Annotated in this window: 46 protein-coding genes, 1 pseudogene and 1 other annotated feature; of the genes and pseudogenes, 2 read left to right on the forward strand and 45 right to left on the reverse strand. The window is 32.5% G+C overall.

Translation table 11 applies throughout. The features are described 5' to 3' along the window. From B2W91_RS17215 to B2W91_RS17270, 12 genes are all read right to left on the reverse strand, one after another. Window positions 1-1,174 (reverse strand): class I tRNA ligase family protein (locus B2W91_RS17215; RefSeq protein WP_291583170.1); only part of this gene is annotated, 1,174 nt, incomplete at its 3' end. A 44-nt stretch (window positions 1,175-1,218) separates the two neighbouring features. After that, window positions 1,219-1,439: a binding site (T-box leader), on the reverse strand. An 84-nt stretch (window positions 1,440-1,523) separates the two neighbouring features. Continuing rightward, window positions 1,524-1,673 carry a hypothetical protein gene (locus B2W91_RS17220; protein ID WP_291583172.1) on the reverse strand — a complete coding sequence of 50 codons (150 nt, stop codon included), beginning with the start codon at window positions 1,671-1,673 and terminating at the stop codon, window positions 1,524-1,526. A gap of 153 nt (window positions 1,674-1,826) precedes the next feature. Further along, on the reverse strand, window positions 1,827-2,606 hold the full coding sequence (locus tag B2W91_RS17225; RefSeq protein ID WP_291583174.1) for a DUF169 domain-containing protein: 780 nt from the start codon (window positions 2,604-2,606) through the stop codon (window positions 1,827-1,829). 125 nt (window positions 2,607-2,731) lie between these two features. After that, window positions 2,732-3,544, reverse strand: coding sequence for a MetQ/NlpA family ABC transporter substrate-binding protein (locus B2W91_RS17230; protein WP_291583176.1), 813 nt, complete (start codon window positions 3,542-3,544; stop codon window positions 2,732-2,734). A gap of 14 nt (window positions 3,545-3,558) precedes the next feature. After that, window positions 3,559-4,227, reverse strand: a complete 669-nt coding sequence (locus B2W91_RS17235; RefSeq protein ID WP_291583178.1) for a methionine ABC transporter permease — start codon at window positions 4,225-4,227, stop codon at window positions 3,559-3,561. Next, window positions 4,214-5,200 (reverse strand): methionine ABC transporter ATP-binding protein, encoded by a 987-nt coding sequence (locus B2W91_RS17240; RefSeq protein ID WP_291583180.1) that lies wholly within the window; start codon window positions 5,198-5,200, stop codon window positions 4,214-4,216. Before B2W91_RS17240 ends, B2W91_RS17235 begins: the two co-directional genes overlap by 14 nt. A gap of 922 nt (window positions 5,201-6,122) precedes the next feature. Then, complete coding sequence (locus B2W91_RS17245) at window positions 6,123-7,460, reverse strand: SLC13 family permease (RefSeq protein ID WP_291583181.1); 1,338 nt, start codon at window positions 7,458-7,460, stop codon at window positions 6,123-6,125. Window positions 7,461-7,615: 155 nt separating this feature from the next. Beyond that, on the reverse strand, window positions 7,616-8,605 hold the full coding sequence (locus tag B2W91_RS17250) for a hydroxyacid dehydrogenase (RefSeq protein ID WP_291583182.1): 990 nt from the start codon (window positions 8,603-8,605) through the stop codon (window positions 7,616-7,618). Window positions 8,606-8,667: 62 nt separating this feature from the next. Further along, window positions 8,668-9,576 (reverse strand): 4-hydroxy-tetrahydrodipicolinate synthase, encoded by a 909-nt coding sequence (gene dapA / locus B2W91_RS17255; RefSeq protein ID WP_291583183.1) that lies wholly within the window; start codon window positions 9,574-9,576, stop codon window positions 8,668-8,670. 31 nt (window positions 9,577-9,607) lie between these two features. Beyond that, window positions 9,608-10,879: a four-carbon acid sugar kinase family protein gene (locus tag B2W91_RS17260; RefSeq protein ID WP_291583185.1), complete on the reverse strand. Its 1,272-nt coding sequence runs from the start codon at window positions 10,877-10,879 to the stop codon at window positions 9,608-9,610. A 9-nt stretch (window positions 10,880-10,888) separates the two neighbouring features. Next, a complete protein-coding gene (gene pdxA, locus B2W91_RS17265) occupies window positions 10,889-11,929 on the reverse strand; it encodes a 4-hydroxythreonine-4-phosphate dehydrogenase PdxA (protein WP_291583187.1) in 1,041 nt (346 codons plus the stop codon). A gap of 11 nt (window positions 11,930-11,940) precedes the next feature. Continuing rightward, window positions 11,941-13,095 carry an iron-containing alcohol dehydrogenase gene (locus B2W91_RS17270; RefSeq protein ID WP_291583189.1) on the reverse strand — a complete coding sequence of 385 codons (1,155 nt, stop codon included), beginning with the start codon at window positions 13,093-13,095 and terminating at the stop codon, window positions 11,941-11,943. A gap of 197 nt (window positions 13,096-13,292) precedes the next feature. Between B2W91_RS17270 and B2W91_RS17275 the strand changes: the two genes are divergently transcribed. Beyond that, window positions 13,293-15,083 (forward strand): sigma-54-dependent Fis family transcriptional regulator, encoded by a 1,791-nt coding sequence (locus B2W91_RS17275; RefSeq protein WP_291583191.1) that lies wholly within the window; start codon window positions 13,293-13,295, stop codon window positions 15,081-15,083. Window positions 15,084-15,159: 76 nt separating this feature from the next. Here B2W91_RS17275 and B2W91_RS17280 read toward each other — a convergent pair whose 3' ends face one another. The 9 genes from B2W91_RS17280 to B2W91_RS17320 form a co-directional block, all read right to left on the reverse strand. Further along, window positions 15,160-15,666, reverse strand: a complete 507-nt coding sequence (locus B2W91_RS17280; protein WP_291583193.1) for a hypothetical protein — start codon at window positions 15,664-15,666, stop codon at window positions 15,160-15,162. 121 nt (window positions 15,667-15,787) lie between these two features. After that, the gene (locus tag B2W91_RS17285; protein WP_291583194.1) at window positions 15,788-16,573 is read right to left on the reverse strand and encodes a pseudouridine synthase; all 786 of its coding nucleotides are present in this window, start codon (window positions 16,571-16,573) and stop codon (window positions 15,788-15,790) included. Between the two features lie 172 nt (window positions 16,574-16,745). Continuing rightward, on the reverse strand, window positions 16,746-18,674 hold the full coding sequence (abc-f, locus tag B2W91_RS17290; protein ID WP_291583196.1) for a ribosomal protection-like ABC-F family protein: 1,929 nt from the start codon (window positions 18,672-18,674) through the stop codon (window positions 16,746-16,748). Window positions 18,675-19,282: 608 nt separating this feature from the next. Then, window positions 19,283-20,032: an aminoglycoside phosphotransferase family protein gene (locus B2W91_RS17295; protein WP_291583198.1), complete on the reverse strand. Its 750-nt coding sequence runs from the start codon at window positions 20,030-20,032 to the stop codon at window positions 19,283-19,285. Between the two features lie 752 nt (window positions 20,033-20,784). Beyond that, window positions 20,785-21,354 (reverse strand): bifunctional transcriptional activator/DNA repair enzyme AdaA, encoded by a 570-nt coding sequence (locus B2W91_RS17300; protein WP_291583200.1) that lies wholly within the window; start codon window positions 21,352-21,354, stop codon window positions 20,785-20,787. 17 nt (window positions 21,355-21,371) lie between these two features. Continuing rightward, window positions 21,372-22,052, reverse strand: coding sequence for a DNA alkylation repair protein (locus tag B2W91_RS17305; protein WP_291583202.1), 681 nt, complete (start codon window positions 22,050-22,052; stop codon window positions 21,372-21,374). A gap of 7 nt (window positions 22,053-22,059) precedes the next feature. Further along, window positions 22,060-22,707, reverse strand: a complete 648-nt coding sequence (locus B2W91_RS17310; protein ID WP_291583204.1) for a DNA-3-methyladenine glycosylase family protein — start codon at window positions 22,705-22,707, stop codon at window positions 22,060-22,062. Beyond that, entirely contained in the window at window positions 22,694-23,167 is a 474-nt protein-coding gene (locus B2W91_RS17315) for a methylated-DNA--[protein]-cysteine S-methyltransferase (RefSeq protein WP_291583206.1), read from the reverse strand. The genes B2W91_RS17310 and B2W91_RS17315 overlap by 14 nt, the downstream gene beginning before the upstream one ends. Before the next feature lie 84 nt (window positions 23,168-23,251). Continuing rightward, complete coding sequence (locus B2W91_RS17320) at window positions 23,252-24,673, reverse strand: PLP-dependent aminotransferase family protein (RefSeq protein WP_291583207.1); 1,422 nt, start codon at window positions 24,671-24,673, stop codon at window positions 23,252-23,254. 492 nt (window positions 24,674-25,165) lie between these two features. Between B2W91_RS17320 and B2W91_RS17325 the strand changes: the two genes are divergently transcribed. Further along, window positions 25,166-25,639 (forward strand): pyridoxamine 5'-phosphate oxidase family protein, encoded by a 474-nt coding sequence (locus B2W91_RS17325; protein ID WP_291583208.1) that lies wholly within the window; start codon window positions 25,166-25,168, stop codon window positions 25,637-25,639. A gap of 478 nt (window positions 25,640-26,117) precedes the next feature. Here B2W91_RS17325 and B2W91_RS17330 read toward each other — a convergent pair whose 3' ends face one another. From B2W91_RS17330 to B2W91_RS17445, 24 genes and pseudogenes are all read right to left on the reverse strand, one after another. After that, window positions 26,118-27,146: a sensor histidine kinase gene (locus tag B2W91_RS17330; protein ID WP_291583210.1), complete on the reverse strand. Its 1,029-nt coding sequence runs from the start codon at window positions 27,144-27,146 to the stop codon at window positions 26,118-26,120. Continuing rightward, entirely contained in the window at window positions 27,143-27,820 is a 678-nt protein-coding gene (locus B2W91_RS17335; protein WP_291583212.1) for a response regulator transcription factor, read from the reverse strand. The genes B2W91_RS17330 and B2W91_RS17335 overlap by 4 nt, the downstream gene beginning before the upstream one ends. A 14-nt stretch (window positions 27,821-27,834) precedes the next feature. Further along, window positions 27,835-29,730: an FtsX-like permease family protein gene (locus B2W91_RS17340; RefSeq protein WP_291583214.1), complete on the reverse strand. Its 1,896-nt coding sequence runs from the start codon at window positions 29,728-29,730 to the stop codon at window positions 27,835-27,837. A gap of 115 nt (window positions 29,731-29,845) precedes the next feature. Continuing rightward, the gene (locus B2W91_RS17345; protein ID WP_291583216.1) at window positions 29,846-30,628 is read right to left on the reverse strand and encodes an ABC transporter ATP-binding protein; all 783 of its coding nucleotides are present in this window, start codon (window positions 30,626-30,628) and stop codon (window positions 29,846-29,848) included. Window positions 30,629-31,051: 423 nt separating this feature from the next. Continuing rightward, the gene (hisIE, locus tag B2W91_RS17350; protein WP_349680818.1) at window positions 31,052-31,669 is read right to left on the reverse strand and encodes a bifunctional phosphoribosyl-AMP cyclohydrolase/phosphoribosyl-ATP diphosphatase HisIE; all 618 of its coding nucleotides are present in this window, start codon (window positions 31,667-31,669) and stop codon (window positions 31,052-31,054) included. Window positions 31,670-31,687: 18 nt separating this feature from the next. After that, entirely contained in the window at window positions 31,688-32,446 is a 759-nt protein-coding gene (gene hisF, locus B2W91_RS17355) for an imidazole glycerol phosphate synthase subunit HisF (protein WP_291583220.1), read from the reverse strand. After that, complete coding sequence (gene hisA, locus B2W91_RS17360) at window positions 32,428-33,147, reverse strand: 1-(5-phosphoribosyl)-5-[(5-phosphoribosylamino)methylideneamino]imidazole-4-carboxamide isomerase (protein WP_291583223.1); 720 nt, start codon at window positions 33,145-33,147, stop codon at window positions 32,428-32,430. The genes hisF and hisA overlap by 19 nt, the downstream gene beginning before the upstream one ends. Beyond that, entirely contained in the window at window positions 33,144-33,746 is a 603-nt protein-coding gene (gene hisH, locus B2W91_RS17365; protein ID WP_291583225.1) for an imidazole glycerol phosphate synthase subunit HisH, read from the reverse strand. Before hisH ends, hisA begins: the two co-directional genes overlap by 4 nt. Then, window positions 33,747-34,325 carry an imidazoleglycerol-phosphate dehydratase HisB gene (gene hisB / locus B2W91_RS17370; RefSeq protein WP_291583226.1) on the reverse strand — a complete coding sequence of 193 codons (579 nt, stop codon included), beginning with the start codon at window positions 34,323-34,325 and terminating at the stop codon, window positions 33,747-33,749. After that, window positions 34,312-35,364 carry a histidinol-phosphate transaminase gene (gene hisC / locus B2W91_RS17375; RefSeq protein WP_291583227.1) on the reverse strand — a complete coding sequence of 351 codons (1,053 nt, stop codon included), beginning with the start codon at window positions 35,362-35,364 and terminating at the stop codon, window positions 34,312-34,314. Before hisC ends, hisB begins: the two co-directional genes overlap by 14 nt. Window positions 35,365-35,367: 3 nt before the next feature. After that, window positions 35,368-36,654, reverse strand: a complete 1,287-nt coding sequence (gene hisD, locus B2W91_RS17380) for a histidinol dehydrogenase (protein ID WP_291583229.1) — start codon at window positions 36,652-36,654, stop codon at window positions 35,368-35,370. A gap of 14 nt (window positions 36,655-36,668) precedes the next feature. Continuing rightward, window positions 36,669-37,283: an ATP phosphoribosyltransferase gene (gene hisG, locus B2W91_RS17385; protein ID WP_291583230.1), complete on the reverse strand. Its 615-nt coding sequence runs from the start codon at window positions 37,281-37,283 to the stop codon at window positions 36,669-36,671. Beyond that, a pseudogene (locus B2W91_RS17390) lies at window positions 37,280-38,245 on the reverse strand (ATP phosphoribosyltransferase regulatory subunit). Before B2W91_RS17390 ends, hisG begins: the two are co-directional and overlap by 4 nt. Window positions 38,246-39,122: 877 nt before the next feature. Continuing rightward, window positions 39,123-39,644, reverse strand: a complete 522-nt coding sequence (locus tag B2W91_RS17395) for a hypothetical protein (RefSeq protein ID WP_291583232.1) — start codon at window positions 39,642-39,644, stop codon at window positions 39,123-39,125. 114 nt (window positions 39,645-39,758) lie between these two features. Beyond that, entirely contained in the window at window positions 39,759-40,922 is a 1,164-nt protein-coding gene (locus B2W91_RS17400; RefSeq protein WP_291583234.1) for a M20 metallopeptidase family protein, read from the reverse strand. Window positions 40,923-41,061: 139 nt separating this feature from the next. Then, a complete protein-coding gene (locus B2W91_RS17405; RefSeq protein WP_291583235.1) occupies window positions 41,062-42,150 on the reverse strand; it encodes a sulfate/molybdate ABC transporter ATP-binding protein in 1,089 nt (362 codons plus the stop codon). A gap of 106 nt (window positions 42,151-42,256) precedes the next feature. Further along, complete coding sequence (gene modB, locus B2W91_RS17410; protein WP_291583237.1) at window positions 42,257-42,931, reverse strand: molybdate ABC transporter permease subunit; 675 nt, start codon at window positions 42,929-42,931, stop codon at window positions 42,257-42,259. 302 nt (window positions 42,932-43,233) lie between these two features. After that, a complete protein-coding gene (gene modA / locus B2W91_RS17415) occupies window positions 43,234-44,052 on the reverse strand; it encodes a molybdate ABC transporter substrate-binding protein (protein WP_291583239.1) in 819 nt (272 codons plus the stop codon). Window positions 44,053-44,073: 21 nt separating this feature from the next. After that, complete coding sequence (locus B2W91_RS17420; protein WP_291583241.1) at window positions 44,074-45,009, reverse strand: MOSC domain-containing protein; 936 nt, start codon at window positions 45,007-45,009, stop codon at window positions 44,074-44,076. Between the two features lie 48 nt (window positions 45,010-45,057). Further along, window positions 45,058-46,053: a GTP 3',8-cyclase MoaA gene (moaA, locus tag B2W91_RS17425; protein WP_349680817.1), complete on the reverse strand. Its 996-nt coding sequence runs from the start codon at window positions 46,051-46,053 to the stop codon at window positions 45,058-45,060. Further along, window positions 46,050-46,532, reverse strand: coding sequence for a cyclic pyranopterin monophosphate synthase MoaC (gene moaC / locus B2W91_RS17430; protein WP_291583243.1), 483 nt, complete (start codon window positions 46,530-46,532; stop codon window positions 46,050-46,052). Before moaC ends, moaA begins: the two co-directional genes overlap by 4 nt. 2 nt (window positions 46,533-46,534) lie before the next feature. Beyond that, entirely contained in the window at window positions 46,535-47,560 is a 1,026-nt protein-coding gene (locus B2W91_RS17435) for a molybdopterin-binding protein (RefSeq protein WP_291583244.1), read from the reverse strand. 15 nt (window positions 47,561-47,575) lie between these two features. Then, window positions 47,576-48,610, reverse strand: coding sequence for an XdhC family protein (locus tag B2W91_RS17440; protein ID WP_291583245.1), 1,035 nt, complete (start codon window positions 48,608-48,610; stop codon window positions 47,576-47,578). 112 nt (window positions 48,611-48,722) lie between these two features. Continuing rightward, entirely contained in the window at window positions 48,723-49,655 is a 933-nt protein-coding gene (locus B2W91_RS17445; RefSeq protein ID WP_291583247.1) for an NTP transferase domain-containing protein, read from the reverse strand. Between the last annotated feature and the right edge of the window lie 451 nt (window positions 49,656-50,106).

Below are 50,106 nucleotides of genomic sequence, written 5' to 3' on the forward strand. Positions count from 1 at the left end.
TTTCAAATCTTTCTGGAACAAATTTAATCTGTTTTTCTCTAACAACTGCTAAAGCTGTTTTTGCTAAAGATTCCATTTTAACAAACCACTGTTTAGACATCATAGGTTCAACTACAGTTCCACATCTATCATGGCAGCCTACATTATGAATATGCTCTTTTATACTAACAAGTAAGCCTAGCTCTTCTAAATCCTTAACCACAGCTTTTCTTGCTTCATACCTATCCATGCCAGCATATTTGCCAGCAAGCTCATTCATAGTGCCATCTTCATTCATAACAGTTATTTCTTCAAGATCGTGTCTCTTTCCTACCTCATAGTCGTTAGGATCATGAGCTGGAGTTATTTTAACCGCCCCCGTTCCAAATTCTAAATCCACATAGTTATCTGCAATAATGGGAATCTCCCTATTTGCAAGTGGTAAGATAAGTTTCTTACCAACTAAATGAGTATATCTTTCATCCTTTGGATTAACGGCTACTGCTGTATCTCCAATTATAGTTTCTGGTCTTGTAGTAGCTATTTCTAAAAATTCATCACTGCCTGCTAATGGATATTTTATACTCCAAAAATAGCCTGTATACTCTTCAAAATCTATTTCTGCATCCGATAATGCAGTTCTACACTGTGGGCACCAATTTATAAGCCTATTTCCTTTATATATTAATCCTTCATCATATAATTTAACAAAAACGATTCTAACTGCCCTGTTTAAATTTTCATCCATAGTAAAGCTTTCTCTTGTAAAGTCACAGGAACATCCCATTTTCTTAAGCTGTTTCCTTATTTTTTCTCTATATTCATCTGTCCATTCCCATACCTTATCTAGAAATGCTTCTCTCCCCATTTCCTTCTTGTTAATTCCCTGCTTTATAAGCTCCTGCTCCACCTTAACTTCTGTTGCAATACTTGCATGATCTTCACCAGGAAGCCATAATGTGCTATAACCCTGCATTCTTTTAAATCTTATTAAAACATCTTGCAAAGTGTTATTAAGCGCATGCCCCATATGAAGTTTTCCTGTAATATTTGGAGGTGGCATCACTATGCTATAAGGTTTCTTAGCTTTATCTACAACAGGTGTAAAATATCCACTTTCCTCCCAATTTTTATAAATTCTTTCTTCAAATTCTTTTGGTTCATAAGTTTTCCCAATATTTTTTGCATCTCTCATAAATAAATTCCTCCCTTTTTTGCAATAAAAAAAGAGTCCCATCCATAAAGGACGAAGACCCGCGTTACCACCTTTTTTCCTACGGACATAATAGTCGATAGGCTCTCAATAAATTAACGGTTTAGAAAACCGTCTTTACCTACTATTTTCGGCAAAGAAGCTCCAAAGCTACCTTCAAGGTAATTCCTATAGAAAGTCTTACAGCCGCCGAACTTTCCTCTCTTAATATTCCTTAACCTTTACTCCTCTTTATCAAAGCTTTTACATATTACTACTTATTATTACTATCATACGCTAACTTATATTTTTGTCAATAGAAATTTTCGCATATGTTGAAATGTTAATAATATTATCTATATTTTTTTAATGCCATTCTAATAACTCCTGCTAATGTTGCTGAATTTAAATACGGATGTCCGTAATGAAATGTGATTTTCTTAATTTCTTCTTCAAATATTTCTTTAAATTTATCCATATGATTTATATTTCTTGCTTCCAATTTCTCTTCTAATGATTTATGATATATAAACTCATATTCTTTTGCACCTTGTATTCCCCAAAACGTATCATAAAATGGTGTTCCATATGCATGAATCCACTCCTACATATTCTCTGAATCTGTAACATTTAGTATTTACTAAATTACTTTCAACTAAACATTTTTATAATAATTGCTATTATATTCTATATTTAGTTCAGTGATGCCTGACTTCAATAATTTCTCTTCGATTACACGTTTTTTTTCATTGCTTTCCATGATGTTGATGGTATTGAATACTCCATCTGCAATTGAGTCAAATTGATCCATTGGTATACCTACTGCTAATTCATGATCTTTCCATCCAGATCTGTGCCTAGTTCCAATACATAATAAGGATACTTGCATATCTTGTGTCACATAGGGTTTAGCACTACATTCATAGCATATAGCTTGATTGCCCAAGAACCCAAGATCCTTTCTTGCTCCATAGTGATATGAATATCCTTGTACTATTCTCATTAAGTTATAAGGGTTAGTTACTATTAGTGCAATGCCAGGAGAGTCCTCGAACATACTTAAAGGCTGAACTAAAACACCATATGGTTCCTCTTTAGAATATGAAAGGCTATCCCTAACTTCTTTTGCAACTTCAGCATCTTTATACAGTCCTAGTCGCACCCAATTTTGACCTTTTTCATTTACAGTATCTTCTTGAAATCCCAAAGTTCGAGCAGCACTAGTACAAGCTAACATATCTCCAGTTGCTTTCAATGAGTGTCCACATGCAGCACTTTTAACCATTCCACAGTAGTTTATTTTTTTTATGGGACATTGACCATTCAGTAGCTCATATTCTTTTTTAGAAAAAGCAAACTTAATTCCAACTACTTGTCTTTCTAAATCTAAAGCACAGTTGAGTTTCAATAAAGATTGTTTCCAACTTAGTTCCATATCATTTCTCCTATCCGTATATATATTTAATATTATATAAAACAGCACTGCCATTATAAAAATTGCTGTGCTGTTTTAGTAAATTGCATTAATTAAATTTTTGCTATAACTATTTAGTTTCCATTTTATTTATAATGAGTATATACCCCTGGGAACTTAGCGTCTATTTCATCTTTTACTGATTGTATTTTTAGGCATTTTGCATAGTCAATAGCCCATTGCTTGTCTTTATTTTCTTCTTTAACTACAGGTCCAATTGGGTAGTCTACAGATTGTTTATCACGAACTAAATATGTAGAAGGATCTTTTCCTGAATTGAACATATGAGTGAAGAATACTAGTGATCCATCCATATCTTCTAAACTTCTTACAGTTTGAGCTTGTTCCATATCAATGATTTTGATATTTTTAGGGTTTTTAGCTACATCAGCTACAGTATATGGACCTTGGTGATCTTTAGATAATTCAATTAATCCTGCGTCTTCAAGTACATGCATACCTATATCCATGTTCATTGCATCATTCATAATTGCTATTTTAGCACCTTCAGGAAACTCAGATACAGATTTATATTTTTCTGAATATAGACCTATTCCTGTATAATAACCATATGGTTCTAACATATGTAAGTCTCCTTTTTGACCTTGATTAAATGTTTCAATAAATTTCTTATGTTGACCTATAGAAATATCTACTTCTCCATCATTAGCAGCAGTTACCACTAAAACATTTGAATCAAATAGAACAAATTCTGTCTTATATCCTAATTTAGCATATTCTTTTTCTATAGCATCATAGGTTACTTTAGAGATTTCAGTACCTCCTACTCTAATTACATTCTTTTCATCTTCTTTTTTATTGCCACAGCCTACCAACAATGATGACATCATTATTGCCAAGGCAATAAACTTTAATAATTTACTTGCTTTAAATTTCATTTTTTTCTTCCTTTCTACTTTAAAATTTTATAAATAAATCTACCTAATCCTTGAATTAGAAGAACCATAATAAGTAAAATAGCCACAATGAAATACATGATTAAATCATCAAACCTTTGATATCCATATGTAAGAGCTACAGCGCCTAATCCACCAGCTCCTACTGCACCAGCAATAGTTGTAGTATTTAGCATATTTATAATCATCATAGTAAGATTAGATACTAAGTTTGGCAATGCAACCACATACATAACTTTAAATACAATTTGTAACGTTGAAGCTCCCACAGATTTCGCAGCCTCTATCAATTGTTTATCTACTGTTCTCAACGAATTTTCAACTATTCTAATTGCGTAGGGTACACCTGCTATGGAAATTGAAAAAATTGCTGAATTTGCTCCAACAGTAGTTCCTATAATCAATCTTGTCAAAGGCATCAATGCCACTATAAGAATTAAAGTTGGGAATGACCTTAATATGTCGGCACATTTATCAATTATGATAAATACAAATTTATTTGGTATTAATCCATCTTCGTCAACAAGTACTAATATAGTACCTAAAACAAGTCCTATAATAATAGAAAACAGAGAAGAAAAAAACAATATTTTCACTGTGACCCATATAGCAGGAATAATCACAGTGGGTAAGTACTCAAATAAGCGGGTATTACTTGCATCCATCAATAACACCACCTTTACTTACTATCCTAAATTCAATACTCTTCTTCTGTAAAAACTCTATTGTTTTATCGAAATCATTTTCATCAATATTTATAAGTAGATTGTTGTATCGAATGGAATCATTATTATAAAAATCACTATCTAATAAATTAAAATCTCCTGAGATATATTTAGCTAGTTGAGAAACTACACCATAATCTCTATTTAAATTAACATTCAGTCGAATATTAACACCACTTTGAGGTAAAATAATCTCATTTTCTCCTAACAAGTTTAAAAGAGACTTAGGTTTATCCGAAAATAAATCAATAACATTTCCTGATTCCGTTATTTTACCTTGTTCTAAAATAGATAGTTCATCACAAATACCTTGTACAACATCCATTTCATGTGTTACAACCAAAACAGTTATATTCATATCCCTACTAATTTGTTTTCTGAGACTAGGAATAGATTTTGTAGTATTAGGATCTAAAGCTGATGTAGATTCATCAGATAATATGTATTTAGGTTTTAAAGCCAAGGCTCTAGCAATTGCAACTCTTTGTTTTTGCCCCCCGCTTAATTCAGTTGGGTAAGCATATATTTTATCTTCTAAACCTACCATTTCAACTAACTCTTTTACACGGTTATGTATATCATCTTTTTTATATCCCCAACATTCTAAAGGAAATGCAATATTTTTATATACAGTCTTCCTATCTATCAATGAAAACTGCTGGAAAATCATCCCCATATCTTTTCTGAAATTGCGCATTTCATATCTATTTAACTCTTCTACTTTTATACCGTCCACAACAATTGATCCTTTATTATACTTCTCCAAACCATTGATACACCGTAGTAGAGTGGACTTCCCAGCACCACTTTGCCCCACAAGTCCATATATCATTCCAGTATCTATTTTCAAATTGACATTGTCTAGTACTTTACGAGTATGAAATGATTTTTCTAAATTGACAATTTCTATCATATTTCCTCCTTTACACGCATAAATATAAATAAAAATTAACTTAAAGTAAAATTATTACTTCTTATTTTTTAAAATTTCTTATTGTATACTAATTATTTGAGAAATTATAATAATCATTAATAAAGTATACAACTTTGTATAACATTTTAAAAATTTAAAAATCCAATAGATACATAACTATCTATTGGATTTAACTATGTTAAAAATATACTTTTACAATATAACAAGCTCTTATAATATTCACATGAATTATAAATTCATTTAAATTCTTGGATTGCTTTATTTTCATTTATATATAATAAATGAAAATAAAAACCTTTACTTGTAGTAGCTTATAATATGATACTCCTCTCTTAGTATAGAAAAAACATATATGAACTATTTTCTCCTATTTGACTTTTTGCCATTATAAACACTTCCTTCTCTTTTCTTTATTTTAAAGTGTTCGTCTTTTTGTTTCTACAATATTATACTAACACCAAATGCAAATATGAACGGAGTATCAGATGAAGATATAGCAGTATATATATGCCCTACATGGGTGGCTTTTCTACAAGAACATTCCTCTCAAACAAAGTCAATCAGTGTGTGGGAGATTTTAGATGAAGATAATGATTTCCCATGGGCTGATTACCATGGAGAAGTGATTACTGTACAGGATTGTTGGAGAGCCTATAAGTATTATTGTTCCTCCCTTACACATAATTTTCATAAAAAGATGTTGAAATTTCAAATAATTATGAAAAATCAACATCCTTTACATCTTAGTATACACTATTTATGATTATTTAATTTCCTTATTGTTTCTAAAAAAGATTTTAAAGATTATTTACAAAGTTTCATGAACATTAATCGATTATATAACTTATTTTATAACTCCATAAAAACTTTAAAATAAAATATTGAAACAGCTTCAATATTATTAAAAAAGAAACAATGAACTAGTAACAGTTACTGTAATTATCATTAAAATAAGTAATGGACCACCAATTTTCACGAAATCCATAAATTTATATCCAGCTGGAAGTATCTGCATATTTACAGCAGTACCATATGATGTTGCAATTGCCAGATTAGAACAAGCAGCAACAAGGATAACCCAAGGGAGTGGACTAATGTCTAGCGACATTGCAATAGAGATAGTAATAGGTGCAATCATTGCGGCTGTAGCATTATTTTGCATAAAATTAGTTAAGACACTAGTCAATACAGCAATTATTACAGTTAATACAGGAATAGTAGCATTCGCTCCGCCAAAGAAAGTTAAAACAGCATTAGCAATAAGTTCGCCACCACCTGAAGCATCTAAACCTGTTCCAAGTCCGGAAATGGCGCCTATAGTTATTAATACATCCCAAGGTAATCTAGAAAAAGTATCTTTAACCGGCACGGTTCCAGTACCAAGTATAATTGTTGCACCAAGCATTCCGATAATTCCGATATTTAGGTACTTATTAAAAGGTGCAAAACCGCTTAATATAAAGAGTACAATACTTAAAATCATTGTAAAAAGAGCTACATTACCTTTCCATTTAGGAACATCACTAAATCTATCTTCCGACAAATCTTCTGAAGTAGCAGCAGTAGTAGCATAGACATTATTCTTATCAAAATCAGGACTTTCTGGTTTTAAAGCCCACTTAAGGATTGAATAACCAATAGTTGCCCAATAAATAACTTGAATAATCGCAGCGGGAATCATAATTCTACTCATATCAAATATACCCATTCCCGCTTCAAAACCTTCGTATCCTTGGAGAATACCGTTTGCAGCAAGTTGAGATGTAGAGCCAATCAAAGTACTTCCTCCACCTATAACAGCCGCAGTTCCTGCTACAAAAATCACCATTTTCGAACGAATACGACCATTAGAACCAGCAGCAACAGCAGCAATAATTGGCATCCATATGGCAACAGTTCCGTTATTACTCATGAATGCGGACATAATAGTTACAATAATGGCGACAGTTATAATGAATCGCCTTTCATTTTTTGCTAAAAAACTATTTCCAATTTTTATTCCAATTCTTTCTGCAATACCTGTTTCGAACAGTGCATCACTCACAACAAGCATTCCTACCACCATTGGCCAGCCAGGTGAACTAAAGCCTGAATACACAGCAGATAATTGCATTTCAGGAATTAAAATACCCATTGCCAAAGAACCAAACATTGCAACAACACTCATAGGTAACTTATTAGAGATGAATAACACAATCGTAATCATTGATATGATTAATGCAATAATACTTGAATCCATTTTTCTCCTCCATTTCACAGTTATGCCTAACGACACGTAATATAGTCTAATAAAAGTTCTTTTTAACCATATATTTTAATCAGTATACAGGATCTTAGCAAATACAGATAAGTAGATATCTAGTTCACCTACCTATATTTACTAACCTTATTTATCTATATCTCTGCCCAATCAGTTCCTTCCCATTTAGGGTGATCATAAACTGTTTGATCCGCAACAAATGGCCATTTTTTGCCATTTACTATTGCTAAACATCCTTCGATACACATTTTAGCCATTTTAATAACAGCTTCACGTGTCTGAGCTGCAGAGTGTGGGCTAATCACTAAATTCGGGCAATTTAAAAGAGGGTCATTAGGTTCAGGTGGCTCATTACAGAATACATCCAATGCTGCTCCAGCAATAGTACCTTTTTTAAGAGCTTCCACCAAATCAGCTTCGTTGACTATGCCTCCCCTACTACAATTGATAATTATAGCGCTTTTTTTCATCATTAATAATTGCTTACTGGAAATCATATTCTCGGTAGAATCAGTAAGAGGAACGTGAATTGAAACCACATCGCTTACCTTAAGCAAATCCTCATAATTTTCAAAAAATTCTACTCCCATAGCTTCAATATCTTTCTGTGATAAAAATGGATCATAACCAGCAACTTTCATCCCGCATCCTTTACAAATCTTAACAGTTTCTTTTCCAATAGCTCCTAAGCCTAAGATGCCTACTGTTTTATTTTCCAATTCAAAAGCTTTTTTCGCACCACGAATTTCCCAGTTTCCAGTAATCATTTCATTTTGTGCTTCAATTAGATTCTTGGACAAGGCAAACATCATAGCAACTGTATGCTCGGCTACACTACGATTATTCGCTCCAGGTGTTATTACGACGGGAATACCATGTTTAGTAGCGGTTTTTACATCTACAGTGTCATAACCGACACCTGTGCGTCCGATTACTTTTAAGTTTGGAATATTCTCAATAACGTTACCATCACATTTAGCAATACGCACAATTAATGCATCTGCATCCTGCATCTCTTCTAGATAATTATTAGGATCTTGATTATTTGCAACATAAATATCAGATACTCCGTCAAGCATTTTCAAGCCTTCAGAAGTAACGGCTTGTGTCATAACAAATTTCATATTGTACCTCCTCTTCTCTGGAAATTAGATGTTATTTTTTTCTGACTTTTTTATGTATCCCTTTACTTCATTCCTAGTTCAGAATTTTCTTTTAATACTTTCTCCAAAGCTTTTATACCTTCATCACTCAAGTAATTAAATGGCCTACGACAATCTCCAACCGGATACCCCAAGGTAGATACAGCCTTTTTCACCACTGTATTTGGATTTCCATACTTAAATACTTCACGGAAACTAGCAATTGAATCTTGAGCAACTTGTGCCTCATCCAACTTACCTTCTTTGAACAGATCATAGATTGACGCTAGAACATGAGGATAAACATTTGAGCAACCAGCAATAGCACCCGAACCACCTGCTTTTAAGCAAGGTAGGATAAGCGAATCATTACCTGATAGAACATAGAACTCTTTATCTAGCCCATTAGTATAACTAATATAAGCTTGAAGATTGTCCCAATTTCCACTAGAATCCTTTACTCCAACAATTACATCCACATCCTTAGCCAATTTAGCTACCGTCTCTGGTAATAGTTTATTTCCAGTACGAGCCGGTATATTATAGAGTACAATAGGAATTTCTACATGTTTCGCTACCTCAACATAGTGATCATAGAGTTCCTTCTGAGAAGCTAGGGCAAAGCTTGGTGTAATAATAGACAGAACATCTGCACCTAACTCCTGTGCCTTCACACTCATACGAACAGTGTCAGCAGTAGAGATACAACCTGAACCAGCATAAACAGGCAAACGCCCATTGGCTTTATCTATAGTAGCCTCTAGCACTTCAATTTTTTCATTTTCACTAAGAATATATCCTTCACCATTTGTTCCAAAAGGAAATAATCCATGGACACCACCATCAATCAATCGTTCGATTTGGTTGCCCAATTCATCTAGGTTGATACTCTCATCTGAATTCATAGGTGTTAAAATTGGAGTTATAATTCCCTCAAGTTTTACTTTTTTCATATTGCTATTCTCCTTTTAATTAAATTTTTCTTTATGTTACTTCTCTTCCCTTAATATTTAATATTTTTTCAGCTATTCTACAAAAAACATCCTCTGTACCAAATCCTCCCGACTTGGAAATAACTTGTTGTTTATTTCCATTACCTTCTATTTCCGATACAACGACACCTTTCTCGATTTCACATATTGGCTTGATTTGAGTACAACCTATTGATTTCATATATCCCATTAAAGTATCTCCGCCTGTCATCAAAATAGTGAAATCAACTCCACTGCTCATTATTTCTTCTGCAATACGTCCGTGAGCCTTTGGAATAACAAATCTAACTTCATCTGGAGATACATTATATGTCTCTAAATAGTCATTAGTATTTTCATTAACATTAAAAGTATCAACTATTATTTTTTTGTTTTCTTTACAGAGTTCTAGAATTTCGTTTAAAAATTTTTTTCCTTCTAATGTTTCGTAATAATCTGATTGTAATTTTTGCTCAGGAGTTAAGTGCTTACGAATAAATCCGCGTTTTTCTGCATATTCTACTTGTTTTTTCGTTATTTCGTTTAAACTTCCACAAGCTACATATAACCCTTCTGTTTTTTTAAATGATTTAATTCCATTTCGATTAAATGATAGCTTTTTTGCTAATCGGCCAGCTAGTGCTGCACAGCCAGCTATTAGCTTTAATTTATTTTGTTGTATTAATTCATCTAACCGTTTATCAATATCTTCTACGCTCAAGGTATCACATATAACAATCTTAGATTGATTTACTATATGATTATCAATAGATTCTTTATTATTTATACTGACAGCACTAATATCACTTTGTTCTTTTATAATGTCTGGTATATATGATTTTGTTACTGGATTAAAAGGGTCATTTCCAAATACACTATTTTCTAGCAGTTCTCCTGAAACAAAACATACTCCATTCTTTGTTATTCTTTCTATTTCGGGATGTCCCGGCAAAAAGAAAAGTGTTTCAAGAGGATTAGCATCAACAACTGCTTGAAGCTCAATTCCAATATTACCTCGTAGAACTGAGTCTGTTTTTTTAAAGATTATCTCTATACCCTGTTCAATTGCCCAATGGGATATTTTTTTTACTGATTCATATGCTTGTTCCTTTGAAAGAGCCCTCGATTCTGTATTTACTACTAGAACTTCTGTGTTTGATTTTATTTCTTCAATATCTAATTCGCAATTAGTAAAAACCTGTGTAGGAATTCCACATTTTTTAAACTGAATACCTGTATCAAGCGCTCCAGTAAAGTCGTCTGCGATAATTAATAATTTTGCCATTTATTCCTCCTATTTATTGCTTGCGTATTGAATAGCATAATCTATGGCATTCATTAAACTATCTGGTCTTGAGGTGCCTTTTCCAGCTTGATCAAATCCAGTGCCATGATCCACAGATACTCGAATAATTGGAAGACCTAAAGTAATATTCACACCAGAAACAGCATCCCATTTTTGTTCTTCCTTATTGTATACAAATCCTTTTAATTTCAATGGAATATGCCCCTGATCGTGATACATTACTACAACGATGTCATACCAACCACCTTCCATTTTAGAAAAAACTGTATCTGATGGCATTGGCTGTTTATCTGGAATAAATATCCCTTCTTTCAAGGCCTGTTCAATTGCTGGCTGTATTTCTTCAATCTCTTCTCTTCCAAACAATCCATTTTCACCAGCATGAGGATTTAATCCTGCTACGGCGATTCTAGGAGTTTCTATCCCTTGAGCCTTACATGCTTTATTAGCCAAACGTATAACTTCCAGTACTCGTTCTTTTTTTACAGCATCACAAGCCTGTCGAAGTGAAGCATGGGTTGAAACATGTGCTACTCGCAGATTATCATGTGCTAACATCATAGAATAACTTTTCGCATTAGAAAATTCTGCATATATTTCTGTATGACCAGAATAATGATGTCCGGCCAAGTTCATTGCTTCTTTATTTATAGCATTAGTTACTGTAGCATCAATTTCTCCATCAACAGCCAGGGTAATTGCTTTCTTTACATATTGAAATGCTGCCTCCCCGCAGACTGCTTGTACTTTTCCAAATTCTTTTTTATCCATATTAACCAATTTCATATCCAGCACATCTATCACACCAAATTTATATTGTGCATCTTTAATGGCTTTAATAGGATTTACTGTTAATATTTCTTTCAAATTTAATATTTCAACTGCTTCTTCAATGCAAGCTGCATCACCAATAACGAAAGGTCTGCAACGTTCATAAAAATCTAATTTTGACAGAGCTTGTACAGAAAGTTCAGATCCATTTCCTGCAGGGTCTCCCATAGTAATTCCTATAATCGGTTTTTTACTCATATAAGTCACACCTACCTAATAACTTTTAAATATATTTCCTCAATGTCTTTTTTACTTAATTCTTTTCTATTATTATCTAGTAATCTTCTTTGCTCGCTTCCAGCTTTCACTAAGAACTCTAAGTCCTCAATCTGAATTCCAAATTCATTTAAATTTACTGGAATATTTGTCACTTTAACCACATCTACAATCTGGTCAATAACATATTGCGCCTTATCATTCACACTTTTGTTTGAATATTCAGGATGAATAGCATCACATATTTCAGCAAGTTGGTCGGCACAAGCCTCTTTATTAAACTCCATAACCACTGTAAAGAGTATTGCGTTTGAAACACCATGAGAAATATGATACTTACCCCCCAAAGGATAAGATAAGGCATGTACTGCAGTTGTTCCACTTCCTGTAATTGCAACCCCACCATAAAATGCACCTAACATCATTGCCTCTTTTGCTTTCATGTTATCAGGTTCATTATATGCCTCTCTTATGTTCCCAAAAATTAGTTTAGCCGCTTCAAGTGCAAAATTATCCGAAAGTGGTGTTGCTTTATTGGAAGTAAAGCATTCTACTGCATGTGCAAGTGCATCGACACCTGTGGCAGCTATAATTTGTTGTGGTAATTTTCGAATCATTTGAGGATCTAAAATTACATAATCAGGAATCATAACATTGTTTACTATTCCTTTTTTGGTCTGCTCTTCTGGAACAGCTACAATTGCATTGCAAGTGGCTTCTGATCCTGTTCCACATGTTGTTGGTATCATAATGGTCTTAATATTCTTTTTAGCAATACTAGGAGTATCGAGTAAATCTTTCATGTTATAAGAAGCATCAAATAAGACTGAATATACCTTTGCAGTGTCCATAACGCTTCCTCCACCAAAACCAATAATCATATCAGCTTTGTAATCTTGTGCTTCTTGTTGGACTTTTTCAATATCTTTATAACTAGGCTCTGGTTTAATATCATCATATACAAAATATTCTATATCTGTTTCATCTAAAATTTTGTATAGCAAGTCAAGTAGACCAGTTTCTTTTATTCCTTTATCCGTAAAAATAATCACCTTATTTGCCGATTCATCTTTTAGTATATTCTTAAGCTGAGTAATACTCCCTTCTCCGCCGTACAAATTGGCAGGTATTTTCATTTGATAACTCATATTATACCCCTCCCTTTTTATTTCATTTTGAAACAATAATTAATATCTTTTCTTAATTCTAATAATATATATATTATTTTCGAGTTTCAACCTTTCTTTAGTCAAAAAAATGTTCTAATTTGAAACCAATATAATTGGATTTTTCTAAAAAAAGTTATATAATAGTTTTAAATTGAATTTGAAAAGGAGCTTACTAAATGAAAAAAGTTAAATTATTGGCAATCGCCCCTTATGAAGGATTAGCTGAAATCTTACGTAAAATTTCAAAAGATCGTAATGATATTATCCTTTCAGTTGAGACTGGCGATTTAAATACTGGTGTTCAAATTGCAAAAGAACATGCATATGAAAATTATGATGCTATTATCTCACGTGGGGGTACTGCAGACTTACTTCGTTCCACTGTTGAAGTTCCAGTGATTGAAATATCAATATCCGTATATGATGTGTTACGTGCTATCAAAACTGCCGAACTATCTGATGCAAAATTCGCCATAATAGGATTCTCAACCATAACTGATTGTGCAAAAGTGTTATGTGACTTACTTCAATACAAACTAGATATTATAACCTTCAATAGTGAAAGCGATGTTTTTCCTGTTCTTACAAAATTAAAAGACAGTAAATATGATTTAGTATTGTGTGATATGATTGGATCTACTGTAGCTGAGCAATTAGGATTGAATTATATTCTAATTTCCTCCAGTATTGAAAGTGTCAACTCTTCTTTAGATAAAGCTATACAACTTGTTCAATCTATGCACTATGTTCATAAACAAAAGGAAATTTTTCAAAAAATAATAACAAACAGTGAAGATAATCTTATTATTTATGATCCAAATGGTGAGATATGGTTTTCTTATATAGCAGATTCAGATATTCAAGATAATATAATAAATACAGTAAACAATCATCTAGATTCTCTTTTATCTGTTTCCGAACAAATAATTGAAACAATAATAGATAACTACTACGTTCTTACTATAACTAGTACTTTCTGTTTTTACGATGGCGAAAAGTACACTGCAATTAGAATTGCAAAGAAAAAAATTGCACTAATTCAAGATTCAGCCTTCTCCATTTATAATGCTGAATCTAATCACTCAGAAGTATTCAAAACAGATTTTAGTAGTTCTAATTATATTGGTATGGTTCGTAAACAAATCGAAGAATACAGTCGTACACATTATCCTGTATTAATTATTGGCGAAAGTGGAACGGGAAAGGAGAAAGCAGCAACTATAATTTATAAGAATGGACCTTATAGTAAATCGCCTTTATATACAATAAATTGTTCCAATATAAATGCTCATCAGTGGCATTCACTATTATCTCAAGAAAATTCTCCACTATATGACCTTCGAAAAACAATCTTTTTTAAAGATATTACTGCTTTAGATTTATCACAGTTTGATAAACTAATTGATTTTTTTTCTCATTCTAACTTAGCCAAGCGTAATCGATTGATTTTTTCAGTAGTTCTTAATTGCAATTCAGAAAAAGTTGAAATTTTAGATTATTTAAAAAACAAACTATCTTGTCTACAGTTATTCCTACCACCTCTTCGTGAACGAATAACAGAATTACCTAGTATAATTGCTTTATATATAAATAAACTTAATACATCTTTAGGTAAACAAATTATTGGAATGGAACCTAAAGCACTGTCATTGATGAAAAATTTCCCTTGGAAAGACAACCTAAATCAACTTTACCGAATACTAAGTGAATTGGTAATTTTAACGCAAGGTTCATATATCTCTGAAGATCAGGTATTCAATATATTATCACAGGAGCAACTAGATTTTGCCGCCATTTCTGATAAAGGAACTTCTTTTACCCTTAATAAAACATTGGACGAAATTAATTATGATATAATACAAGCAGTTTTAAAGGAAGAAGGACAAAATAAAGAACGAACTGCTAAAAGATTGGGTATTAGTCGTAGTACACTTTGGAGAAAGTTGAGTTCAAATTCTAACAATTAGAATTTTTAATATTTTATCAAAATAAGCTAGATAAAGTTGATATTAGTATAATATTGCAGATACGAAATTCCGAACACTATAAAATACATAAAATTTGCCACCCAGTTGTAAAAGCAGGTGGCAAAATAATATGTTTTTCTATATTAACTCCCTCAATGACAAAGTGTGAGGTATTTTCCTTTTGAAAACTTGGAACAGAAAAACAACTATGTAGTGGCAGTTTGTGCAAGCCACATAGTATAGTTTTTTCTTCTCCATTTTTTGAAACAAAAATTGTAGTATGACCGTCTGTCCCACCCATAATGCCAAAGGATGAGGTAGCAGTAGGGCTGAACTCTTCCTCTGGTATTTCTGTGTATTGGATACTGCTTCCAACCTCTAGAGTATCACCTTGTGGCAAAGCAGGCTCTATTTCATACATCGACTGCATAATGTAAAAACTATGTTTTTCCCCTTCACCAGCTGGAAATTCCACCAATTCTGGACTTTTAAAATATAGTGTATGTGTTATCCCTGTTATAGGATGATTAAAACAGATTTCCTTATGCTTTTCATTTACTGACATTTCAAAATGTATGTCCAAATGAAATTTCTAATCTTTAAAAATCAAAAGACCGTCAATTAAGAAATTAAAAATTCTTAATCAGCGATCAATTTTAATCTTTGTTAAATTAAATGTTTTGTTCCACAAAATACTCTAAAAATTATACTTCTACCAATAACTTTTGAATCTCATCTTCTTCTAACATTCTATACTGGCCTTTTTTAAGTGTTTCATCTAACATTAACTCTCCGATGGAGATCCTCTTTAAATAAACCACATAACAACCTACTGCTTTTAGCATGCGTTTTACCTGATGTTTACGTCCTTCTGAAATTGTGAGATATCCGGATACAACTGGTTGTTCATAGTGATTTGAATCTATGTTGTAGAACTTTCTAATATCTATTTCCTGTTCAAATTCTTTATATGTTCCACATATTACCTCATCTATTTTGGCAGGCTTCGTCAATGCTTCACCTTCTCCTATAGAAATACCTTCTTCTAACTTTTTTATATCCTCTTCACTTAGAGAACCTAATGCAATAAAAAAATATTTCTTTTCAACATGCTTTTCTGGATACATCAATTTATGATTAAAGTCTCCATCATTGGTAAACAGCAATAATCCTTCCGTATCCTTATCCAGCCTTCCAACATGAAATATTCCATTGGTGTTAACTCCCTCAAAAAAATCAAAAACTGTTGCATTTACTGCATCTTTCCTTGCAGTAATACATCCCTCTGGTTTATGAAACATATAATATACTTTTCCTGTATAGGCAACCACATTATCGAGATACTCAATAACATCAGTACTTTCACTAATTTCCATTATAGGTTCTGTTACAATTTGTCCATTGACTTTAACAGCCCCTTCTTTAATATAATTTCGAACATTTTTCCGTGTTCCAACTGCTGATTCTGCTAAAAATTTATCTAATCTCATGTTCCCTCACTTCTAATCATTTGTAAAATAAATTTAACTATATTAATATATAATATTTTTATTTTGGAGTAAAGATTATAACCAAAAAAATTTTAAAAAGGACTAAGTGATTTCTCTCCTAGTCCTTTTTACTTCTTTCATTTTATAATAGTGAATTTCATGAACTCCACTATTAATTCTCAAGACTTAACCACAGTTCCATAGCTATATCCAATTCTTTATTTAATTCCTCTTTCCTACAGTACAACTTATTAAGCTCTTCATAATCTAATAGACTGTTAGACATAGCTAAATCAAGTTCTCTTATTTCATTTTCAAGACTTTCAACTCTTGTTAAAGCCTTAGCCTTTTCTGCTTCCTTCTTTTTACTTTCATCAATATTCTTTGGCTTCTTAATTTTTTCAGCCTTTATCACAGGTTCTTTAGTCGCCATCAAACTCAGCTCATCCTTTATACTTTTATAATAATCATAATTACCAGAATAACTTTTTAGTGCATTATCCTCAACAGCAATAACTCTTTCACCAATTTTATTGATAAAATACCTGTCGTGAGAAATGAAGAATATGGTTCCTTTAAACTCTTCCAAAGCTTCCTCAAAGGTTTCTATTGAATCAATATCAAGATGATTAGTTGGCTCATCTAGTATCAATAGATTTACATCTTCATACAATAGTTTACCTAACTTTAGTCTAATCTTCTCTCCTCCTGACAAATGTTTTACTTTTTTAAATACACTTTTGCCATAAAACATGAACTTCGACAGATATTCCCGTGCTTTTCCTTCCAATATAGAAATATCTTCTCTAAAGCACTCTAGCACAGTGAGGTCTTCATTTTTAAAAGTTATTTTCTGTGGTAAATATGCTGCCATAACATTTGCTCCTAGTTCTACTACTCCATCATCAGGATGTTCTTCACCTAAGAGCAGTTTTAAGAAAGTGGTTTTTCCGCATCCATTGGGACCTATTAATGCAACTCTTTCACCAAAATTAATCAATAAATTTGCATCCTTAAAAATAACCTTATCTTCAAACCTTTTAGAAAGTTCTATGGCTTTGATAGTCTCATTACCTGACCGCTGTGCAGATTTTAAATTTAGTTTCATATTTTGTTTTTCAAAAATTGGTTTTTCTATTTTATCCATTTTATCAAGCTTTATTTGTATACTGGCAGCTCTTCTAAAAAATTTATTATTATCAGCTCTCATAGCCCAATCTCTTAAATCCTTTACGGTCTTCTCCATAGTATTTATCTTCTTTTGCTGTTCTCTAAAATTCTCATATTGAATTCTCATATTTTCTTCTTTCTGATTAGCATAAGAAGAATAATTGCCCTTATAAGCTATAGACTTCATATCCTCTATTTCTACTATTTTTGTTACTACATTATCTAAAAAATATCTATCATGAGATACAATAATTACAATTCCTTTATAAGCTTTAAGATAGCCTTCGAGCCATTCAATGGAATCCATATCCAGATGATTTGTAGGTTCATCCAATAGTAATATATCTGGGTTATCAATCAAAAGCTTCCCAAGTACTACTGTAGTTTTTTCCCCGCCGCTTAATAGGCTGAAATCTTTATTTAAAAAGCTATCATCAAATTTTAGCCCAGTACAAATCTTGCCTAACTTTTCCTCTATATCATATCCTCCCTTAACCTCATATAGTTGAACTAAATCACTATATTGCTTCAACACTTTTTCTAGTTTATCACCTTCTAAAGCTTTCATTTTATCTTCTAATTTATGCATTTCTTTTTCTATGCTGTGAGCTTCCTCAAAAGCTAAATTTAACACATCAATAACTTTCAAATCTTCATGATATTGAGGTATTTGTTCAAGATAAGCTCTAGTGGCTTCTCTAGGAATGGAAATAAATCCTTCATCATATCCAGGGCTTGTAGCACCTGGGTAACCAACGCAATAATTCATTGGTTCTATTCCTGCTATTAATTTAAGAATGGTGCTCTTGCCACTTCCATTTGCACCTACTATGCCAACCCTTTCTCCTGCATAAACTTGAAAAGTTATATCTTCAAGAATAAGGGTAGCATCCATATATTTTTTTATACCATTTAATGATAATTCAAACATAAAAATTCCTTCTTTCATCCATACTTTAAATCAGCATCTTATGGATAGGCAGAAAAAATCTTAACCACTTATACTATTATGAAATTTTCAAAAACTTTAAAATAAAAAGACCATAAGAAGATGGATTCTTCTTACGGCCTAAAATGCTTTGTTATTATAATTTATTTAAACTTAGATATAAACAAAAATTACGGATGTAAATAAAAGCATCCATTATTCCTATATACCTAATTGCAGAATTTCTCAAAAACTCTAGCTTAACATTTCAAAATAACTATTTGAAACACTATATAAATTATAATATTGAATTTCAGTAAAGTAAGTTACCTTCTAAATGCCTTATTCCATAAAGAGCACAACAACAAAACCTAAATATAATTAGGCAAATTTAAAACTCATTATAAAATACATATTAATTTAAAATTAATATTAGCAATTAGCTGGTTTCATAACTTACTTCCCTCCTTCAATCTTTTTTTAATTATATCACCTTTTGTATTTAATGTAAATAAATTATATTAATGCACTTATTTACCTAATTCTCTTGAGTAGTTAATGCATTTAATTCATTGTAACAAAACATATTAATCAAAAATGACACATATCTTTCACTCAACACTATATTGATTAACAATTTCAAGCAGCTGCTTAGCTTTATCATCAGAAACATTTTCAGCAAGCCTTGCACAAGCCAAAATAGGCTCCCATAAAAATATTTGTTCTTTGCTTAAATGACTCTTTCCACAATAAAGACGGAGATATAATTCAGCCAAATCCACAGAAAATTGCAAATATAGAAGATAGGAACGATACACATCAGCGGCTATATTACCGCAGGATGAGTCAACCCAATCAATTATTACAATCTTATCTTTTGTCTTTATAAGATTGAATACATGACAATCACCATGACAAAGGTTATTTCCATAAGAAATTTTATTCATTTTATCTAACAGCCTTTGTTTAGTCATATGACTTGGACCTATAGCAGCATTTATCTTTTCTTTAAGCTTTTCTGACATTGGTTGAAAATTTTCAGCGGTCACTGCATGAACTTTCATTTGTGTTTCAATTGCTAATCCCATATAATATTCTGCTTGTTTCATATCCTTGTAAATTAAACTCCCTAGAGACTCTCCCTCAACATATTCCATAACAATCGCTTGTCTTCCATTAATTAATGTAACATCATATATCTTTGGAACAGACAACCCGCAGTTATATGCATATTCTTGCTTTGCTGCTTCATAATGTGCTTCACCTTCAGCTGCTTCTTTATGAAATAACTTAACTGCCTTATCTTCCCACTGGTATAACTTTGCTGTATTTCCTTCTGCAATTAGTTTATGCAATTCCATATTAAAAACCTCCATAAAATCCCCATTAGTATAAAGTTTTTTAAGTTTAATTTTTATAGTCTACTTTATACTATAACTTTTCTTATAAATGCTATATAATAAAAATTCACCAATTAACACTTACAGTTGTTGTAAGGTTTGTAATGAGAGGAATATCTCCTTGTTATCAATTAAGAGCAATCTATTATATTCTACATTTTCCTTATTCTTGTTGATTATATTTTTGATAATTAATGGTCTAAATAAATTTTGTTGGTATAAAGAATGTCTTTCAGTTTCTATTGAAACTAAAAGACGTTGGTTAACGACATTTGCTTTATTAAAGTTAAACAAAGTTAAGACATTATATAGGTATATTACTCTAAAATTTAATGTATGTCTGAATATGGGTTACAGTTTGATATATTAATTCACAACGCACAATTCACAATGCACAGTTAAGAAAGAAATTATTTTTTTAGAAAAATAATTTCCTAAAACATATTTTTTGACTAGCAATTTTATATTGCTAGTTATGTGGCGAACACTGTTCGCCGCTACAAAATCAATTTTAAATTTCTCAGTGGCAGCTGAGAAATGTCCACAATTGTGAATTGTGCACTGTGAACTGTGAATTTAGTAGTATTAGTGGCAACACCAATAAATGTTAACTGTTTTCAGTGATAAATCAAATTTAGAAGTGGTACATCTATATATATATCTGCTCTCCAAATTTAAGGCCGGAATATCCGTATGACGACTTGCACTAAGAATCATTTCTCATCTTCCTTTCCAGCAAAAAGCTTACTGTACTGTGTAGGCGACATACCTACTAAACGTCGAAAGAAATTATAAAATGTTGAGAGACTGCCAAAGCCACATTGCAAAGCAATGGATAGAATTGTATCCTGTGAGTTCGCCAAAAACTCCTTTGCCTTTTCAATGCGCAGCTTATTAATATATTGCACTGGAGTCATGCCTAACTGATCCTGAAATAACCGGATCATGCTGTTTTTGCTAATACCAAGTCCATCAATTTCCTCTTTAAGCTGTTTGGGATCAGTATAAAATTCATCAATTACCTTTTTAATTCTTTCCACAGTCTCCCTTTTGGGTTCAAATTCCAAAAGATCCGGTCTGCACCGCTTACAAGGGCGAAATCCAGCAGCATGAGCTTGCTCTGCCGTATCAAAAAATACCACATGATCTCTTTTGGGACTTTTTGATTTACAGGAGGGCCGACAGAAAATGCTGGTTGTTTTCACTCCATAAAAAAACTGGCCGTCATAGAATGAATCACACTCAATGGCAGCCTTCCATTTTTCTTCATTGCTGAATAGCATGTATACCACCTTCTTTTTTATTTTCGTTTCATATTACGGATTATCTCTTTAGTTTCCTTATCTATACGGTAGGATTCTGTGATTTTTTGCAATGCTTTATTATATGTGAAATCATCTAATGTATTCTGCTTCAAATAGATCATAGTCTGCTCCGGCAGTTTAATATAACAAATGGAAAGGGCCCAAGCAACAGCCATCTTAACATAATAACCCTCATGCTTGACGGTATCCAATATATCTAACGCACGACTTAAATATTCCTCGTCTATATAATAGGACAGCAACATTACCACAGCAAATCGAATCTCATATTCTTGAGCAGAACGAAAATACATCTGTAAAAAGTCCCAAACACGATCCCGATTTTCCGCTGTAAACTTAAGCCCAGTGCAAAAGCTATCACATACTGACCAGTTGTCAATTTTAGGCACAAAGCTGTTTATATATGAGAGCCGTTCTTCCACTTCACAGGGTGCGTACCCAATTACCATGCCCTGCAACATTATTTCTTCAAAGTAGTCACTCTCTGTAGTGTTCAGGTATCTGCGCCAATCTTCCTTTACAATTTGCTTTGCCAGCTTGCGAAGTTGCGGCAATCGAACACCAAGTACTGTATCGATATTTGGCAAAAGTCTGGAGGAAAACTTTCGGTAATCTTCCTCTGCAAGTCCCATGAGTTGTTCACGAATCATTTCCATAGTTGTATCATCTCCTTTTCTCATTCATCTGATAATCCTTTTCAAAGGAAGTTTTCCACAAATAAATAGAGGCCACCGAACCATATGGCGAATAGCATTTTCGATATTCTTCGAACTGTTGTTTAGTAAGTTCTTGGAGGTCGTACAGCCTCTGCATACCTCGACGTATAGCGAGATCACCCCAGCTAACCACATTAGGACGTTCCATGCAATTTAGAAGAATCATTTCAGCCGTCCAGCGCCCAATACCAGGCAAGGATATTAACCGTTTAATGACCTCATCATCGGACAAAGTATTCAAAGCAGAGAGATCAAATTGCCCTTGTATAATGCCTTTTGTAATATTATGAATACACGTTGCTTTTTTCATTGTCATACCACAGGCTTGAATCTCGTCAGCTGTATAAAGGGATAGATTTTCTGGTGTAATATCGCCAAAGGTATCCTGTATTCTTAACCAAACGGTGCTTGCTGAACGAGCAGATATAAGTTGTCCGATAATAGCATAGACGAGGGCCGGAAAAAGATCTGGAATCACCTGGCGTTCCATCCGTCCAAGATGCCTGATTGTAGCACCAAGAACGGGGTCAACAGATGCAAGGTAATTTAATTCTGTACTGCCATATTCAAAATACTTTGTTTTAACCATTTGCATTGGTCTTTTCCATTTCCAATAGTTTTTCTTTAACCCCAAGTCCCGCTGCGTAGCCGACAAGCTTTCCATCTGCACCAATAACCCGGTGACATGGTGTAATGATTAAAATCGGATTTTTATTATTGGCTGTCCCCACTGCACGGGATGCTTTGGGTCGTCCGATCGTTTCCGCTACCTCCTTGTAGCTACGTGTTTCACCATAGGGTATCTCTCGTAGAGCAACCCACACTTTTTGCTGAAAATCAGTACCTTCTGGGGCAAGAGGTAAGTTAAAGGACTTGAGTTTACCGTCAAGGTACTCTTCTAACTGACGTGCCGCTTCTTTCAGCAATGGAGTTTCCAACTCCGTGCTATCTGTAGGCTGATATTCTTTGCCAAAAAAGAGTTCAGTAATTACACCGCTTTTTTCCACAATGCCAATCAAACCGATGGACGTCGGATAAAATGCAATATTTTTCATATGAATCAACCTCCTTGTCTTATTATATCTTTAGTATACCTTTCTTTTACCTAGTTCTTCTTCCTAAATTTCACCATTCAATTTTCATTTTGATACTGCGCTGAACCATGCAGATTGCAGCAATGCAATACCTTCTCGTATCTGTTGTTCACTCAGTAAGCTATATCCTGCAAATATAATATTTCTTGGACAATCATTCCTGTTATTCCAGAATGGAATCATAGAATATACTTTGACTCCCACTTTTTCTGCCTGCTTAATAAGCCAATCCTGTTCCTCACCATCTGTAAACTCCAAAACGAAATGCAGCCCTGCCCCGCGACCATGTAAAATTACCTTGTCTCCAAACATTTTTGTTGCTTCCTGTACAAATACATCATGACGCCTTTTATATGTGATGCACATTTTTCGAATATGCCGCTCATAATTTCCATCCATCATATATGCGGCTAAAACACGTTGTGTCAGCCATGATACAGGGGAACTATAGGAACGAAACATGTTACAATATGTAGTCAGCAGCTGTACTGGCAGCACCATATAGTTCATCCTCAGAGAAGGAGAAAGAGACTTTGAAAAAGTTCCGATATAGATAGTATGGTCGTTGGTGTCTAAGGAATGGAGCGCTGGCACTGGATTAGCATCATATCTGAGCTCGCTGTCATAATCGTCCTCAATGATATATGCATCATTAGCATTTGCCCAATTAAGTAGCTCCTTGCGCTGAGAAATTGACATCACGGTTCCGTAAGGAAATTGATGTGAAGGTGTTACATAGGCAGCACATACGCCAGAATGGTAAATGGATGAGATGCTAAGCCCCTCTTTACTGGCTGGGATCAAATGTAGATTATAATTATTGTTGATAAATACATCCCTTGCACCATTATAGCCAGGCTCCTCCATAGCAATCCTGTTGTTTTCTTTAGCCAGAAGCTTGCACAAAATATCTAGCGAATGGTGTAACCCACAACCAACGATAATTTGTTCTTCAGAGCAAACCATACCTCTTGATTTATACAGATGTTTTTTGATTTCTTGTCGTAACAGCAAATCACCCTGATTATCTGGATACTGATTAAATACTTCTTTTTCTGATGATAAGAGAATTTGAGAGGTGTATTTTCGCCATAACTTAAAAGGAAATTGCTCATAAGGAAATGCACCATACTGAAAATCATATAGGCTTACAGGTTGTTTCACTTCTATTCTTTCAACAGATGAAGTATTTATATCCTGCGGCACGTAATTCCTATCTGCAAATTCATTTGAAATGTCTAGAACAAAAAACCCTGCCCCATGTCTTGCTTGAATGTATCCCTCAACAGCTAGCTGGGTATAGGCCTGATTAACAGTATTACGTGCAACCCCTAACCTTTGAGCTAGTGTACGAATACCTGGAAGTCGTTCTCTTGGTAAAATATTTCCTTCTTCAATGTCATTTTTGATTTGATGATAGATTTGAAGATATATTGGAACATCTGAATTTCCTTGAATGTAAATCATATAATTATAACCTCCATTATACTCTATAAATAAAATACTCTAAAATTTAATATATATCTAAATATCGGTTAACAATTTAGAATAATGCACAATTCACAGTTCACAATGCACAATTATGGTTGAAATTATTTTTAGACAAAATAATTTCTTTAAATTTGTTTTTGACTAGCAATATAATTGCTAGTAATCATGGCGAACACTGTTCGCCACTCCAAAATCAATTTTAAATTTCTCAGTAATAACTGAGAAATATCCACAATTGTGAATTGTGCATCGTGAATTGTGAATTGAATGAAGTTGATCATTTATTATTTTCAGAGATAGATCAAGCTTAAAAGTGGTACATCTATAAAAGTGTACCATATATTATATCGTATAAGTGTATCTTTTAATAGGTACACTTATACGATATAATATGTTTGATTGTACATCAAGTACATATTTATTCTTGAATAACGATCAAGTTCAAAATACAAGGAGGATAATGAAATTATGCAATATAGAATGAAGAAATTTCAATTAACATCGGAGCAGATTGACGATCTACTTCATCGTGCGGATACTGGACGATTCGCTACTATCAATGAGAATGGCTATCCATATGTGGTTGCTATGCATTTTGTTTACTACAATAATAAAATTTATATGCATGGTCTACCAAAAGGACAAAAAATCGATAATCTAAATCGAAATCCTAAAGCATGTTTTGAGGTTGATGAACTGCTTGGTCTTTTGACTGACAATATAGAAAATGCCTGCGACACTGAGGCAGAGTACAATAGTGTTGTTATTATTGGAAATGCTTCGACGCTTGAAGACTTGGATTATAAACGTGAAGTGCTGAATAAGTTGGTTGAGAAATACACACCACAATTTGCTGGGAGTGATCTTCCTGATAACATGATTAAGGGTACTGCTGTAATTGAGATTGATATTATAGAGTGTACAGGAAAGTATCATAAATAATTTAGAATCCGTAGCTCTCTTGCTAGCTCACAGAATGCATAGGCTATTTTTGCAGCAACATTTTAGCTATAGCTTGAAGTGGCTATTCTTCACATCTTTTTCTTGATATGTTAGTATTATAATCTAAATTACTTAAGATATAATTATGAATCGTCCCCTAAAAATGATAATGCTAGAGAATATTTAACTAAGCGTGGTAAAAAGTTTCCTCAATTTCTTTGTGAGAGTATATTATTGCATTTTAATAAAAAATATAATTTCAGCATGCAAATTTTATTGAAGATGTATAGCATGCTGATTTCTTTATATTGTTGAAGAACGTAGGGTAATAAGTATCATATTACTAATCCTTTAAATAATTAGAGCTTGAAAAAAGACATTCAATTCTTGAACGCCTTTTAATTAAATTGAATAACATTTATCATTATAGACTGTAAACTAATATACCTGTTTTACGTGAGTTTGCATTAGTTTTCCCTCAATGCTCAATTATCGGAAATAACAATTGGATTGCAAAACCCTTTCCATGCTCAGACTCAACTTCAATTTCAATCTGCAAATTATCACATAATTTCTTTACTAGATACAATCCTATTCCACTAGACTTACTTTGATTAGAATTATCTCCTGTAAATCCTTTATCAAAAATAAAAGGGAGATCAGAATTCAATACTCCAATACCATTATCGGAGATTCTAAAATAATATCTATTTTTTACACTGTCAAATCCAGTTTTTATCCATATAAAGCTCTCAATCTTTTCATTAGAGTATTTTATTGCATTAACCAATATTTGTGTAAAAATGAACTGAAGTGTTTTTTTATCTGATAAGATTGGTACATCATCAATCTTAGAAATAACTTGAACTTCTTTCTCATCAAGTAATGCTTGGAGTTCCAACAGTACATCTTCAAAACACATATTTAGCGATACCCTCTCCAAGAGATAGTCAACATGAGCTGACTGTAATCTTGCATAAAATAGTATCTGTTCAACATTATCACTAATATTAATTCTTGCATGCTCAAGTCTTTGATACACTAGCTGCGACATTTCTTCCCTACGATTTTCCAAAATCAATGCTTCTAAAAAAATAGGTCTCTTTATCTCATGAACCCAACTTTCAATAAACTCTTCATAGTCTATGAATTTCAGTTTTGCATCATCTATTTGATCATTTTGTATCCTCAGCTTATTAGCTAGATAGCTCACTTCTTCCTTATGAGATTCACCAATGGATTCTATAAATAAACATTCATGATCCAATGAGGGTTCTTGAAGGAAATCATAGAAGGCTTTGTGTTGTTTTTTCTGTTTTTTGAAAGCAAGTAATATACCAAAAATAATACTAATTGCAGAAAAAATAACCATGACACCAACTAAAAGTCCAAATGTTTCTGGGTATGCTAACCAGGCCATAAAAATGAAAAAAGCATCACTTATACAAAGAAATACTATCCAAGAAGCTGATTCCTTTAAAATATTAGTCCAATCTCTTGGCTTCATTCACAATTACCTCCTTTTAGCTGATAGCCGATTCCTCTAATTGTCTTGATTTTATTAGATAATCCAATTGTTTCAAGTGTCTTACGTAACCTAGTCATATTTACTTGCAATATGTTCTCATCAACATAGTCACTGCTTCCCCATAATAAGCTAAAAAGCTCCTCTTTTTTTACTACCGAAGGAGAGGCTTTCATCAAGGTTTTCATAATAATTCCTTCATTCTCCGATAATGAAATAGAATCTTCGCCAGCATATAATATATTTGTATTCTCATCTAATTGAAAATCACCAGCATCTAACAGAACCCGCATATTCGCATAGAGATGAATCAACTTTTGAATTCTAGCAATTAGACGTTTAGGATGACAGGGCTTTGTTAAGTAATCATCTGCACCTAATTCTAATGCATGCAACTCATCACGAAGTTGATTACGTGAAGTCAGTACCAAAATGGGGCCTATTCCTCTAGCCTTAAGTGCCCGACAAATATCAAATCCAGAAAGCTTGGGTAAATTCAAATCTAATATAATTAGTGAAGGAGATACCAAAATAATATCTTCCAAAGCAGTATCAAAAGAAGAGATACACTCTACAGAGTATCCCTCTTTCTCTAATATATTTTGTAACTCAGCACGTAAAAAAATATCATCCTCAACAATAACTATCTTTTCCAAGCTTCAGCCTCCTATCAAATTTCTTTTAATTTCTTTATCTCTTCATCACTATTTCTCTGAATCATCCATATGTAGCAGAGCTCGAAAATCATAAAGATAATAAGTGCAATTCCTGCTAGCAAAATGATACTGCTGCTGTTTGCTTCTTTTGGAATAACTACATAAGCTTCTATCATTGACCAAATACCAAAAATTGAGCTAATGAGCGCTACAACAATCACCAAACCAAAGTACCACCATATTTGTATTCTAGCTGATGAACACAGAGATTTAACACTTGCCCCTAACATAAATAAGGTAGAATATCTATGTCTTGTGCTTCTTTGCTGCATAAGAAACTTCAATCCTAGCACCGTGTTTGCAACAATAAGGAACATTACACCTAAATAAATTGTGGTATAGCTGCCTGCGATTATATAAAACAACTGTCTTCCCATGCTGGCAAGATAGCTTTCATATTTTAGTCCAGATGTATTAAGTAAATCATCTACTTTATACATAGCTTGCATCAATCCTTTTTCACGAACAAAATCAGGTTCTAGAACCATATTAAAAAATGTTGATTCTTCGAAATTTCCAGTCAGCGCATTGTACATATCATCTGAAACAATCAATGCATAGGAAATAGTGATGGCTCGATCTGCAACAAGATTACTTGTATACAGTGTTGATGTTAATTTATATGGTTTTTCATCTATATAAATTGTTGGATTAGTTTCTAATACTTTATTTAATATACCATGAGAAAATGAAAACTCACCATTAGAATATACTGCAACTTCATTATTTCCTAATACAATAGGAGATTTATTGGTAGATTCAAGTACCTTATTATAACTAGAAACAGCAATTAAATATGGTCTATCTTGATAAGACAAATCCCTTAATAGATATTCTTTTTCCTGTGAATTTTCTTCTTTTGAAACTGCTTCCTCCAATCCTGCCCAAGAAACATTTTCTGTTTCAAAAGTACCAAGTCTCATGGGGTAATAATCCTTTATATATGGTTTCAATTTATCAGATGTCAGTACGGAAACAATTTCTTTTTCTGTACCATTAAAAGTAAAGTCTGCAGTTCTACTTGATGCTCCACCTCGAATTAAAATTGTAGAAATACCAAAAGCAAAACAAACCATGGCAAAAAGAATTAAGAGTGATGATATGGCAAGTGAACTAGATTGATGCAAAACATTCTCTTGAAGTTGTCTTCCTGTAAATGTAAATAGTCCTGTAGATGAACTACTTTTACGTCTTATCCATCGTCCAATGAAACTGCCCAATCCACGAAATAGCATAAAAGTTCCGCTAATGCCAATGAACAATATTAATGCAAAGATCAAAGTCTCAAGAGTACGCAAGTATAAAACTGCAAGTACATAAGCTGCACATAACAAACCTGCTCCAAGTATCAAACTAATCCATCCCCATACAGGAGAAAGAATTTTTTGTGATTTTTCTTTCTGTTCATTGAGCAAATCCACTGGTTCCTTTTTGCTCATTCTAAAGCTAAGAATAAACATAGCCAATAATTGTACCATAATGAAACCAAGTATAGTTAACCCTAAACCTGTCCATGAAATATGAAACTGATGACCGATGATTCCCATCCCAATAAGTCTAGAAGTTGTAAGACTAATTATCTCCGTTAAAAATAAGGAAATTGGAATTCCAATAAGCAAAGCTATTAAACCATTCCACAATGTTTCTCCCATAATCATTGCAAACAATCTGCTGCTTTTCATTCCCATCATCAAATATATTCCAAATTCATGACTGCGACGTTGTAATTGGTACCGATTAGCAAAATAAACTAAGAAAAATACGAAGAATAATGAAAGGATATATAGCATGGAAATCATTAATAAAAGCTTAGCTACTGCATCGCTCTCAATGGTCTTTAGATATATCATAACATCCTGTTCTCCAAGGGAAAGGATGACATAGAAAGCAACAATGGAAATAACCAGTGAGGCAAAATAAACTCCATTTTCTTTTCGGATCCTACTACTATTTCGTTTGATGAAATCAAAGAACATTAGCACTGCCTCCTCCCAACTGTGCCATAACAGTTAAGATACGTTCATAAAAGGAATTTTGGCTTTCCCCAGGCACTTTCCTTCTAAGTTCATGAAAAATAACACCATCTTGGATAAATAAAATTCTTGAACAAAAGCTTGCCGCATTAGCATCATGAGTAACCATTAAAATTGTAGTTTTATCTGTCTGATTTATGTAAGATAGTTTTTCCATCAAAACTTTTGCATTTTTTGTATCTAAGGCACCAGTTGGTTCATCTGCTAATACAATACTCGGATTTGAAATCAATGGTCTTGCTGCTGCAACTCTCTGCTTCTGACCTCCTGACATTTGAGATGGAAATTTATTTAATACATCCTCAATATCAAATTGCTTCGCTAATTTTTTAAGTTGTTCTTCTCCATTTTTGGGATTCTCTCCATGTATGGATAATGGCAAAATAATATTTTCTCTAGCAGTTAAATTATCTAATAACTCAAATTCTTGAAATAAATATCCAATTTTACTTCCTCGATATTCTGCTAGCTGTGATCCTCTAAATGAAGAAATATTCTGTCCCTCCAATAAAACTTGTCCAGATGTTGGCTTAAGCATCGTTGCTATACAATTAAGCAATGTGGTCTTACCTGACCCGCTTGCCCCCATTATTCCAAGAAACTCTCCTGGAAACACATCGAAAGTAATTCCTTTTAATGCACTAGTTTCACTTTGCCCCTTACCATATATTTTATATACTTCTTCAACTTGAAGCAATTTATCTAAAGCTTTCATAATATCTCCTCCCTATAAGGTTAGTGTAAAGTTTAAAATTCTATTCAATCTATTTTTTTAAGTTTGATTTTTATAGACTGCTTTACACCATCATCTTTTCTTACAAATACTATATAATAAAAATTCGCCAATTAATACTTACAGTTGTTGTAAGGTTTGTAATAGGAGGCTGGATATTTCTTAGTTATCACTAAGAAATTTTAAATTGATCCTGTAGCGGCGAACAGTGTTCGCCATAATCACTAAAAATTTTAGAGTAGTTTATCTATATATACACTTCCCATTTCATCTATAAAATTATGCTCACTGGACACATATAAAAAAAGGAGTCCATCAAACTCCTTTTTTAATCTTTCTCCATATTCATCACTTTTCCACTGGTTTTCAACATAGATTACCTACTTTATAAGTTTAATATTATAATTACTTTTTTCTATTTTTCAGCTCGTTTTTTACATCTTTAATAGTAACTTCTTCATTAATCATAAGAACTAAAAGATGATATACTAAGTCACTTATTTCGTAAGTCAACTCATTCTTATCTTTATTTTTAGCTCCTATTATTACTTCACTTGCCTCTTCTCCAACCTTTTTTAATATTTTATCCAGTCCCTTTTCGAATAAATAATTTGTATATGAGTCTTCTTTTGGATTATTTTTTCTATCTTGTATAGTTGAATATAATAGCTGTAACATATCTTCACTTTCATTTTCCTCTTTAATCACCTCATTGAAAAAACATGAATAATTTCCTGTATGGCACGCTACTCCTACCTGCTCCACTAAGATAAGAATTGTATCCTTATCACAATCATAATAAAATCCTTTTATCTTCTGTATATTTCCTGAAGTTTCACCCTTCTTCCATAACTTTTTTCTACTCCTACTATAATAATAGGCTATTCTTTCCTCTAAAGTCTTTTTAATAGACTCTTTATTCATATAAGCAAGCATTAATACTTTATTAGTGTTTACATCCTGTACTATAGCAGGCACCAATCCAATATCATCAAACTTTATTTCTTCTATTATTTTTTCAATTTTCATAGCAAAGCCCCCCTATATTCTCACCTGAATATTTTTATTTTTTAAATACATTTTTAAATCATCAATATTTATTTGTCCAAAATGAAGCACAGAGGCTGCCAAAACTCCATCCACATCTGCGTATTCTATTGCATGATAAAAATCCTCCATTTTTCCTGCGCCACCGGATGCAATCACAGGCACATTTACAGAGCTCGCTATTTTTTTTAAAAGCTCAATATCATAACCATTTTTCATTCCATCTTCATCTATACTATTTACCACTATTTCACCAGCTCCAAGTTCAACCCCTTTTATTGCCCACTTCACCGCATCTAGATCCGTTTTCTCCCTTCCACCTTTTATATAAACACTCCAAGAGCCTTCTTTATTTTTCTTAGCATCTATGGATAATACTATACACTGAGTACCAAATGTTAAAGAAGCCTGCCTTATTAACTCTGGATTCTTTATAGCAGCAGAATTTATAGAAACCTTATCTGCTCCTTTCCTTAAGATATTTGTAATATCCTCAATTGAAGAAATTCCCCCACCTACACAAAATGGTATATTAATATTTGCAGCCACTTTTTCAACAAATTCTAAAGAGGTCTTTCTTTCTTCATTGGAAGCAGTTATGTCATAAAATACAAGTTCATCTGCTCCAACATCACTGTAATACTTACCTAATATTTCTGGACTATCTACATCTACTATATTTTCAAACTTTTGTCCCTTCACCACTCTGCCATTTCTCACATCTAAGCAAGGTATTATTCTTTTTGCAAGCATTTCTCAACCTCCTTATAATCTAATAAATTATCATAAAAAGCCTTTCCTATTATTCCTCCATATATGTTCATTTCCTTAAGCTTTAATATGTCTTCAATTCTTGTTATGCCTCCTGATGCAATAATATTTAACTTAGTTTTTTCTGCTAATATTTTATAAATATCAAAATTAGGTCCTTCTAGCATGCCATCCTTAGAAATATCTGTATAAACTATTGTTTTTACCCCTATGTCTTCAAGCTCTTTGCATAACTCTATAGAAGAAACTTCGCTTATTACTTCCCAGGCCCTTGTTGCTACTTTCCCTTCTTTAGCATCTATAGAAACTACTATTTTTTCATTGTATTTAGAGATTAATTCTTTTAAAAGTTTCTTATTTTCAACAGCTATAGTTCCCACAATTACTCTTTCTACTCCCATAGCTAAAAGACTTTCTACCTTTTCTACATTCCTTATACCCCCTCCTATTTGAATAGGTAGATCTATATTTTTTACTATTTTTTCTATAGATCCTTTGTTAATAAACTCTTCACTTCTAGCTCCATCTAAATCTACTAAATGTAAATATGAAGCCCCTTCCTCTTTCCACTTTAATGCCATTTTAAACGGTTCATCAGAATATACCTTTAATTTATTAAAATCTCCCTGAGAAAGTCTTACACATTTATTATTCTTTATATCAATGGCAGGAAAAATTATCATATTATCATCTCCCTATAAGCTTTTAATATGTTAAGTCCAACTTCAGAACTCTTTTCTGGATGAAATTGTATTCCATAAATATTATTTTTTCTTACAATAGCAGGAACATTAATACCATAATTTGCATAGGCTACTAATTCCTTATCTTTAGATTTTGCATAATAAGAGTGTACAAAATATACATATTCATCTTCATTTATGTATTTTAATATTGGATCATTCTTATGAAATTTTATATTGTTCCAGCCCATGTGGGGAATTTTTAAATCTACATCTATTTTTTCTACAGTCCCCTCTATTAAACCTAATCCTTCATATTCATCATTTTCATAACTTTTATCATAAAGCAGTTGCATACCTAAACATATTCCAATTATAAATTTCCCTTTTTCTGCTTGTTCTTTTATTACTGGTATTAAGTTCATATTTGTTAATGACTCTATGGCATCTCTAAATGCTCCTACTCCTGGCAAAATAATTGAATTACAATTTTTTATTTCATCTATATCCTTTGAAACCTTAGTTTCTATTCCTGCTTTTTTAAAAGCTCTCTTTACAGAGTCTATATTTCCAAGTCCATAATCTATTATTATGTTCAATCATAAAACCCCCTTTGATGATGATACATTGCACGAAATAACCTGTATTGCTTCTTTTAAAGCTCTAGAAAAAGCCTTAAATACACACTCTATTTTATGGTGATCATTTTCACCATATAAAAGATTTATATGGAGAGTTACTCTAGCTTCACTTACAAAAGCTCTAAAAAATTCTTTAAAGTTTTGCGTATCCATACTTCCTAGGTTTTCTCTTTCAAAATTTACATTGAAAACTAAATGTGGACGATTACTTATATCTAAAACTACATGGCATAGAGCTTCATCCATGGGTATATAAACGCTAGAATATCTTTTTATACCTACTTTTTCCCCTAACCACTTATTAAAAGCCTGACCTAATGCTATCCCTATGTCCTCTATAGTGTGGTGATCATCCACATGCAAATCTCCACTACAATTTACTATTAAGTCGAAAGAACCATGAAAAGCCATTAAAGTAAGCATGTGATCCATAAAACCAACCCCGGTATTAATTTCACTCTTACCGCTGCCATCTAAGTTCATTTCTATAGATACATCAGTTTCAAGAGTTTTTCTTTTTACTTTAACTTTTCTCATTTTCCTTTATCTCCTTTAAACATTTAATAAATTCCCTATTTTCATATTTACTTCCAACGGTAACCCTAAAATATCCTTTTAAATCCTCTGAAAAGTCCCTTATGAGTATTCCATGGTTTGCAAGCTTGTACTTTAAATCAGCAATTTCACATTTGAAGAATATAAAATTCCCATAAGATTTGAAAGCCTTAATATCTATTTCTTTTAGCTTACTATATAAAAATTCTCTCTCTTTTTTTACCTTTTCTACATAACTCATAATTTTATCTTTATTTTTAAGAGCCATTACACCTACATATTGAGTAAGGGCATTTAAATTGTATGGAGATCTTACTTTATTTATTATGTTAATTATTTTTTCATTAGATGCCATATATCCAAGTCTTACGCTTGCAAGTCCTAGTGCTTTTGATAAGGTTCTTAAAACTATTAAATTTTTATAGTTTCCTATTTCATTCACCATAGAATCTCCTGCAAATTCTATATAAGCTTCATCTACTACTACTATTGAATCCGTCTTTTCTAATAGCCTTTTTATATGTTCTTCATCTATCAAATATCCTGTTGGATTATTAGGATTGCATAAAATAACAACCTTAGGATTAACTTCCTTAGCCTTGTTTATTAAAAGTTCTATATCCACAGAAAAGTCCTCATTACTTTTAATTCCAATAAATTTAGTTGAATATATTTTGCTAAATATTGAATACATACTAAAAGTAGGAGCAAAACTTAAAATAACCTCATCCTTATCTACAAAAGTTTTTATAATAAGCTCTATCATTTCACTAGAGCCATTACCGGCTATTATGTTTGCTGGATTTATATTTATATATTTGCCTATTTCCTCTCTTAAAAGGATGGCCTCATTATCAGGATAAAAGTTTATATTGAAGTCTCCTTCAAATTTAATTCCTTCTTTGTATATATCTTTAAATAAAATATTTTTACCCTCATTAGCATCTAACTTTATTCTATATTTCAAATTATTAGGAACATACTCTTTTAAATCTCTTATGCTTTCTTTTACCAATTCCATAAATTACTCCTCCTGAAATCTAACTTTTATTGAATTAGCGTGAGCTGTTAGTCCCTCATCTTCTGCAATTCTAATAATTGAATCTTTAGATTTTCTAAGTGCTTCCTTGCTATAATAAACCAAAGAAGTTTTCTTTATAAAATCATCTATTGAAAGAGGTGAAGAAAATCTAGCAGTGGAACTAGTAGGCAAAGTGTGATTTGTTCCTGCAAAATAATCTCCAACTGGTTCTGGTGAATATTCTCCAATAAATATTGCTCCTGCATTTTTTATTCTCCTATATATCTCAAAAGGATTTTTTGTTAGTATTTCTAAGTGTTCAGGTGCTATTTCGTTAGCTATATCTATAGATTCACTTAAACAGTTAGTTATAATAATTGCTCCATAGTTTTCTAAAGATTTTTTTATTATATCTTTCCTTTGAAGATCATTTACCTGTATGTTAAGCTCCATTACCACATTTCTAGCAAGAATGTGTGAGCTTGTAACCAAAATAGGAGCTGCCATTTCATCGTGCTCTGCTTGAGAAATTAAATCTGATGCTACGTATTTTGCATTAGCATACTCATCTCCAATTATTAAAATTTCACTAGGTCCTGCTACCATGTCTATTCCTACATAACCAGAAACCTTTCTTTTTGCCATAGCTACATAAATATTACCAGGCCCCACTATTTTATCTACTTTTGGTATTGTTTCTGTTCCAAATGTTAATGCCCCTATACCTTGCGCTCCTCCAACCTTATATATTTTATCTACCCCAGCTATGTGAGCCGCTACAAGTATGGAATCTTTAATCTTTCCCTGTTCATTTGGCGGGGTTATCATAATAATTTCTTTAACTCCAACTATCTTTGCAGGTACCGCATTCATTAGAACTGTAGATGGATAAGCTGCACTCCCACCAGGAACATATATCCCTACTTTTTCTATAGGATTTACTATTTGTCCTAAAACAATATCTTCTCCTTCATAGAAAGTATAGGAGCTTCTTATTTGCTTATTATGGTATTTTTCTATGTTTAGTTTTGCCTTTATTAAATCTTCCTTTAAATTTTTATCTATGCTATTAAATGCATTATCTATTTCTTCAGATGATACTAAAAAATCTTCTAATAAGATTCCGTCAAATTTCAATGTACATTCTTTTATTGCCTCATCTTTTCTATTTCTAACTTCTGCTAAAATTTCATCAACAGCTTTGTTTACCTCATAAAACTCAAATTGGCTTCTTTCTAAAAGCTTTTTTAAAAATTCTCTATCCTTTTCAAATTCAATTATATTAATCATATTTGCCCCCCATATTATTTAATAATTTTAGTAATGTTTTGTATCCTATCAAATTTAAATCTATAGCTTACTCTATTGCATATAAGTCTCGCACTTATATTAATCATGTCTTCAATTACTTGTAATCCATTAGCCTTTAATGTATTTCCTGTCTCCACTAAGTCCACTATTACATCAGAAAGGCCTACTAAGGGTGCCAGTTCTACAGAACCATTGAGTTTTATTATTTCAATTTTTTGCCCTCTTTCATCAAAGTATTTTTGGGAAACTTTTGGATACTTAGTTCCTACCCTTAATATTTCATCTTTTTTATAAACACTTTCTCCTTTTACGCCTGCTATGGAAAATTTACATTTGCCAAAACCTAAATCCAAAATCTCATATACATCATTATCACTTTCTAAAATCACATCTTTTCCAACCACTCCTAGGTCTGCTACTCCCTTTTCCACATAGGTTAGTACATCTGTAGGCTTAACATATATGAAACTTATTTTATTTTCTTCATCTTTAAAAATAAGTCTTCTTGAATCTATATCTATGCAATTTCCTAATCCCACTTTTTTAAATACTTTACATGCTTCATCTCCAAGTCTCCCCTTTGAAAGAGCTATAGTAATATAATTCATCTTCTATCACCTTCTTTATAATAACTTTTCATTAAACCTTCTAGATCTATGGAAAAACCTATAGCTGAAACTTTTTTACCAAATTCCTCTGTTAAGAAGTCGTATCTTCCTCCACTTATAATTTCTTTATAACAACTTGGATAGTATCATTTAAGAATTAATCCATCATAATAATCCAATTCTGTAACCATAGATAAATCAAAATGTGTATATTTTTCATATCCGTTTTCCTGTATAAAATGGTTTAAATTTATAAGTTCTTCTATAGCATTTTTCATTTCTTCGTTCATGTAAAAATTTTTAATTAGGGATATAATTTCTGTTAAATCACCCTGAAAATCAAATATATTAAATAAGAGTTCCTGCATTTCATTTGATAAATTTAAAGTTTTAATAAAATTAATTAATTCAAACTTATTTTTTCTATAAATTAAGTTCTTTAACTCATTTTGAATATTTTCATTTAAATCCAATTCATTTAAAATTCCATTTACATATTTACTGCTGCCAATGTCTAAAATAAAATTATCATTAAATTCTTTTAAAACATTTAAAGCTAATGCCACTACCTCTATATCTCCTTTAAATGAATCTTCCCCTAAATATTCAATTCCTGTCTGTGCAATTTCTTTAATATTTGTTTCATCTTTATTTCTGTAAATTGTAGAAGTATAAAACAACTTAAGCTTTAAATCCTCTTCCCATCTTGGAATTAAACCTTTAATTATATTTGTAGTTATATCAGGTCTTAATATAAAAACCTCAGAAGTGCTATTTAATACCTTTACTATAGACTCTTTTTTTATTCTTTTATTAATTCCCGTAAGTCTATCCCAGTTTTCAAAAGTAGAGGGCTGAATTTGAATAAATCCTTTTTTCAAAAACATATCTTCTAACATTTTTATCATTTTATATCTTTCAGCGAGATAGTTAATTTCATCTCTAATTTTTAAAAATTCCATTATATTCACCTACTTTTTATATTTTAAAAATAAAAAAAGCCATATAGGTATACCTATATGGCTTCTTAATATATAAAACCATCATAGATACAATCCCTGAAATTAGGCAACTAAATCAAGAATTGCATCTATGAACTGTTATTAGTTCAAGTTACAAACCTTTTTATCTATGATGATGAAATTTAGAATTAACATTTAATTTTACTAATACAATATTGAACATTTTAAATTCTCCTTCCAAAAATAAATAATGTACTCACCTTTCTATGCTTTAACACTTTACTACGATAAAGTATTGAAATATTATGTGTATTATACTACTTTAAAATTACTTTTTCAATAGTTTTTTATTTTTTTGTTTTCCTGCCATCTATGGAAGAAAAGAGATATTCATTTAAACTGACTTATCCAAATCTAAAAATTACTTGATATATTTAACATTCTCCATTGCTAGTTTTTGAATATTCAATCTCTTTAAACTATCTTCATTTATGTACACATCAGTCTGACCTGCGGACACCTAATATCCGTATAAATGGTAATTAAAATTTGCACGAGAAATTATTCTGAAAATAATAAAAAACCATCAATTCTAGTGTAAAATTAATTTGACAAGAAATCTTACTAGAAAAGGTGATTTAATTATGATCAGCGATCAAGAATATATTACTACAGAATTGAAAAAACACTAGAGAAAATAATAATTTTATCATCATCTCGTTTAAGCAATTTAATTGCTATGGTTATAGGAATGTCTTAATCTAATGGTTCTCACTATCAACCCCCTTATCAGACTTTCACCGACAAGTAAGCACCCATGCTGGCCGCACTTAAAAAGACCTCACAAAAATGTGAGCCCTTAATATTATTATTTGTTTTAGCTAAATGAACCTAATAAATACATACCACCAAAAATAAAGACTATAGCTATTATTGCAGTTAATATCAGCTGTCCTACTTTTACCTTCTTAACTTCATTAATATTATCTTCATCTGTATCTAAATCAGCTCGTCCAGATAATACATATTCTGCATATTCAGAATTCTGGCTCATGTACCATTCTTTATTTTCTAAATCTTTCTTTGCCATCTTTTTAGCAAATTTAAAATCATTTTTTACTTTATTTTCAAAATCAGAAAGACTTATTTTTTCAGCTTTCTTTTGTACCAATCCACCTATCACTGCTAAAATTATCCCTATTACTAAAACTACTGGAATAATAACTTTAAGATCTGCTGTGTAAGTTGGATTTGTAGCCGTAAAAATTCCAAATGACAGCATACCAATTGAACATATGCAAATCCAACAAAATGCCTTTAAAACTGCTCCTATCCCACTTAAAATTGTTGCACGTGTACTCCACTCATAAGTTTTATAACGAACATTTACAAAATACATACAATACCTCCTAATAATACAATTACTTATATAATATATAATAACTGTAATAATAAAGCAACTTCTATTATTACACATAAACAATAGGAGTTGCTTAATGCTACTGGATTAGTTCTACTTTTCCTCCTGTGCTGCAATTACACTTTGTGCCAATAATAAAGCTCCATATTTTAGTGCATTATCATCTGTAGCAAAATGTGAATTATGCCAAGGTGCACTTCCCCCTTCTTTTCCTACACCTAGCCAATAGAAAAAAGTTGGAACATATTTGGAATAAACAGCAAAATCCTCTGAACCTAGACAAGGATCAGTGCTAACTACACTTTCCTCTCCCATAGCTCTTTTTGCAGCTTCACATGCAAGGTGATACATCTTTTCCGAATTATGAAGAAGTGGTACATCTCCGTCATAGCTTAGACTTGCTTTGCACCCATAGGAAAGTGCAGTATTTTCTACAATAGCTGCAAGTCTCTCCTTTGCAGTATCTCTTCCCTTATCAGATAAGGCACGAATAGATCCTGTCATAACAATTTCATCTACAATGAGATTCTCCGTCGTACCTCCATGGATAGAGCAAATTGATACTACTACAGCATCTAGTGGATCTACATTACGGCTTACAATAGTTTGAACTGAACTTACAATACTTGCTCCACATACAATTGGATCAGTAGTTAAGTGAGGCATTCCTCCATGACCTCCTAATCCACAAAGAACAATTGTAAAATTATCTTTTGCAGCCATTAAACTTCCTTCTTTTACAGCAACTTTTCCAGTTCCAATCTCAGGACGATTATGAAGCCCAAATATATAGTCTATCTTAACCTTGTCAAATAGGCCATGCTTAATTAGCTCTTCTGCACCTGATGTAGTTTCTTCTGCCGACTGAAAGATAAATACAACATCACCACTTAATTCATCTTTCATATTTGACAAAACTTTGGCAGCACCTAATAGTGCTGTAGTATGAAAATCATGACCACAAGCATGCATTAGTCCTTCTGTTAAAGACTTATATTTTACATCAGCCATCTCATGACATTTAATTGCATCAATGTCTGCCCGCAGTCCAACCACCGGACCTGATTTTCCCGTTTTTAAGATACCTACTACTCCTGTATCCATACCCATATCCTGCAACTCAATTCCCAATGATATGAGTTTTTCTTTTAAGAACTCAGTTGTTTTATATTCCTTCATAGAAATTTCAGGATGCTGATGTAGATATCTCTTAATATCTTTTAATTCATTTTCTTCTGATTCACTTATATGTACCATTATTCCATCCCCCATTGTAATTTTTCACCTTTCCCAAACAATAAAAATACCTGCTTTTTCTCAAAGTCAATTTTCTAGATATGTAATATGCAGGAACATAAAATATATCCTAATCATCATATTTTAAGTTATTTTATTCTTATTCAATTAGTAAAATATCATTCTTATCTATACCAAGATATTGAGGTAAAAATTCAGTATTATTATGTTCACCAATCTTTTTTTCTCTTTTCCAATATATTTTACTTGATTCAAAACTGTGGGATAATTCTCCACTAGAAAAGATAATATTGTATTCAAATGGTGCCTCAATTACATTTAGTAAATTTACTTTTATCATGTTAACGCCTTGTCCATTCTTACTTTCATCTTCTATTATGATAGGATAGAAGTCATGAGCTCTAATTCCAACACCAGACAGATTATTTGGAACTCTTTTGCCTGTTTTTAAAGTAACTCCCCAATCTAATGCCCTCACTTCATATTCTCCTATTTTTGCTGCCTTCGAAAAATTTTTGCATCCTGTTAGTTTTGCAACTTGATGTTTTACAGGATTTTCAAACAATCCTTTTGTTTCCCCCTTAGCTATGATACTTCCGTAATCAATAACCATAAGTTCATTACTTAATTTATATACCTCATCTCTGTCATGGGTTACCATAATTGCAATTCCATCAAAACTTTTTAAAAGTTTTGATAGTTCAATTTGAAGTTCTTCTCTCAAATAAGAATCCATTGCTGAAAATGGCTCATCTAAGAGGATTACTGATGGTTCATATGCTATAATTCTAGCTAATGCTACTCTTTGCTGTTGTCCACCTGATAAATTTATAGGATATCTTTTTTCTAACCCTTCTAGATGAAATTGCCTAATTAATTGATTTATCCTATTATTTTTATTTTCAGCAGATAATTTTGAACTAACAAGACCTACTCCAATATTCTCCCTTACAGTCATATTAGGAAACAAGGCATAATTCTGAAATAAGTAGCCAACTCTTCTCTTCTGCGGACGCAGATTCACTTTTGTCTTTGAATCATAGAGGTAATTTCCATCTAGCATAATTATCCCTTCATCTGGTGTAATAATTCCTGCAATTGATTTTAATGTAACACTTTTACCGCAGCCAGATGCTCCGAGAATTCCAAGACAGCCTGGGGATGCTTCAAACTCTATATCTAACATAAATTCTTTTAGCTTCTTTTTTATCTTTACTTGTAATGACATAACTTCTCCCTCCCCATCAGTTGAAAACAAAATAATTTAATATAAACTCAGTGTGAAAGCATTTCTCTTTCTCACTGAGTTCTCTGATTTTAAATAATGTATTTCACTATTTTCGTCGTTTATTATATTGCTTTACAGCAAAGTAATTCATTAATACTACAATTACAAAAGATATGCCAACAAGAATCCAAATATATTGGTAAGCATTATCCATATTTCCTGCTGCCACATTAGAATACACCGCTAAAGATAAAGTTCTAGTTTTACCTGCAATATTACCCGCAATCATTGCAGTTGCACCAAATTCTCCTAGTCCTCTTGCAAAAGCAAGGATTCCACCAGATACTACACCAGGTAAAGCATTGGGCAATAGCACTTTCCAAAATATCCACCACTCGGATCTCCCAAGTGTTCTTGCTGCATCCATTAAGTTGCCATCTACTTGTTCAAATGCCCCTTTTGCGGAACGGTACATTAGCGGAAAAGAGATAACAGCTGCTGCTATTACAGTTGCCGTCCATGAAAATGCAATCTTTATATCAAAATAATCAATAAATAATTTACCAACTGGTCCATTTACTCCGAAGATAAGAAGCAAAAAGAAACCTGCCACTGTTGGAGGCAACACCATGGGCATAGTCAAGATTCCATCCCATATCATCTTACTTTTTTCATTATTTAATCCAATAACTGCCCTTGCTGCCAATATACCTAAAAAAAATGTGATTATAATTGACACAACAGCGGTTTTTATAGAAATCAAAATTGGTGATATATCCATAGTGCGCTCCTTTTATTTTAATTCACAACTTAATCAATGCACAATGCACAGTTCACAATTAAGGATGAAATTATTTTTAAACAAAATAATTTCTTTAATGTACTTTTTGACTAGCAATGTAATTGCTAATCATTCATGAAAAGTTACTTTGTAACTTCAAAAAAGAATCAATTCTAGATTTCTCAGTTAGCACCTAGAAATATCCGCAATTGTGAATTTAATAATTCTAGTTGCTATAGTATAAAACTCAATTATTTTATATAGTTTTCCTCACTTCATATAAGCTATTTTTACATAGTCTATTATTTATTTGGCGTAAAACCATATTCTTTAAAAATTGTACTTACTTCATCAGAAGTAATGAAATCAACAAAAAGCTGTGCTGCTTCCTTCTTTTTAGAATTTGTTACTACAGCTGCAGGATAGATTACTTTTGTTTTCAAGCTTTCTTCTGGAGCTTCTGCAATAATACTGACTTTATCTGTGCTAATAGCATCAGAGCCATATACAATACCCGCATCTGCACTTTTTTCTGCAACCCAGTTCAAAACTTCAGTTACGTTTGTTCCAAGACTTGCCTTTGCACTTACTTCATCCCAAGTACCTAGATTAGTTAATACCTCTTTTGCATATTGTCCTGCTGGTACACTTTCGGGATCTCCAATTGCAACTATATCTGCATTGGTAATGTCTTTAAAACTTGTTACCTTTGAATCGCCACCTGATGGAACAATTAGTACTACCTTATTCTCTAATACATCTACAATGGTACCCTCATCTACCATCTTTTCATCTTTTAGTGCATTCATCTGTTTTGTAGCAGCAGACATGAATACATCTGCATCCAGTCCTTCTTCAATCTGTTTTTGTAACTTTCCTGAACTATCATAAGTACCTTCTACTTTAACCCATGGATACTTTTCTTGGAATGCTGGAATAATTTTATCCTTATATGCATTCTCCAGACTTGCTGCTGCAGCCAGCATAATAGTTACATCCTCATGAGCCTTTTCTTTTGTTTCATCCTCTGCTGTATTCTTCTTGGCGCTTGAACATCCTGTCATCACGACCATTGCAGCCAACATTGCTGCTATCCCCTTAACTAAACGATTTTTTTTCATTTTTTTACCCCCATCAATATTTTATTTTCTTGCACAGTCTGAACTAGATCCTTTTAAAATCTTAATTCCGTGTTCTAGCTCATCTATGATAAATCCTAGGCTTTCTATTACAGCTTTTTTACTTCCTGGAAGATTTACTATAATTGTTCTATTGCGAATAACAGATGCTCCCCTGCCTAGCATAGCTCTTTTTGTAATCTTCATAGACCCATATCGAATTGCCTCTGCAATGCCCGGAGCATTTCTAGTAGCAACTGCCATAGTTGCCTCTGGCGTGCAATCTCTAATAGAAAATCCTGTTCCTCCTGTAGTCAATATTAAGTTAACTTGTCTTTGATCCGCCAATCGAATTAGATTTTTTTCAATTTGCTTTTGTTCATCTGGAAGAATCATAGTTTCCACAATCTCATAACCTGCTTCTTTTAGCATAGTAACAATTGCAGGACCACTTTCATCTTCCCTCTCTCCCTTAAAGCCCTTATCACTTAATGTAATAACAGCTGCCGTAAGTTTTGCATCTATAGAAGGTAATTCCATGGTCATTTCATCCCCTACTTTTATTTTTCCTCCATGTATTACCTTTGCAAATACACCTTCTCTTGGCATTATACAGTCTCCCATTGTTTTATATATCTGACAATGACTATGACACTCTTTTCCAATTTGAGTCATCTCAAGAACTACTTCTCCACAATGTAATCTAGTACCAACGGGCATGTCTCTAAAATCAAAGCCTTCCACAATAAGATTTTCTCCAAAATCCCCCAAAGAAACATTTGCTCCTTTTTCCCGAAATGCTTCAATTTTATCAAAGGAAAGAAGGCTTACTTGACGATGCCAATTACCGGCATGAGCATCCTGTTCAATCCCCCAGTTTTCTATAAAATTTGCCTCTTCAATCTCTCGTTTTTTAGTACCTCGCTTTTCGCTAATACATATCCCTTTTATTATTCCCATATGATTTATCTAACCTTTCATTCATGAATTTAAGCCCAGCTTCTAATTCTATCCACCGATTTTAACCATAGCCTCTCCCTCTGTAATTTTTTCAAGATGGTCAAAACAATGAGCTTTTGGTTTGCTTTTAATGACTTCTTTCATGGTATCTAATAATTCTATCTGAGTACCATTTCTTAAAACTTCTTTAAGATTAGCTCCGCTCTCATAACATAAACAAGGTTTCATAAAGCCTTTTGCTGTAATCCTAATTCGATTGCATTCTTCACAGAACTTACCATGCATTGCACTAATAAATCCTATGCTGCCTTGAAATCCTGGAATATGATAATAAATAGCAGGACCATTACCATGTTTTTTCATATCTTTTTCTATGCTTGGATACTCTTGTTTTATTCTAAGTAATAATTCTTCATTATTAACTGCTTTAAACTTTCTTCCATAACCTATTGGCATCATCTCAATAAATCTTACATCAACAAACATCTTATTTGAGAATTGAATTAATTCTCTCCATTCACCACTATTTTTTTCTTCCATTAATACACTATTTATCTTAATCGGAATCTTTTTCTCAACTACTTTTTTTATTCCTTCTATAACTTTATCTAAAGCATTTAGTCCTGTTGTTTCATAAAATACATCAGGTTTTAAACTATCTAGACTAACATTAATACCATCAATCCCTGCTGCTATCAAATCTTCAAGATACTCCGGTAGTAAAACTCCATTGGTGGTTATGGTTACTTTCTCTATGCCCGGTGTTTTCTTTATCATACTAATTAACTTTGCGCAATCCTTCCTTACAAGCGGTTCTCCTCCTGTAATCTTTATAGAATGAATGCCAAGAGAAGCTGCACTTTTGCAAATCCTTTCAATCTCTTCAAAAGTTAGTATCTCCTTCATAGAAGTCCACTCAATTCCATTTGGCATACAGTATTTACATCGAAGATTGCACCTATCTGTAATAGAGATTCTCATATAATCAATTATTCTTCCATAAGAGTCAATCATATTAACACTTGCACCTTTCCGCTTCATCATACCCCTTTGGGATTCTGAAATAGCCCGCTTTTTCCTCCAGATTTTTGGCTTAAACGAATATTTCCAATCTCCATGGTTTTATCTACAGCTTTACACATATCATAAATTGTAAGAAGTGCAATAGACACCCCAGTTAGGGCTTCCATTTCTACTCCAGTTTTTCCGTAAGTTCTCCCAATACAACATGCTTCAATTTCGCATCTTTCTTCCACTATCTCAAAATTGATTTCTAATTTTGTTAGATTTAAGATATGGCATAAGGGAATTAATTCAGAAGTTCGTTTTGCCCCCATAATTCCAGCAATTCTAGCCACACTTAATACATCACCTTTTTCTACAGTTCTGTTTACGATTTTCTCAAGGCATTCCTTACTCATATGAATACTTCCCTTAGCAATTGCTTCTCGCAGCGTATCCGGCTTTTCGCCAACATCCACCATTACTGCATTACCACTAGAATCAAAATGTGTAAATTCCATATTTATACCCCTTTTCCAAATCCACAGTTTGGGAATGTACAGGTTGGGCAAGACAAACATAATCCTCCTTGCCCTAATGCTGCAAGTTCCTCTTCTGTAACTTTATCATCTGCCATAATTCTTGGAAGAATTAAATCAAAGATTGTTTTCTTAGAATACATCACACATCCTGGAAGTCCAAGGATTGGTATAGTATTTTTATAATATGCCAATAAGAACATAGCACCAGGCAAAACTGGAGCACCGTAGGATATTATCTTAGCACCAGTATTCTTAATTGCCAAAGGAGTTTTATCATCAGGGTCTACACTCATTCCTCCTGTACAAAGAATAAGATTTGCCCCTTCTTCAATCATACTTAAACAACTCATGGTTATCTTCTCATGGTTATCATCTAAGGTAACATGTTTTATAATCTCTACATCATATTCCGACAACTTTTCCTCTAAAACAGGAGTGAATGTATCTTGTATTCTTCCATAATACACTTCATTGCCAGTGGTGATAATTCCAACCTTTTTATGAGAAAAAGGCAATACATTTAGAATAGGTTCTTCTCCACATCCCCGCTTTGCTTCCTCCATCTTTTCTTTTTCAATTACCAGTGGAATAATTCGAGTGCCGGCTAATTTATCTCCTTTTTTTACTGGAAAATTACCATGTTTTGTAGCAATAATCATCTGTCCTAAGCTATTTATTTGTTTTAATTTTTCACTATCTATTTTAAGAAGTCCGTCACAGGAAGAAGTTAGTTCAATTTTGCCTTCTTTCACATCTGATCTTTCTATATGAGTTCCACTGCAAATAGAACATAATATCTCTGCTGCTTCATTTTCATGTAGCATTCCTTCTTTGTTTTCCCATATGTAAAGATGATCCTTTCCAACACTTAATAATACTGGAATATCTTCTTTTGTAACGATATGACCTTTTCTAAATACAGTATCTTTTGTAACACCTCTAATAATTTGAGTAATGTCGTGGCATAAAACATGTCCCACTGCATCTTCTGTTTTTATTAATTTCATAACCCTTTTCTCCAATCAATTAATAATAAAATCTTCTATAAGAATATCCATGGTTCCTCCGCAAACCATGCCTTCACTTTCAGCAACTTCTCCTGTTAAGTCCTGATATACTACTTGATATCTTCTTGTTCCTATAAGTTGAATTGCTATATTTATAATGTCTTTCTCAGCACATCCTCCGCCAATACTTCCATATACTTTTCCATATAAACTCACAACCATCTTAGCACCTGTACTTCTTGGAGTAGATCCTTTTGTACTCATTACGGTTACAATAGCTGCAGGTTCTTTTAATGAAGCTAAATACGTGATAACATCTGTATCTAAGTCAGAGTTAACAAGATTCTTTTCCACATTTCTATTACTTCTTCGAATATTACTTCCTCGCTTATATGAAATTAATTCTGCTAAAATTGACACAGCAATCTCTTCTGGAAGAACTGCTCCAATATCTAGTCCAATAGGAGAACAAATCTCATCAATTTTATTTCTGTCATATCCTTCTTCTTCTAAAATCTGAAAAAGACCTTTTATTCTTCTTTTTGATCCTATCATCCCTAGATAAAACGGCTTAGCATTACCTAATATATATCTTAAACAATCTGCATCATAACGGTGTCCTCTGGTTATAACGGTAATATAATCTGTATCTTTTATAGATAACTTTCTTAATGCAGGTTTAAAACCCTCACAAATTACTTCGCTGGCCCATGGGAATCGCAAATGATTTGCAAATTCTGGTCTATCATCTACCACAGTTACATGAAAGCCTGTCTTAGATGCAAACTCACATAAAGGCAGTGCAACATGGCCGCCCCCAAGTATAATCAGTCTATCCTTTAAAGCAATTGGCTCATAAAAAGATATGCTTTTATCTTCTTTAATAGCAATAGGTTCTATGATAGATTCTTCTGCCGCATCATCTAATATAAGCTTTTTTGATAGTTCATCATGAATTCTGCCTTCTTGTCCTGAAAAGGTTGTGACCATATTTACTTTTTGTCCCTTTTGTAAAGCCTCTTGAACTTGTACATAGATGTTTTTATTCATCTCTCATTGCTCCTCATCACATTTTGCTCTGAAAATATTTTATTTTTGCAGAAAAATATCGAATTATTTTAAAATACAACTCGCTCCTAAAAAATTTTGTTTTATTATTTTATTACATTTTTTCTATAATATCTTCTAAAAAATACTCCTTGAACTTTTTATCAACAATTTCATTAATCTCTTTCTCAAAGCACTCATAGCGTTCTAAAAGTTTAGATCCTTTCTCTGTTAAAGTAGTATATCCCCCGCCTATACCGCCTTGTTGTCTATTTACTACCTTAAACCCTAACTCTTTCTCCATGTTTTTTATCATATTCCAACTTTTACTGTAAGATAGATTTAGATTCTGACAAGCATACCGCACTGAACCAGTATATTGAATCTGTTTCATTAAGCTAGCAGAACTTGGCTCAAAAAATGGTGTTTCTTTCGCCAACCTTATTTTTACCTGTGCTCTAAAAAGCTGATTGGTATGAGATTTTAATGTTTCTTCGTAATCTTTTTTGGTATCGGCATCCATTAAAACTCCTTTATCATCTACCTTAATTAATGTCTTATTATAACCACAATTCTTAATTGCGTCTCTAAGACCACCTTGTCCCTGGTAAGATAAAATATTATCTAAAACTTTACAATTTAATAAAATTGGATGACCATTCTTTCCCTTGAAAACAGGTGCCGCAACCATGGCATCTGACTGTAATAATAATCTTACAGTTTCAACAGTAAACAGAGGAATATCCGCTGGAGTAAAAATAATCTTTTCACATTTATCTTTCAAATGTTCCAATCCAATTTTAGCTGATTCAAACATATCGGTATGAGCATAATCTTCATTTCTTAAGAAGATTATTCCCATATGACGAAGTTTATTTTCCAGCTGTTCGGCATTATTACCGGTAATAACCACAATATAATCTACACCAGCCGCTTCCACAGTATGAATAATTCGCTCAATCATTGTAATGGAGCCTACTGGTAGCATGGGCTTAAACTCACCCATTCTAGAAGACATGCCTGCTGCTACAATTATTGCTCCCTTCATAATATCCCTTCATTCTAATACACAGAGAATTTCTGCTCTGTAATCATTCTTATTAATATGAATTAAGACTATCTATAAATGCAATCTACCGTAAATGTCTACAACTAATAGCTTATTTTCATAAGATTTTGAATTATTTTGCGAAGCTAAGCTATTTGTTATAAGCTTCAACTCAATCATTCATTTATACCTCCTAATTATGTAGAAAGTATGCCTATCTTACATCAACTATTATAGACACATCATACTCCTTTGTCAGAAGATTGTAAATACTCTGTGCAATAATTATTTTTAACCTAAATTTGCCCTTTATTTTTAAATTTTTTCACATCCTTTTTAATCCCCTGCTTAAAATCAATCTTTTCTACATCACTATTATCAGTAACTACACCCTTAAATATTTCAATTTGCAATGGAAAATTCACAATTGTAGTTGAAATTAATTCTTGCC

Source organism: Clostridium sp. UBA6640 (assembly GCF_002455975.1).
Lineage (GTDB): Bacteria > Bacillota > Clostridia > Clostridiales > Clostridiaceae > Clostridium_J.

Bases quoted from the DNA above. Each gene is read 5' to 3' on its own strand.
- B2W91_RS17225 (WP_291583174.1), bottom strand. From the start codon at position 2,606: ATGGAACTAAGTTGGAAACAATCTTTATTGAAACTCAACTGTGCTTTA.
- B2W91_RS17230 (WP_291583176.1), bottom strand. From the start codon at position 3,544: ATGAAATTTAAAGCAAGTAAATTATTAAAGTTTATTGCCTTGGCAATA.
- B2W91_RS17235 (WP_291583178.1), bottom strand. From the start codon at position 4,227: ATGGATGCAAGTAATACCCGCTTATTTGAGTACTTACCCACTGTGATT.
- B2W91_RS17240 (WP_291583180.1), bottom strand. From the start codon at position 5,200: ATGATAGAAATTGTCAATTTAGAAAAATCATTTCATACTCGTAAAGTA.
- B2W91_RS17245 (WP_291583181.1), bottom strand. From the start codon at position 7,460: ATGGATTCAAGTATTATTGCATTAATCATATCAATGATTACGATTGTG.
- B2W91_RS17250 (WP_291583182.1), bottom strand. From the start codon at position 8,605: ATGAAATTTGTTATGACACAAGCCGTTACTTCTGAAGGCTTGAAAATG.
- dapA (WP_291583183.1), bottom strand. From the start codon at position 9,576: ATGAAAAAAGTAAAACTTGAGGGAATTATAACTCCAATTTTAACACCT.
- B2W91_RS17260 (WP_291583185.1), bottom strand. From the start codon at position 10,879: ATGGCAAAATTATTAATTATCGCAGACGACTTTACTGGAGCGCTTGAT.
- pdxA (WP_291583187.1), bottom strand. From the start codon at position 11,929: ATGAGTAAAAAACCGATTATAGGAATTACTATGGGAGACCCTGCAGGA.
- B2W91_RS17270 (WP_291583189.1), bottom strand. From the start codon at position 13,095: ATGAGTTATCAAATGAAAATACCTGCCAATTTGTACGGCGGAGAAGGG.
- B2W91_RS17275 (WP_291583191.1), top strand. From the start codon at position 13,293: ATGAAAAAAGTTAAATTATTGGCAATCGCCCCTTATGAAGGATTAGCT.
- B2W91_RS17285 (WP_291583194.1), bottom strand. From the start codon at position 16,573: ATGAGATTAGATAAATTTTTAGCAGAATCAGCAGTTGGAACACGGAAA.
- abc-f (WP_291583196.1), bottom strand. From the start codon at position 18,674: ATGTTTGAATTATCATTAAATGGTATAAAAAAATATATGGATGCTACC.
- B2W91_RS17295 (WP_291583198.1), bottom strand. From the start codon at position 20,032: ATGGAATTGCATAAACTAATTGCAGAAGGAAATACAGCAAAGTTATAC.
- B2W91_RS17300 (WP_291583200.1), bottom strand. From the start codon at position 21,354: ATGCTATTCAGCAATGAAGAAAAATGGAAGGCTGCCATTGAGTGTGAT.
- B2W91_RS17305 (WP_291583202.1), bottom strand. From the start codon at position 22,052: ATGGAAATGATTCGTGAACAACTCATGGGACTTGCAGAGGAAGATTAC.
- B2W91_RS17310 (WP_291583204.1), bottom strand. From the start codon at position 22,707: ATGCAAATGGTTAAAACAAAGTATTTTGAATATGGCAGTACAGAATTA.
- B2W91_RS17315 (WP_291583206.1), bottom strand. From the start codon at position 23,167: ATGAAAAATATTGCATTTTATCCGACGTCCATCGGTTTGATTGGCATT.
- B2W91_RS17320 (WP_291583207.1), bottom strand. From the start codon at position 24,673: ATGATTTACATTCAAGGAAATTCAGATGTTCCAATATATCTTCAAATC.
- B2W91_RS17325 (WP_291583208.1), top strand. From the start codon at position 25,166: ATGCAATATAGAATGAAGAAATTTCAATTAACATCGGAGCAGATTGAC.
- B2W91_RS17330 (WP_291583210.1), bottom strand. From the start codon at position 27,146: ATGAAGCCAAGAGATTGGACTAATATTTTAAAGGAATCAGCTTCTTGG.
- B2W91_RS17340 (WP_291583214.1), bottom strand. From the start codon at position 29,730: ATGATATATCTAAAGACCATTGAGAGCGATGCAGTAGCTAAGCTTTTA.
- B2W91_RS17345 (WP_291583216.1), bottom strand. From the start codon at position 30,628: ATGAAAGCTTTAGATAAATTGCTTCAAGTTGAAGAAGTATATAAAATA.
- hisF (WP_291583220.1), bottom strand. From the start codon at position 32,446: ATGCTTGCAAAAAGAATAATACCTTGCTTAGATGTGAGAAATGGCAGA.
- hisA (WP_291583223.1), bottom strand. From the start codon at position 33,147: ATGATAATTTTTCCTGCCATTGATATAAAGAATAATAAATGTGTAAGA.
- hisB (WP_291583226.1), bottom strand. From the start codon at position 34,325: ATGAGAAAAGTTAAAGTAAAAAGAAAAACTCTTGAAACTGATGTATCT.
- hisC (WP_291583227.1), bottom strand. From the start codon at position 35,364: ATGGAATTGGTAAAAGAAAGCATAAGAGATTTAAAAGAGTATGTTCCT.
- hisD (WP_291583229.1), bottom strand. From the start codon at position 36,654: ATGATTAATATAATTGAATTTGAAAAGGATAGAGAATTTTTAAAAAAG.
- hisG (WP_291583230.1), bottom strand. From the start codon at position 37,283: ATGAATTATATTACTATAGCTCTTTCAAAGGGGAGACTTGGAGATGAA.
- B2W91_RS17395 (WP_291583232.1), bottom strand. From the start codon at position 39,644: ATGTATTTTGTAAATGTTCGTTATAAAACTTATGAGTGGAGTACACGT.
- B2W91_RS17400 (WP_291583234.1), bottom strand. From the start codon at position 40,922: ATGGTACATATAAGTGAATCAGAAGAAAATGAATTAAAAGATATTAAG.
- B2W91_RS17405 (WP_291583235.1), bottom strand. From the start codon at position 42,150: ATGTCATTACAAGTAAAGATAAAAAAGAAGCTAAAAGAATTTATGTTA.
- modB (WP_291583237.1), bottom strand. From the start codon at position 42,931: ATGGATATATCACCAATTTTGATTTCTATAAAAACCGCTGTTGTGTCA.
- modA (WP_291583239.1), bottom strand. From the start codon at position 44,052: ATGAAAAAAAATCGTTTAGTTAAGGGGATAGCAGCAATGTTGGCTGCA.
- B2W91_RS17420 (WP_291583241.1), bottom strand. From the start codon at position 45,009: ATGGGAATAATAAAAGGGATATGTATTAGCGAAAAGCGAGGTACTAAA.
- moaA (WP_349680817.1), bottom strand. From the start codon at position 46,053: ATGATGAAGCGGAAAGGTGCAAGTGTTAATATGATTGACTCTTATGGA.
- moaC (WP_291583243.1), bottom strand. From the start codon at position 46,532: ATGGAATTTACACATTTTGATTCTAGTGGTAATGCAGTAATGGTGGAT.
- B2W91_RS17435 (WP_291583244.1), bottom strand. From the start codon at position 47,560: ATGAAATTAATAAAAACAGAAGATGCAGTGGGACATGTTTTATGCCAC.
- B2W91_RS17440 (WP_291583245.1), bottom strand. From the start codon at position 48,610: ATGAATAAAAACATCTATGTACAAGTTCAAGAGGCTTTACAAAAGGGA.
- B2W91_RS17445 (WP_291583247.1), bottom strand. From the start codon at position 49,655: ATGAAGGGAGCAATAATTGTAGCAGCAGGCATGTCTTCTAGAATGGGT.